This window comes from Streptomyces sp. NBC_01481, assembly GCF_026339995.1.
Lineage (GTDB): Bacteria > Actinomycetota > Actinomycetes > Streptomycetales > Streptomycetaceae > Streptomyces.
In genome coordinates, this window is sequence record NZ_JAPEPT010000006.1 from 1 (window position 1) to 57,671 (window position 57,671).

The window sequence follows — 57,671 nt, forward strand, 5'->3', positions numbered from 1 at the left end:
TGCCGGGCTGTACTTCCCGCATCTGCAGCTCAACGACCCGCTGACCGGGCGGCTGCGGTCCTTCCCGCCCTCGGGTGCCATTGCGGGTGTCATCGCGAGGACCGACGGCGAGCGCGGCGTGTGGAAGGCGCCGGCCGGTACCGAGGCACGGCTCGCCGGTGTGCGGTCCCTGTCGGTCAAGCTCACCGACCGGGAAAACGGTCTGCTCAATCCGCTGGGCATCAACTGCCTGCGCACCTTCCCCGTGGTGGGCCCGCTGGTGTGGGGCGCGCGCACGCTGGAAGGCGCAGACGCGCTCGACAGCGAGTGGAAGTACGTGCCCGTGCGCCGTCTCGCACTGCATGTCGAGGAGAGCCTCCACCGCGGTCTGCAGTGGGTCGTGTTCGAGCCGAACAGCGAGCAGCTGTGGCAACAGATCCGGCTCAAGGCATCGGCCTATCTCAACGACCTGTTCCGGCAGGGCGCGTTCAAGGGCGGCACACCGCGCGAGGCGTACTTCGTCAAGTGCGACAAGGACACCACCACCGACGCCGACATCGACGCCGGAGTGGTCAATGTCGTGATCGGCATCGCGCCGGTCAAGCCCGCGGAGTTCGTGATCGTCAAGATCCAGCAGATGGCCGGGCAGTTCGACCTCTCGTAACCCAAGGAAAAGGAACACGAAGGAAACCGATGGCTGAGTTCCAGATCAACGCCCATCGCTTCGACCCCTACAAGAATTTCAAGTTCCTGGTCCTCTGGGACGGTCGAACGGTCGCGGGCATCAGCAAGATCAGTCCCCTCAAGCGCACCACCGAAGTGGTCAAGCACCGCCACGGCGGTGACCCGAGCTCTCCGCGCAAGTCGCCGGGCCGCTCCGAGTTCGAGGGCGTCACGCTCGAGCGCGGGGTCACCCACGACGCGGAGTTCGACCGCTGGGCCAACAAGGTCTGGCAGGTCGGGGCCGGGCTGGGCTCGGAGGTCTCGCTGCGTGACTTCCGCAAGGACATCATCATCCAGGTCCTCAACGAGGCCGGGCAGGTGGCCGTCTCGCACAAGCTCTACCGAGCCTGGGTGAGCGAGTACCAGGTGCTCGGCGAACTGGACGCCAACGCCAACGCCGTCGCGATCCAGAGCGTCAAGCTCGAGTGCGAGGGCTGGGAGCGGGACTACGAGGTGGAGGAGCCGGTCGAGCCCTCCTTCACCCATCCCGCCTGAACGACGTCTGCGCACCGGAGGAATGAGGGATGACGCCGACGGGGCCGGCCGAGCTGCTCGCCACCTGGGAGGCCGGGCTCGCGCAGCACGACTCGGGAAGGTCTCTGCTGCTGCACCGGGCGGCCCGCCCGGGGGCCGGCACCGACGCGTTGCTGTCGATGCCGGTCGGCGAGCGGGAGGCTGATCTGTTCGCGCTGCGCCGGGCGTTGTTCGGCGAGCGCATGCAGGTGCGGGTCGAGTGCGCGGCATGCGGCGAGGCCATGGAGTTCGACCTCGACGCGACGCTGTTCGGCGCCCGGACCAAGACACCGGACGGGCCGCTGCGGGTGGAGGAGGGCGAGTGGGCGATCGAGTTCCGGCTGCCCACCGTCGCCGACCTCGCGGCGGCCGGTGCGGTGCCGGATCCTGACGAGGCCCGTCGGCTGCTCATGGCGCGCTGCACTGTTTCGGCGCTGCGGAACGGGGAGGCGCTGCCGGCCGAACGGCTGGCCGCACTGCTGCCCGAGGTCGTACAGCGACGGCTGGCCGAACTGGCGGAGCAAGCCGATCCGGCGGCCGACGTGACACTGAACGTCGCCTGCCCCGAGTGCGGCGAGGCCACCCCCGCCGAGCTGGACATCACCTCCTATCTGTGGACCGAACTCGACACCTGGGCACGGGACTTGATGCTCGACGTCCATCTGCTCGCCACCGCCTACGGGTGGAGCGAACCGGCGATTCTGGCGCTCAGCCCGCTGCGGCGTCGTTACTACCTGGAGCTGTGCGCAGATGCCTGACTACTTCGACCGGCTGCTCGCCCGGTACACACCGGTGCCCGCGGCCGGCAGTGGCCCGGCACGGGTCCGGCCGCGGCTGCCCGGCCCGTTCGAACGGGCCGAGGCGCTGCGGAGCGGACCACCGGAACCCGACCAGCCGGCGGCGCTGATCCCGTCGGCGCCCCAGCCTGCCTTCGGACCGGCCGAGTTGGTACGGCACGAGCGCGAGGTGCGGACGGATCGCGAGACCGTCGTACGGACCGAGGCCACGGCCACGGCGGGTGAGACCGAGCGACGGGCGGTGCAGGCCGTGCAGAGTCCGGGGCCGTTGCTGCGGCCTGCCGTGCCCGCGCCCGTGGCTCCGCGACAGGCCGCCTCGGATGTTCCGCGTGCCGGGAGGCGGGGGGCTTCGGCCGAGGTGCCCGAGGCACCGCGAACGCAGACTGCCTCCGCGTCCCGGGCCACGGAAGCGGTCCCCCGGGCCGCCTCGGCACCGGCCCGGCCGCGCGGCGCCGATACGGCCGCCGCCCGTGGTGCGGCGCTGAGCGGAGTGGGACGGCGCGCGCCGCGGGCTGCCGAACGCGTCGTGCACGTACAGATCGGACGGCTGGAGGTGAGCGCGGCCCCGCCGCCCGGCGCGAGCCGCCCCGCCGGCGGCCGCCCCGAGCACACCGGACGGCGCACACCCGCGCTGACGCTGGACGACTATCTGTCACGCGGCGAGAAGAGGGACTGAGGTCATGAGCAACGCACTCGCCATCGCGACGGTCACCCAGGCACTGGCCCTGCTGATCGATCACAATCTGAGCCCCGAGATGGACATCGCGGTCAAGGTCGAGACCCGTAAACCACCGGCCGAACCGCCCACCGAGCCGACCATCAACGTCTTCCTGTACCAAGTCACACCGAACCCCTCGATGCGCCATACCGATCTGCCGACCCGTGCCTCGGACGGCACGCTCCTCAAACGGCCGGCGGCCGCGCTGGATCTGCACTTTCTGATCAGTGCGTACGGGGAGGAGGCGGAGCTGGTCGGGCAGCGGCTGATCGGCTGCGTGGTGCGGACACTGCACGAAATCCCGGTGCTGCCGAAGGAGTTGATCGAGCTCGCGGCGGAGCGGCCGTATCTGGCGGGCAGCGATCTGGCCGAGTCGCCGCAGAAGGTGCGGTTCACGCCGACGGTGATGGACATCGACGAGACGTCGAAGCTGTGGGGGATGCTCCATCAGACGCCGTACACCCTGTCGGTGGCGTACCAGGCGTCGCTGGTCCTGATCGAGGGCCGCGAGAGGCCGGTGCCGGCGAAGCCCGTGGAGCGGCGGACGGTGAGGGTGCTGCCGTTCGGGGCACCGGGCGCGCCGGTGCCGCCTGGGGGTGAGTCGCCGGTGTCTGTAACCCAGCCGCCGACCGAGCCGGAGCTCGCGTCTGACGCGGAGCCCAACGCGACTGTGCCTGTGAGGAAACGGGCCGCGGCGAAGGCCACCAAGGCTGCCGCGAAGCCCGTCGCGAAACGGGCCGCCCCCGCTCGTGCCCGTAAAGGCACTGAAGCGGGCGCCGACGACAAGGAGAGCTGAGACACGGTGCGCAACACGGGGGCGGGTGAGGGTATGGGCACGTTCGACGGGACGGCTGGGTCCACCACGGCGGACGGCCGTGCGTTGTTCGCGGCGGTACGGTCCGTGCTCACCCGTATCGACGCCCATGCGGCCCGGGCGCAGGGACGCCCGGGCCGCGGACAGAGCGCCGCGGCGGGTGCGGCGGGTGCGGCGGGTACGGCGGGTGCGGCGGATGAGCCGGGACGGCAGGGCAGCGACCCGGGCGCCGGGGCCCTTTCGCGGAGCGAACTCGCAGCCGGAGACACCACCTCCTCCGCTGCTGCGGCCGGAAGCGAACCGGCAGCCCAGGGCCTTCTCGCAGCCGCCCCCGGCGTGCGCGGGCCCGCCACGCTCGACTCGCTCGTCGCCTGCTTCGGGCTCAGCCCCTTCGAGCGCGATGTCGTCCTGCTGGCCGCCGCCGCAGAGCTCGACTCCACGACCGGTGGACGGTGTGCGGCCGCGAGCGGGGACCCCGAACGCGCCCACCCCACCTTTTCGCTCGCCCTGGCCGCGCTCGACGGCGCCCACTGGAGCGCTCTGACCCCCGTCGCCCCGCTGCGCCGCTGGCGGCTCGTCGAGCTGGACGACGAGACCCGGCTGACCACCTCCCGGCTGCGGCTGGACGAGCGCATCCTGCACTTCCTCGTCGGCTCGCCCTATCTGGACTCCCGGTTGCACGGACTGCTGCGCCGTGCGCCCGTACCGGAGTCCCTGCCCGCCTCGTACGATCTGGCGGCGAGTCAGGTCGCCACGGGCTGGGCGGGAGCCGGAGCGCATGCGCCGCTGAGGGTCGAGCTGGTCGGCGGCGATCTGCGGACCCGTGCCGACATCGCCGCGGCGGCGGCCCGCCGTTCGGGGCTGGGGCTGTATGCCATGGCCGCCGACGACATGCCCACCGATCCGGCCGAGCGCGACCGCCTGGCGCGGCTGTGGCAGCGCGAGGCGATCATGCTGCCTGCCGCCCTGCTCGTCGAGGTCGGCGAGCTCGACCGCGACCAGGCCGCGGCGACGGACGCGTTCATCGAGAGCGCGGCCGTTCCGCTCGTCGTCTCCAGCCTCGATCCCCGGCAGACTGCCCGGCCGCGCGGCGAGCGCGTGACGGTGCCACCACTGGACAGCGATGAGCAACTGGGTGTGTGGGCCGACGCGTTCGCGGACGTACCGGAGGTGAGCGAGGAGGACCTGCGCGATCTCGTCGAGCAGTTCTCGCTTCCGCCGCATCTGATCCGGTCCGCCGGCGCGGCCGTCGTACGGGATCTGCCGGGCGAGGACGAACTGGAGGCCACCGCACTTGCCTGGCGGGCCGGGCTCACCGAGGCCCGGATGGGCATGGACGAGCTGGGCCGGCGGATCGAGCCGCGGGCGGCGTGGGGCGATCTGGTGCTGGCCGAGCGGCAGTTGCGGATTCTGCGCGAGATCGTCGCGCATGTGCGTCAGCGCTCGACCGTGTACCAGGAGTGGGGCTTCGCCGAGACGCTGCGCCGGGGGCTCGGTGTCACCGCGCTCTTCGCGGGCGGTTCCGGCACCGGAAAGACCTTGGCCGCCGAGGTCATGGCCAAGGAGCTGGGCCTGGACCTCTTCATCATCGATCTCTCGCAGGTCGTCAGCAAGTACATCGGCGAGACCGAGAAGAACCTCCGCAAGGTCTTCGACGCGGCCGAACGCGGCGGCGCGCTGCTGCTGTTCGACGAGGCCGACGCGCTGTTCGGCAAGCGCAGCGAGGTCAAGGACAGCCATGACCGGTACGCCAACCTCGAGGTCAGCTATCTGTTGATGCGGATGGAGGCATACCGGGGGCTGGCGATCCTGACGACGAACATGAAGCAGGCACTGGACACGGCGTTCATGCGCCGTATCCGCTTCGTCGTCGACTTCCCCTTCCCCGGCGAGAGCGAACGCGCGGAGATCTGGCGGCGGGTGCTGCCCGCGCGGGCCCCGATGAAGGGCATCGATCCCGAGCAGCTCGCCCGGCTGACCGTGGCGGGGGGCTCGATCCGCAACATCGCGCTGTCGGGCGCCTTCCTGGCGGCGGAGGAGGGCGACCGGCTCCAGATGCGTCACATGCTGGAGGCGGCGCGTACCGAATACCTCAAGCTGGACCGCTCCTTGACGCCCTCGGAGGTCCACGGATGGGTCTGAACGAGGCACCGCGCGGTGCGGAGGGCGCGATCCGCGTGGACATCGGCGAGCTGGTGCTCGACGGGTTCGAGCGGCTGGACCCCGACAGGGTGTCGGCCGCCTTCCAGGCGGAGCTGGCCCGGCTCGTACGGGAGCGTGGCGTGCCGCTGGCCGCCGACGGCGGCCGGGCGCTCGACGGACTGTCCGGGCTGCCGCCGCTGCCCGCGACCACCTCGCCGGCGCGACTGGGCGAGGCACTGGCGCGTGCCGTGCACGCAGGACTTTCGGGGCGGGGTGAGCCGCGATGAGTACGTCACATGCCCAGGACGCGCAGACGGCCCAGGCCGAACGGCGGCGCAAGCGCAAGGAGCGCGCCAAGTCCCGTACGCCGGAGCCGAAGAACATCGTCAGCGGGGCCGGACAACCGCTCGACCTGAGCGTACGACGGGAGCTGGAGGAGCAGCTCGGCCACGACTTCAGCCGGGTGCGCCTGCACACAGACCGGGACGCGGGCACGCTCACCGAGCTGCTGGGCGCGGACGCGGTCGCGGTCGGCCAGGACATTTTCTTCCGGGAGGGCGCCTACCGCCCCGGCACGGCGGACGGGCAGCGGCTGCTGGCTCACGAGCTGCTGCACACGGTGCAGAACCCGGACGGTCTGGGCGCGTTGCGCGTGGGCCGAGACCTGGGTGCGGTGAGCCTGCCGCAACAGGCGATGGAGCGCGAGGCCGAGTCGGCGGCGCAGGCTGTTGTACGGGACGAGGAGCAGGCCCCCCAGGTGGAGCCGGAGCCGTCGACGCCCGGCTGGCTGCGGTACGCCACGGTCGACGCCGACCGGTCCCGGATGGAACAGCTGGACCCCGCAACGCTGGTGGACCGTCTCGCGAACGGCGTGCTGCGCTCCCTGCGCGGCGACCCGGCGGATCTGTCAGGTCGTGTACGCCTCCAACTCGCCCGGATGTCGCCGCAGTTGCAGGACTCGGTGCTGGACCGGCTGGAAGTGCGGCTGCTCTCCAACGAGTACGACCGGCTCCTCGACCTCGCCGAGGAGTCCGAGACCGGGCCCGTCGACCTCCGGCCTGCCGAGGTGCCCGAACCGGAGACCGACCTCTTCGAGCTCCTCGGTGTCGAGCGCACCCAGTGGAAGCGCAAGGAAGAAGGCGGCCGGGGCGCGAAGGACAAGCGGGCCGCGGACTCCCGCGAGGAGCAGAAGGACGCCAGGGCGCGCGACGAGAAACGCGGAGGCGACCGGAGCAGGGCGCAGTCGGACGCCGCGGCCGAGAAGGACGAGGCCGCCCGGCGCACGGAGCAGGAGGACGAACGCGCCCAGTCCCGGCAGCAGGCGGCACAGGAACAGCAGCAGGAAGAAGAGAAGCAGGACCAGGACCGGCAGCGGGTCGACGAGGCCGCGGACGAACGCGCCCAGGGCCAGGCGGGCGGCGCCGAGCAGGCCAAGGAGGAGCGCAAGGAACAGCGCGACCGGGAGGAGCAGGACCCCGAGCAGGCGAACGCTCCCGGCGCCGACAAGCGCAAGCGCAAGGACGACGCGAAGAAGCCGGCGGACGGCTCGAAGCAGGAGAACCTCGACCCGAAGGCGAAGGGGCAGCCCGGTCCCGTACGCCCGGAGAAGGTGGACGAGCGGGCGGAGCAACGGGACAGCGCGCTGTCCGAGCACGGGCTGCACGAGAAGGACGAGGACGAGGGCGAGCCGCGCGAGGAGGAGAAGCCGCTCGGGCTCGAGGCGGGCGCGGACCGGGAGATCGGGAGCGACGAGGGCGACCGGGCCAAGGGAGGCGGCTCGGCCGAGCCCGAGCTCAAGCCCGAGGACTATCTGCCGGACACCGATCTCGACGTCTCGTCGGTTCCCACGGCCGACAACCCCACTGCCACGGTGCCGACCTTCCCCACTCCCCCGCCGACGAAGGCCGAACAGGTCCAGGAGCAGCGGGAGAACGACGCCGAGGAGGAAGAGGACGAGGACGCCCCGGAGGCGGAGGCCAAGCCGCCGGGTGCCGAGATGGGTCCCGTTGAGGGCGAGGCGCCGCAGCCCGAGGGCGGACCGGCGGCCGAGGCCGGGGACCGTAGCGAGAAGGACCTCCAGCCGGAGAAGCCGGTGGACCAGGAGGTCGGACCCGATCCGGAGACCGAGGGCAGGCAGGAGCCGGAACCCGAGGCGGAGAAGCAGGACCCGGAGCAGCAACAGGGCGAGCAGAACGCCGACGGCGGGGAACGCGACGGCGATGAGCAGCCTGACGCCAAGAGCGCCGAGGACCAGCGGGAGGAGCGCAAGGAGCAGGAGCTGCAGGACGCCAAGGCCCGTCCTGGGGCGGCTGCTTCCGCAGCGCCGAATGTGAGCAGCGCCGTTACCGCGGCTGCCGCCACCCCGCCCGCGGGCGCGCACACGGAGCGGACTTCCGCCGAGGACCGCAGGCCCTCCCCTGCCGCGCGCCGGGTCGCCGACTCGGCGAAGGGCGACCACGAGGCGTCGTCCCCCAAGAGCGCGGTGCCGAAGGAGAGCGGTCCGGGAGCGGCGCCGAGCGGTGTGGTCGGCGGAAGCAGTACTGCGGGCCCGAGCGCGGCCACCGGCCCCGGCGGGGCGACCTCGGCGGCGCAGGCCGCGGTCAGTCCTGCGGCCGAACAGGCGGAAAGCCCGGGGAAGTTCGGTGCTCCCGCGCCGGAGGGCACCAAGGCCCAGCCTGAGGCGTCGCTGGAGAAGGACGGCGGCGGCTGCGCCCCTCCGGAGCCCGCGGCGGAGAAGGAGGAGGGCGGCGGCAGTTGCGGTGGCGGCGGTGGGGCCGCTCCCGAGGAGAAGCAGGAGGAGCCGCCCGACGTCTCGGGCCAGGATCCGAAGGCCGCCATCGGTACGGTCAGCAAGCTGGCGCCGGACCAGGCCGCGGCCGCCATGCCCGGTGTGGACGCCGCCGCGGACAAGAAGATCGGCGAGGAGCAGCAGCGGCTCGACGCCAACCCGCCGAAGCGGGAGCGCCCTTCGGGTGCCCCGCGCACCCAGTCGGGCCCGCCCGAGGCGGCCGCTCCGGCCGCCGAGGTGACCGGCAAGGTCGAGAAGCTCGGGCCCGAGGACCGGGTCGAGAAGCAGAAGGCCAAGGGCAGTGAGAAGGCGGAGGGCGCTAAGCCCACCGACAACACGCCCCCGCCGCCGGCCCCGGTGGCGGACAAGCTGACAGCTGAAGAGGCGAAGAACGTCGATGCCGCGGCCGACGCCGTCCCGACCGTCGACCCGGAACTGCAGAACAAGACGGTCGGCCCCGCCCCCAAGATCAGGCTTGAGGGCGAGAGCGACCCGAAGCGCACGGACGACCAGGCCAAGGCGCTCAAGGAGAAGCAGTCCGACATCCAGAGCACGGGCCGCGATGACGCGGCCAAGCCGATGGGCGAGGACCAGATCTTCCCCGACGCGCCCCAGGAGCAACTGGTCGGCGAGGCCTCGGGCGGTCGACGGCGGGGCGGCGGAGGCGACCTGAAGGCCGGGTCCGCGCCCAAGCCCGGCGTCGGTGCGGTCGCCAAGCAGGAGCGCGGCAGCGAGATCCAGGGAGCCGCGGGCCAGGCCCAGGGCGACCTCGTCGCCAAGGAGAAGGAACAGCAGCAGGGCGAGCAGCAGGCCAAGCAGGAGAAGCAGACCGAGATCGACCGCGAGGTCGCCCAGAACGCCGAGAAGCAGACGGCCGAGCGCGGCCGAGCGGCTGAGGATGCCCAGCGCGAGCGCGAGAACTGGCGCACCGAGCAGGACCAGAAGATCGAGGACGCGGACAAGAAGTCCGAGAAGGAACACACCGAGAAGAACAAGGAAATCGTCAAGGCCCGCGACGACAAGGACAAGGAGGTCAGCGACCGGAAGGACAAGGACAACGCGCAGATCGACACTGAGCGCGAGAAGGCGGAGAAGGAGGCCGAGAAGAAGAAGGAGGAGGAGAAGCCTTCTGGAGGCTTCTTCGGCTGGGTCGCCGACAAGGTGAAGAGCGCCTTCAACGCGATCCTCGACGCGGTCACCAAGGTCTTCGACGCGGCGCGCAAGCTCGTCAACGGCATCATCGACACGTTCAAGGAGTGGGCCAACAAGGCCATCGACTTCGTACGTGACCTCGCGATCAGCGCGATCAATGTGCTGGCGGACGCGCTGATCGCCATCGGGGACGTGCTGCTCGCGGCCTTCCCGGAGCTGCGGGACAAGTTCCGCAAGGCGATCGAGGGCCTGCGCGACAAGGCGATCGCGGGGGTCAACGCGCTGGCGGACGGCCTGAAGAAGGCGGTCAACGCGCTGCTCGACGCGCTGGCGGCGGGCCTGAACGCGCTGCTCGACGTCCTTGAGGCGGGCATCAAGGCCGTCATCAAGGCCTACCAGGCGGTCATCCTCGGCGCGATCAAGTTCGCCCAGGCAGCGATCGAAGCGCTGGGCAAGTTTGCGGCTCTGGTGGCGGACATCGCGCCGGACCCGGGCGGCTGGATCGGCAAGGCGGGCAGCTCGGCGAAGTCCGGTATCCAGGACCACCTCTGGGGCGCCATCAAGACCGGCGTGAAGCGATGGTTCGACACGAAGGTCGAGGGCATCCTCGGCCTGGGCAAGGCCGTCATCAATGTCCTGGTGAAGGGCTGCGTCTCGATCAAGCAGATCGGCAAGATGGCGTGGGACGCGATCATTGCGTCGCTGCCGATGATGATCGCGTCGCTCGTGATCGAGAAGGTCGTCTCGATGCTGGTGCCGGCCGCGGGGGCGATCCTCACGATCGTCCAGGGCCTGATGGCGGCGTGGCAGAGCCTGAGCTCGATCCTGAACGCCTTCAGCAAGTTCTGGGCGTACTTGAAGGCGGTGAAGGCAGGCCCGGCGGCGTGCCTGTTCGCGGAGGCGGTCGCTGCGGGGATCGTGGCGCTGCTCGACTTCATCGCCAACTTCTTGATGATCCGCCTGTCTTCGGCGACGAAGGGCGTCGGCAAGCGCCTCAAGGCGATGGCCGAGAAGATCATGAAGGGCCTCAAGAAGACCGGCAAGGGCGCGAAGGAGGCGGCGGGCAACGCGGTGAACAAGGCGCGGGGCGCGGTGCGCAACGCGGTGGAGTCCTTGAGGAAGCCGACGGGGCCGTCGAAGCCGAAGGGACCGCGGGTCCCGAAGAACCGGTCGACGTCGACGGACCGGGGTCCGGGCCGCAGTGCCCCGAAGGACACGGCGCACGACCGCCCGACGAGCAAGACGCCGGACAGCGAGCGGGAGCACCGGCGGGAGGAGGCGGAGGCGAAGCGGGAGCAGCAGAGGCCGGATGCGCGGCCTGACAGGACTCCCGATCAGAAGCGGGACAAGTCCGGGGCCCAGAGGCCGGACACGACGAAGGACAAGTCTCCACAGACGCCGCCCAAGAAGAAGAAAGAGACCGAGGCTCCGAAGCGCCCGAAGCCGCGCAAGCCGAAGTCGCCGCTGGGCAAGGCCCTCCAGAAGATCAAGGGCAAGGTCAAGTCGGCGCTGAAGAAGGTGCGGAACGCCGGCAAGGCGCTGGGCAAGAAGCTACGCAAGAGCAAGCTGGGCAAGGCGCTGAAGAACAGCGGCAATAAGATGCGCGACATCTTCAAAAAGAAGCGCGACCGCATGCGCGACGACAAGAAGCAGCGCGCGGACCAGAAGAAGCAGCGGCAGGACGGCCAAAAGAAGAAGGAGAAGTCCAAGGAGTCCAAGGAGGCTCGCCTTCAGAAGATCATCGCCCGCATCCGTCCAAAGGTCACGAAGCTGCTCTCGAAGGGCATCAGGCAACCCATTCTGAGGTCCGCCCTCCTCGGCATGCGCGCTTGGTACCGGCTGTCGAATCTCACGACCTCGACCACACGCCCTTTCAAGACGGAGGCCATGCTCAACCCGGTGGGTACGGTTTCCAAGGCAAACAGGGCACGGCTCGAAAAGATCCTCGACGAGGGTGGCAACAGGGCACAATTGGAAGAGTCCTTGGGGATCACAGGGTTCGAGGACTGGCTCCTGTTCATGGACGACGCGAACGAGGACGCTTTCATCCAGTCAATGGAGCGACGTATCAAGGAGCTCTACCGGGCCGACGAGGAGAATCACCGCAACAAGGCCTTGATGACCATTCGCGCGGCAGAGAAAGAGGTACGAAGCGGCCTGCACACGGTCGACGAGCAAGGGAAGGGTTGGCCCGAGAGCGACGACGAGCGGGCACAGGCGGGCGTCTCGATTTCCGAGAACCAGCAGGTCTCGGAAGGTATGGCCAACGCCTTCAAGTTATCCAAGTTCCAGGAGCGGAAAGGCCGACTCAAAGCCAAGACCGAGGAGCCGACGACCGAGGCGCAGTTCGCCTGGGACGACAGGTTCGACAGAATCGGCTTCGCCCGAAAGGCCTTGGCCTACAAGCGAGCCGAAGCGCAGGGAACACTCGTCAAACACCCTGCGAAACCTGCCTTCTGGAGCAAGACGTTCAAGGGTACCGACGAGGAGAGGGAGCAGGCACTCTCGGATGCAGCCCGCATCACGGACATCACAGCCAACTTCCGGCAAGCGGTTCGAGTGCGTGCCCTTGAGATCGCAGCGCCCAACAGGAAGCTGCAGGGCGACATCAACGCCAAGCTAAAATCCATGCACGTCGATCATGAAGTTGATCTGCAACTCGGCGGGCTGGACTCGTTCAAGAACATGTACTTACTGGATGCCACGACCAACACCACGACTGGCACGAAAATCGACACCTTCGTCAACAAGACAGGGAACGGGAATCTGATCACCGTACGAGTGATCTGGTAGATCAGCGGACCGATCGACGGTCCGACGAAAAGGAGCAACACATTGCCTGCGCACCGCGACCTCGTGGACGCTTTCGAAGGCGAAGACAACGTCATCACCGTCAAGGCCGATGAGCTGAGCCGGGTCGGAGTGTCCCCTTCGGACGTTCGGAGCCTGTCCCAGATCGGGCTCCCAAAGGAACTGGACGGAGTCTTCACCGTCCACACAAGGAGAGTTCCCCAGGCGTTCGCGCTCCACGAGTTCGAGGCCGCGGGTGAGAAGCAAAAGGTTTTCATTCTGGGTGGTGTTCCGGGCGACGAGAGGTTGCGCTACTTCCTTGACGTGAACGATGGGTACGTCGGCCTCTTCACATTTTTCGATGATGGTCCCGAAGCTGACATCGTGAACAGCACCGTCGACGACTTCATCGAGTTCCTCCGACTTTTCGGACTGCGCGCAAAGATGCGGCGGGAAGCCTCGGTGGATGAGCTGCGTCAGTACACGAGCGACGTTGCTGCCTACCTCAGGGAGCGGGACTCCTTCGCCTTTGAGGAGTCCGACAACTGGTGGTCGTCCGTCCTTGACCGCTTGCAGGAGCAGGAGGGATAGCGAATGACCCGTTACGCCGACATACCCAAGCCCATCCGCTCCGGCATCGTCGTCGTCGACCCCGAGCGCGGAACCCCCCAGCGCATCATCGTCCTCCAGTTCAACCCCGACACCCTCGAACGCTCCCTCGCCCCCCAATCCGCCGGAGGCAGTGGTGACGCCGGCGGTGGAGGAAGCGGAGGGGACCGCAACGAAGCCCTCCGACTCAAGGGGCCAGCTGAGGAGACATGGAAGTTCACCGCGGAGATCGATGCCACCGATCAGTTCGAGGTCGCCGCGCCCGACGGGATCCATCCGCAGCTCGCGACGCTGGAGATGCTGGTGCATCCCACCAGTGCACAGCTGCGCGAAGCCTCCCGCCGGACCCAGAAGGGCACCATCGAGATCAGCCCGATCGAGATGCCACTGACCCTCTTCACCTGGGGGAGCAAGCGCGTGATGCCCGTGCGGCTCACCGAACTGTCCATCAACGAGTCGGCGTTCGACGTCAATCTCAACCCGATCAGGGCGAGCCTCGGCATCGGCATGAAGGTGCTCAGTGTGAGCGATCTGCCCGCCGGGCACCGCGGGGCCGACCTGTATCTCGCACATCTGGCGCAGAAGGAACGGCTCGCCGCCGCCGCGCGCGGCGGGCGGCTGGCCGAGCTCGGGCTTGGACGGGGGCTGTAGGACGTGATTGATCCTTATGAGAGTGCGCTGGACGCGATCCCGGGGGCACATCCGTACCCCCGCACCAGCCGGTACCACGACGCGGAGATCGGCGTGCACCGCCTCGCGGACGGCACCGAAGTGCGGTACACCAAGCGGCGTTTGCTGCCTCCGCTCAGCGAGGCCGCCGGCGAGACCGCCCCGCACACGGTCAGCAGCGGCGAGCGGCCCGATCATCTCGGGCAGCGCTACTTCGGCGACCCCGGGCAGTGGTGGCAGATCGCGGACGCCAATCCCGTGCTCGACCCCCAGGAGCTGACCGCCGAGCCGGGGCGGACGATCGACATTCCTCTGCCGGGTGGGTTCCATGGCTGACGAGCCCATCGGGAGCGGGCCCGTCCATCTCACCCTGCACATGGGGCCCAAGCTCACCCGGCCGGTGCCGGCCGAGGTGGCCGAGGCTCTGTTGTCCGCGCAGATCACCATGACCGCCGGTGAACGGAGCGGGTTCCAGCTCGCCTTCGATCTGACCAAGCGGGGGCTGATCACTCAGCGGCTGCTGCCCGAGGGCTACTTCGATCCGAAGACCAGGGTGATCGTCACGACGTCCGTCAAGGGCACGTCGACGGTGATCCTGGACGGGCTGATCGTGCGGCAGGAAGTCGGCGCCAGCAATCAGCCGGGACAGACCACGCTCACCGTCACTGGTGAGGATCTGACCCTGCTGATGGATCTGGAGGAGCGGACGGACCGGTATCCGAATCTCGGCCCCGCACAGCGCGTTGAGCGGATTCTGCGGAGGTACGCGGACTACGGAATCGATCCCTGGATCATCCGTGAGCAGATCCATCAGCCGCCCCGCGAGCAGCTGCGCGTCGACTACCAGACCGGCACGGATCTGCAGTATCTGAACGAGCTGGCCCGCGCCAACGGATACACCTTCTATCTGGAGCCGGGACCGGGTATCGGCCGGTCCATCGCGTTCTGGGGTCCCGAGCAGCGGCTCGGCCAGCGCCAGCATGCGCTGAACGTCAACATGGACAACAACTCCACTGTCGACCAGCTGACGTTCGCCTACGACGGGACGGCCAGGGAAGAGCCCCAGGCCCGCGTCCAGGACCCGCGCACCCGCGACGTGCGGCTGCTGGCGCAGCCCGACATCAGCCCGCTGCGGCCACCGCTCGGCCTCCGCGCCTCGCCCGCCCTCAAGCGCAAGACCCTTTCCGGTACGGCGAAGAAGGAGCTGGGGCAGGCCGAGGCCGAGACCCTCGCCAGGGCCGCGACGTCCGCGGACGCGATTTCCGGGTCCGGGTCGCTGGATGTCAACCGGCACGGATATGTCCTGCGGCCACGGGAGTTGGTGGGGGTGCGCGGCTCGGGCGTGACGTACGACGGCGATTACTACGTCAAGAGCGTGACGCACAACCTCAGGCCCGGCTCGTATCAGCAGAACTTCACGCTCTCGCGTGAAGGACTGATCGCCCGCAGCAGCACCGTACGACCGTAAAGACCAGGAGAACTTCGCATGGCTGCAGGACCGAACAACCGGTTTCTCGGCAAGTTCCGGGGGCGGGTGATCGACAACAGGGATCCGCTCAAGCTCGGCCGGATCACGGCCCAGGTGCCGGATGTGCTCGGCGACGAGGCCTCCACCTGGGCGCTGCCGTGTCTGCCGTTCACCGGACGGCAGGCAGGTCAGTACGTCGTGCCCGAGATCGGCGCCGGTGTGTGGATGGAGTTCGAGCAGGGTGATCCCAGCTTCCCCATCTGGACGGGGAGTTGGTACGGCGACGCCTCCGAGCTGCCGCCGAGGGCGAGCGCCGAGCTGCCCGGCTCTCAGCCGGTGGTCATCCAGACGCCGGGCGCTCACAAGCTGGTGATGTCGGACGTGCCCGGCGGTACGGGGATTCTCCTTGAGGCCAAGGGCGGCGCGTACATCCAGATCGACGAGAAGGGCGTGACGATCGGCAACGGCAAGGGGGCGTCGATCGTGCTGATCGGCGACGAGGTCAACATCAACGAGGGCCGGCTGATCGTGCCGAAGAAGCGATGAGCACAAGGACCAAGGGAACGGGGAGCTACGTGTTGTCGGGGAATCTCGTGAACGGCGGCAGCGTGATCAGCTGCCCGCACGGCGGCCGGGTCGTGCCCGCCTCCGCCCCGTCGTCCGGCGTCCGGATCGACGGCCATCAAGTGCCCACCGCCGCCGACGTCTTCATCGTCAGCGGCTGCCGCCACACGGTCGACGGCGTGTCGCATCCGTGCGCCACCGTCCGCTGGACGCCGCACCGCGACAGCGTGCTCATCGACGGCTCACCCGTGCTGCTGGAGAGCACGTCCGCGCTCTGCTTCAGCGCCGCGCTGGTGCCGCAGGGCCCGCCGGTGGTCGCCGCGTCGGCGCGGGGGGTGTCGTCGCGATGAGGAGCGATATCGCCTTCCCCTTCCGCACGGACCGGCGGGGACGCACCGCGCACGCGGCGTACGACGAGCATGTGCGCGATCTGATCGAGCAGTTGCTGTTCACCAGCCCCGGTGAGCGCGTGATGCGCCCCGACTTCGGCTGTGGGCTGCTCGATCTGGTCTTCACGCCCAACAGCCCCGAACTGGCCTCCGCGCTGGAGCTGTCGGTGCAGGCGTCCCTGCAGCGCTGGCTGGGTGAACTGATCGAGGTGGAGGCCCTGGACGTGGTGAGCGAGGAGAACGTGGTCAGGGTGTATCTGCGCTACGTGGTGCGCTCCACCGCGAGCCGGCGCGACGACGTGTTCGAGGGGAGCGGCCCGGCATGAGCGGTACGAGCAAGGAGTTGGTCTGCCGTACGGACGGCAGGCGCGCCAAGGTACGGGCCGCGCAGCTCGGCGGTGTGGACGCCGTCGAGGTCGGTGACGACGGGCTGACGCTCACCGTCACGTTCCTCGGCAAGGCGCCCCACGGGCTGTGCCCGGAGAACATCCGCATCAACGGCGGGCGCCGGATCACCGGCATCGAGGCCGTCGAGGTGTCCGTCGAGCGCGAGGAGGACCCGGAGCTCGACGACCGGCTGTGCGTCACGCTGGACCGCACCGGCGACACGTCCCGGTACACGCTCTCCGTCGTGGACACCGATCCGTACGGACGGCCCGGCACCGAGCCCTTTCCCGGCTTCGACCAGCGCTATTTCTCCGCCGGGTTCGACTTCCGGCCCGACTGCCCGACCCCCTTCGACTGCAAGGACGAGCAGCCCGACTGCCCGCCTTCCTTCCCTGCCGCGCCGGTCATCGACTACACCGCACGCGACTACGACACGATCCGCCGCCTGATCCTGGACCGGCTGGCGCTGACCACCCCGGACTGGGTGGAGCGCAATGCCGCCGACCTCGGCACGACGCTGGTCGAGCTGCTCGCCCACACCGCCGACCGGATCAGCTATCAGCAGGACGCGGTGGCGACGGAGGCGTATCTCGACACGGCCCGCCGCCGTGTATCCATACGCCGTCATGTGCGGCTCATCGACTACCCGATGCACGACGGCGTCAACGCCCGCGCTTTCGTGGCGGTCGAGACCGTACGGCCGCTGACGCTGGAGCCCGGCACATACCGCTTCGCGGCCGTCGACGTCCGCAGCCTGGGGCCGCGCGACAGGCCCGCGATCGGCACCGTCATCGAGGACCGGGACCTGGCCGTTCTGGACGAGCGAGGGTCGGTCGAGGTGTTCGAGCCGGTCGTCGCCGACGAGCCGCTGGCGCTGCGCCCCGAGCACAACACCATCCGGTTCTGGACCTGGGGCGACGAGGTGTGCTCGCTGCCCAAGGGCGCCACATCCGCGACGCTGCGGGACGCGTGGGCGGACGAGGAGTGCTCGGTCAGGTCGCTGGAGCTGGCTCCGGGCGATCTGCTGCTGATCGAGGAGGTGCTGGGAGCAGTCTCCGGCACACCGGGCGACGCCGACCCCGCCCACCGTCAGGCCGTACGCCTCACCTCGGTCACGCCGGTCGTGGACCGGCTGGCCGACCAGCCGGTCCTGGAAGTCACCTGGGCGCAGGAGGACGCGCCGGCCTTCCCCGTCTGTCTGTCGACGCGGGGCGGCAGGGACTGCGAGCCGGTCGAGGATGTGAGTGTGGCGCGCGGGAATGTCGTGCTCGTCGACCATGGGCGCTCGCTGACGTTCTGCGGCGGAACGCCGGAGAACGTCACAGTGCCTCCCGCGCCCGCCGTCCTCGGTTCCTGCGATCCGTCCGGCTTCGGCTGCTGGGACCGCAAGGAGGGCAACGCCACGGCCGATCTGATCAACGCTCGTCTGGAGCAGACCCGTTGTGGCCGGTTTCTGACTGCTGATCAGGTACGGGAGCTGTTCACCGTCGTCGGCGAGGACGAGACCGCACGTGCGGGCCTCGGCCTGGAACTCGCGGGCCGCCGACGGGAGAAGGTCGTCCCCGGCACCGCCTACGAGCAGGCCGAGGCGCTGGAGACCCTGCTGGCTCAGGTCGTCTACCCCGGTATCCCGGCGCGCTTCCGGCCGGTGCTGCAGCGCTCCCCCGTGGTCCAGTCGGTGCCGTTCCCCGACCCGCGTCATGTCTCGGCGGGACAGTCCACCCGGCTGGCCGCCATCCCCGGACGCGTCCGGCAGCGGCTGGTGGAACTGTGGCGCAGCGCCCGCGACTGCGACGGACTCACGGAGCCCGAAATCGCCGAGCTGACGGTGCTGTTCGGGCTCCGGGTGCTGGAGCGTCTTGAGCTGCGCCGTCATCCGGTGCGCGTGCTGCGGGAGTTGCTGCATCGCAGCGAACGGCTGCTGGCCGCCAAGCTGCGTCGTCTGGAGGTGCTGACGGCCCGGGCACGGGCCGGTGCGGTGCTGGACGATTCCATCGCCTGGGAGATCACCCACACCTGGGGCGCGGAGTACGCGGCGGGGATCGATCCGGACGAGCCGGTGCTGCGGGGCCCCGCGGCCGCGCTCGTACAAGATCCGCGGGCCGCGCTTCCCGCCGTGACGGTCGCGGACGGCGAGGAGTGGTGGACCGCGAAGCGGGATCTGCTCGACTCGGGTGCGCGCGATCGGCACTTCGTCGGTGAGCTGGAGGACGACGGCCGGATCGCGCTGCGGTTCGGGGACGGGCGCCACGGCTCCCGCCCGCAGCCGGGCGCGCGCCTGGAACTGCACTACCGGCTCGGCGGCGGCACCGCCGGCAATGTCGGCGCGGAGTCCATCAACCATCTGGTGCTGTGCCGTGATCCCGAGGACGCGGACGCCGGGGACCCGATGCCCGTCGCGGGCGTACGCAATCCCCTGCCCGCCGTCGGCGGCACGGAGCCCGAGCCGGTCGAGCAGGTGCGCCAGCTCGCCCCGCTCGACCTGAAGCGCACGCGGCTGCGGGCCGTCACGGCTGAGGACTATGCGGCGCTGGCGTCGAAACTGCCGGGGGTGCAGCGGGCGGCTGCCGAGATCCGCTGGACCGGCAGTGTGCAGGAGGCGCATGTCGCCGTCGACGCGCTGGGCAACGGGGACGCGTCCCCGGCGCTGCTCGACTCGGTGGCGTACGCGCTGGAGAGCTACCGCCGGATCGGGCACGACCTGGTGGTGGGGCCCGCGCGGTCCGTGCCGCTGGACATCGAGCTGGCGGTGTGCGCGGCGCCCGGTCATCAGCACGGCCAGATTCTCGCCGAGCTGTACCGGCTTCTCGGCAACCGCGCGCTGACCGGCGGGCGGCTCGGCTTCTTCCATCCCGACGCACTGACCTTGGGTGAACCGGTGCGGCTCAGCCGTCTGGTGGCGGCGGCCGCGGCGGTCCAGGGCGTGGAGAGCGTACGGGTGACCCGGTTGCGCCGGCTGTTCCACGAAGATCCACTCGACGACACCGCACTGGAGGCAGGCGTGCTGCGGCTCGGCCCGCTGGAGATCGCGCGTTGCGACAACGACCCCGACCGGCCCGAGCTGGGCCGGCTCTCGATCGAGCTCGGCGGAGGTGCGCGATGAGCGGCTCCTGCGGTTGCGGCTGCGGCGGTCACGACGAACGCCATGCGCCGAAGGCTCTGTACAACCCGCCGGGCCGCACGGCCCTGAACTACCGCGTCGGCGAGTACGGCTCGTTCCTGGCGGCCATGCGCGACCGGCTCGCCTCACCCGCCTATCCGGCGCTGCGCGGGCTGACCGTCCGCACCCCCGACGATCCGTCGATCGGGCTGCTCGACGCGTGGGCGGTGGTGGGCGATCTGCTCACCTTCCACTCCGAGCGCATCGCCGACGAGGGGTATCTGCGCACGGCCGACGAGCACCGTTCGCTGGCTCTGCTGGGGCGGCTCGTGGGGCACCGGCCACGGCCGGGCATCGCCGCCGACACCCATCTCGCGTACACGCTGGACCGGGATCCGCGGGCCGAGGATGTGCCGGTGCTGATCCCGCGCGGCGCGCGCGCCAACAGCGTGCCCAGCACCTCCGACGAGGAGTCGCAGGCCTTCGAGACCAGCAAGGACCTCATCGCGCGCTGGGCGTGGAACGAGCTGGCGGTGCGTCGGCGCCGGCCGGCGCTGCTCACCCCGGACGATCTGCGCAAGCGCCCGGAGATCTTCGTCTCCGGGACCGACACCTCCCTGCAGACCGGGGACAGACTGCTGTTCGTCTTCGGCGGGGACAAGGACACCCCCGGGCAGCGTCTGCTGCTTCCGGTGGCGCGTATCCGCATCGACCGGGACGACGAGGTCACGGCGGTCGGGCTGCCGCAGTCCGCCCCGCCCTCGCTGTCCGAGCTGGTGGCCGGGCTGCGCGAGTGGATCACCGAGGACGAGCGGGAGGTCGAGGAGGGTGAGCCCACCCCCGACAACCCCAACCCACGTCCTGTCAGCCGGATCATCGAGGCCTTCGACACTCAGGTGCTCGCGCCGCTGCGTGCGGATCTGGCCGGGATCAAGACGCCCGCGCAGTTCGCGGCGCGGCTGGTCGAGCCGCACGACCGGCTCGCGGAGGCGCAGGCGATAGCCGCGCCGTACGAGGAAGTGGCCGCCTGGTTCGAGCAGTTGGAGGCCGTGGTCGGCGAGCTGATGGAGCGGGCGGCCGATCTGGAGCCTTCCCGCGCGGAGACTCCGGCGGCGGCTTCGGACTCAGCGGCCATGCGGGCGCTCGGCGCCGTACTTCCCGCGCTGCGCACCCGCGTGGTGCGGCCGCCGTCGGGGGCGCGCACGCTCTCCCACGATCCTGGCCGGTACTTCGCGCCGGGCTCCGATCTCGGTGCGCAGTTGCTGTCGGCGCTCGATCCGCGGGTCGCCGACGGCATGTACGCGGCGTGGCGACAGGCGGCGCCTGCCGCGCCCACACTGCTGCGGGAGCTTCAGGCGATGCGGGTGACCGCCGCGCCGTTCGGGGCGACGGCGCCGCTCAAGCCCGTGCAGGACGAGCGCGGGCGGGTGATCCGGCAGACGGACTGGCCCGTGAGCGGCGGGGAACTCACCACGATGCGGATCGTGTACGACACGGCCGGACGGGTTCCGGTGCGCGCCGAGTTCCAGCACATCGAGACAGGGTCCTCCTGGCAGCGATCGGAGAATCTGCCCACGGACACGAGCTTCGGTCTGGGGCCGGGCAGGGTCTCGCTGCAGACCCGGGTGGGCCAGGACCACGATCTCAGCTGGCTGACCAGGCGCCCCGCGGACTCCCAGGAGCCCGGTGTGACGGCCGAGTTCTCCCAGGGACTGCCGGAGCGGACGCTGTTCGTGTCGAGGCCGGCCGAGGACGGGCGGGTGCATGTGGCCGTGCAGAACGGCCAGCCGCTCAACTGGCTGCTGGCTCCCGGTGAGCACAAGCAGGTCACCCACGGCGGTGTGGAGGTGACGGCGCGGTACACGGTCGGCAGCGAGCCCGCGAATGTCGAGATCGGCATCGCGACCGTGCCGGAGCAGGCGAACCGTCATGTGCTTCCGCTCGACTCCGTACAGGACGGGATCACCGTCGGCAGCTGGGTCGCGGTCGAGCGTCCCCGCAAGGGCTCCGGGGAACCCGACGGCATCCCCGGCGACAAGAAGCTCGCGTTCGTGACCACCCGTGTCACCGCCGTACGCACGGCCGTGTACACCAACTACGGGATCACCGGCCGCGGCACCGAGCTGACGCTCGCCGATCCGTGGCTGGACGAGCACGACGTCCTGCTCTCGGCGATCCGGGACGCGACCGTGCACGCGGGCGGCGAGGCGCTGCGGCCCGCCGACGAGCCGCTGGGCGAGGACGTTCGCGGCAATGAGCTCGAACTGGCCGAGCTGTACGACGGGTTGCGGCCGGGCCGTCATCTGGTCGTCTCGGGCGAGCGCACCGACATCCCCGGCACGGCAGGGGTCCGCGGTACCGAACTGGTGGTGATCGCGGCGGTTGAGCAGCAGCTCGATCCGCGCCTGCCCGGCGATCACGTACATACGAAGCTGACGCTCACCACGGACCTGGCCTACCGCTACCGCCGTGACACGGTGCGCGTCCAGGGCAATGTGGTGCCCGCGACGCACGGCGAGAGCCGTGACGAGCCGATCGGCAGCGGCGACGCCGACCGGGCCAACCAGACGTTCACGCTCTGGCAGTCGCCCCTGACCTGGCTGCCTGCCGACAATCCTCTGGGCGCGACGCCCACCCTTGAGGTGCGCGTCGACGGACTGCTGTGGCACGAGGTGGACAGTCTGGCGGGGCGCGGTCCGCGCGAGCGCGTGTATGTCTCGGGGACGGCCGGGGACGGGCGTACGACGGTGACCTTCGGCGACGGGGTGCACGGCGCACGGCTGTCCACCGGGCACGAGAACGTCCGGGCCCGGTACCGCTTCGGCACCGGCAAGGCCGCCAACGTGCGGGCGGACCGCATCACTCAGGCGGTCTCCCGGCCGCTGGGCGTCAGTGCCGTCACCAACCCGCAGCCCGCCACGGGCGGCGCGGACGCCGACGGTCCGGGACTGACCCGGCGCACGATCCCGCTGGCGGTCTCGGCGCTCGACCGGCTCGTGTCCGTCGAGGACTACGAGGACTTCGCACGCTCGCGTGCGGGCATCGGGCGGGCCGCGGCCCGCCAGATCTTCGACGGCCGGCGCCGGGTGCTGCATGTGACGGTGGCCGGGGTCGACGGCATCGCGATCGCCGACGACTCGGAGGTGCTGCGTGCCCTGCGTTCCTCGCTGGCCGAGTACGGCGACTCGCGCCTGCCGATCAAGGTGGACGTGCGCGAGCTGGTACTGCTGCTGCTCGCGGCGAAGGTGAAGGTCGCCCCCGACCACACCTGGAGCGTCGTCGAGCCGCGGCTGCGGCGGGCGCTGCTGACCCAATTCGGCAGCGGGCGGCGCGAGTTGGGCCGTCCGGCGCGCCTGTCCGAGGTGCTGGCGACCGCCCATTCGGTGCCCGGTGTCGACTATGTCGACGTTGATGTGTTCACCGGCGTACCCGCGTCCGTGACGCCCGACGAGCTGACCGGGCTGGCGAGTTCGCTCAACCGGCCGCGCACCGCGGTCGGCGCCCGGCTCGCCGCGTACGACGAAGCAGTGCACCGCGTCACCGCCGACGACGGCGAAACGCTCACCCAGGTCGCCGCCCGGCACGGCATCTCCCTCGCCGAACTGCTGCGGCTGAACCCGGACATCACTGATACCCGGCGGCTGGAGAAGGGCCGGGCCGTGTTCGTCTTCCGCGGCATCCGGCCCGCACAGCTCGCCCTGCTCTCCCCGCATGTCGCGGACACGCTGATTCTGACGGAGGTCACCTCATGACCAGGGAACCGGACGGCCTCGCTGATCTGCTTCCGCAGTGGCACCGCCTGCGGGACGCCGAGGGCGGGGAGCCGCTGCGCGCCCTGCTCGCGGTGATCGCCGAGCAGGTCGACCGGGTGCGGGACGGGGTCGAGCAGGGGTACGAGGACTGGTTCGTGGAGACCGCGGCGCCCTGGGTGCTGCCGTATCTCGGCGATCTGGTGGGCTACGCCCCGCTGCCGGGCTACGAACGCGTACAGGCGCAGGGTCTGGAGGGCGAGAACGGGGACGATTCCCGCCTGCGGCTCGCCGAGGCCCTGGCGCCGCGCCGCGATGTGGCGGCCACGGTCGCCAACCGGCGCCGCAAGGGCACCCTCGCCCTCCTTGAGGAGCTGGCCGAGGACGTCGCCGGATGGCCTTCGCGGGCCGTGGAATTCTCCCGGCTCGTCTCCCACCAGCAGCCGGTGAAGCTGTACGGATCCGGCACGGACGCCGCCAACGCGCGGCGCCGGGAACGCGGCAGGCTCGTGGACGTACGCGACGGTGCGGCCCTCGATCTGGCAGGCGGGCCGTTCGGCACGGTGGCGCAGTCGGTGAATGTGCGGCGGGCCGACTCGGCACGCAGACAAGGCGGTTACTCCCCCGCCGGGGTGGGCCTCTTCGTCTGGCGGCTGAAGCCGTACCACGTGACCGGCGCGCCCGCGTACTGCATCGACCGGGCCCGCAACCTCTACACCTTCTCGATTCTGGGCAATGACACTCCGCTGGTGACCAAGCCGGTTCCCGAGCCGTCGGCGACCCATGTCGCGACGATCGACAACGTGCCCGCATACATCCGGCGCCGGCAGCTCGCCGACCGCCTCGCGGACTACTACGGGCCGGGCAAGAGCTTCACGATCTGGCGCGACGGCCAGGACGAGCCCGTGCCGCTCTCGGACATCGTGGTGGCGGACCTGACCCACTGGCGCTACCGGCCCAAGCGCGGCCAGGTGGCGGTCGATCCGGCGCTCGGCAGGATCGCGTTCGGTTCGCGGTCCGCGCCGCGGCAGGGCGTCTGGGTCACCTACCACTACGCGTTCGCGGACGACACGGGCGGCGGTGAGTACCCGCGCGAGCGTGAGACGCCGACGGCGAAGGTCTACCGGGTCGGCCCGGACCAGAGCTACCAGCGGATCATGGACGCGTACAACGACTGGCAGCGCGAGCGGCGTTCCGGGCAGTGCGGCCCCGGAGGCATCATCGAGATCACGCACAGCGGCGCCTACCAGGAGCAGCTGGACTTCGATCTGGATCCGGGCGACCGTCTTGAGGTGCGCGCCGCCGAGGGAACCCGGCCGGTCATCCGGCTGCTCGACTGGTACAGCAACCGGCCCGACGCGCTCAACATCCGCGCCCGGGAGGACTGCGAGGGTGAGCCTCCGCGGATCGTGCTGGACGGTCTGCTGATCACCGGTCGCGGGCTCAATGTCACCGGTCCGGTGGGCACGGTGGGACTGCGGCACTGCACGCTCGTGCCGGGCTGGTCGCTGGAGCCCGAGTGCCATCCGCACTCCCCCGAGGAACCCAGTCTGGTCCTGGACCGCACCACCGCGTGTGTGTCGATCGAGCGCAGCATCCTCGGCACCATCGAGGTCATCGGCGACGAGGTGAACCACGAGCCGCTGCCCATCCACATCCGGGACAGCATCCTGGACGCCACCGGCCACGACCGGGCGGCGCTGTCCGCCCCGGACTGCCGCCACGCGCACGCCGTGCTCCACGCGCACCGCACCACCGTCATCGGTGAAGTCCACACCCATGCCGTGGAGATCGCCGAGAACAGCATCTTCACCGGGCGGATGCAGGTGGCGCGGCGGGGCATCGGCTGTATGCGTTTCTCGTACGTGCCTCCCGGCTCTCGCACTCCGCGCCGCCACCGCTGCCAGCCGGACCTGTTGGGCAGTCAGAACGCCCAGCTGGTCCGCCCGCTGTTCACCAGTGAGCGCTATGGCACGCCCGCGTACGGGCAACTCGCGGCAGCCTGCGCGGAGGAGATCAAGCGCGGCGCCGAGGACGGTTCCGAGATGGGCGCCTTCCACGACCTGTACCAGCCCCAGCACGAGGACAGCCTGCGGGCCCGGCTCGCCGAGTACACCCCGGCCGGTACCGACGCCGGGATCATCCCCGTCACCTGACACGACATCAACTGCCCAATCTTTGAGGGGGACCCCTTCCCATGCATGCAGACATCTCCCGCAGCACCTTCCGGCCGGACCGGCACTACTCGGCTGTGATCGCCCAGCAGGGCCGCGTCCAGCTGGACGCCGACGCCAATGAGCAGACCGCGATCCAGCTGACGCAGGCCCGTACCACCGCGGCCGATCTGATCGGACAGCACGGCGGGCCGCGCGGCGCGACCGGCTTCGAGCTCCACTTCCTGGGCGGGAGCCGGGAGTTGGACGATCTTTCCATCGGCGGCGGACGCTATTACGTGGACGGCATCCTGCTGGACGCGACCCGCCCGCAGCCGGGCGTCCCGGTCGTGGACGACGCGCACAGCGCCGAGGAGGGCGAGAAGGACGAGCCCGCCGACGCGCCCGCGCCGACCGCGCCGCCGGCCACCTGGACGTACTGGGACCAGCCCGACGGATACCGGGACGCCGAGCGTCCCGGCGACCGGCTGCCCTCCCAGTTCCCGTATCTCGCCTACCTGAAGGTGTGGGAGCGCTCGGTCACGGCTGCCGAGGACCCGCTGCTGCGTGAGGTGGCGCTCGGGTCGGCGATGCCCGACACCGCGGCCCGGCTGAAGGTCGTGTGGCAGGTCCTTCCGCTGCCCGGCTCGCAGCTGGAGCCGGCGGACGGGGCGACGAAGGACCAGGTTCGGGCGGCCTTCACGAAGTGGGCTGCCGCGCAGGCGCCGAGCGCGCGGATGGCGGCGCGCAGCGAGCGTCCCGAGCACGCGGACGAGGACCCGTGCCTGGTGAAGCCGGACGCCCGCTACCGGGGCCAGGAGAACCAGATGTACCGCGTGGAGATCCACGAGGGCGGCGCGGCCAAGGACGCGACCTTCAAGTGGTCGCGGGAGAACGGCTCGGTGACCTTCGCGGTCGACGAACTCGCTGGCGCCTGGGTGGAATTGGCCTCGCTCGGCAGCGACGACAAGCTCGATCTGAACGTCGGTGACTGGGTCGAGTTCGCGGACACCGCCTACCTCAGCCGCAACGAACCGCTGCCGCTGCTGCGGGTCGAGGAGCTCGACCTGCCGGGACGCCGGGTGCGGCTCTCGGCCGAGCCGGACCCCTCGGTGGGCCGCCGCCCCGAACTCCACCCCTTCCTGCGGCGCTGGGACCACCGCTCGGGCTCCGGGCGCGCGAGCGGCTCCGGCCGTACGAAGCAGGGCGCGGCCAAGCTGCGCCATGGAGCCCTGCGGATCGAGGAGGGCGGCTGGCTGCCGCTGGAGGACGGCGTGTTCGTCTACTTCGAGCCCGGCAAGACCTATCGGACGGGCGACTACTGGAGCGTCGCGGCGCGCACCGCGACGGGCAATGTCGAGTGGCCGACGGATGCGGCTCGCCGGCCGCTGCTCCAGGCCCCGGCGGGCAACCACGTGCACTACGCGCCGCTCGCCTGGGTGCTCGGCGAGGGCTCGGTCGCCGACCTCCGCCAGACCTTCGCCCCGCTGGCGGCGCCCATCCCGGCGGCCGACGCCGAGGCGCTGGTGGCGGAGGCCACGTACGAGGCGGAGGCAGCGGCCGCGGAGAACGCCGCGGCGGGCGGTTCGGACCCGGGCACGGCGGGGCAGGACGTCGAAGGACAGCCCGACCACTGACGTAGCACCTGGAAAGGAGCACCACGATGGCAACGCCTCTGACCGCCTCCCAACTGGTCAAGGTTCTGCGTGACGAAGGGCTTCAGGTCGTCGAGGAGCGGAGCTGGCGCACGCACAACCGCAACCACAAGGGGCCCTGGGGCCCCATGCACGGCGTGATGATCCATCACACCGTCACCGAGGGCACCCAGAACTCCGTGGACATCTGCTACGACGGCTACTCCAGCCTGCCGGGGCCGCTGTGCCACGGGGTGATCGCCAAGGACGGCACGGTCCACCTGGTCGGCAACGGCCGGGCCAACCACGCCGGACTCGGCGACGACGACGTCCTGCGCGCGGTGATCAACGAGACTGCCCTGCCCTCCGACAACGAGGCCAACACGGACGGCAACCGCTACTTCTACGGCTTCGAGTGCGTCAACCTCGGCAACGGCTCGGACCCGTGGCCCGCGGTGCAGCTGGAGGCGATCGAGAAGGCCGCGGCAGCGATCTGCCGGGCACACGGCTGGACGTACCGCTCGGTGATCGGCCACAAGGAGTGGCAGCCGGGGAAGGTCGACCCGCGCGGGTTCACGATGGACTCGATGAGAGCGCGGATCAAGGCGCGTCTGGGCGGCGGGCCGGACGGCCCGTCGAAGCCGCCCGCGCCGAAGCCGCCGGCGACCTTCGAGCCCTTCCCCGGCGCCGCGTTCTTCGCGCCGGGGCGCCGCAGCCCGATCATCACCGCGATGGGCAAGCGGCTGGTGGCCGAGGGCTGCGGGCGGTACGAGGAGGGCCCGAGCCCGGACTGGTCGGAGGCCGACCGGAAGTCGTACGCGGCGTGGCAGCGGAAGCTGGGGTTCGCGGGGAGCGATGCGGATGGGATCCCCGGGAAGGCGAGCTGGGACAAGCTGAAGGTACCGAACGTCTGAGGGGGGTGTGGTTGGGGGCTGTTCCCCGACCCGCCCCTTCCCGTAACCGGGGCTCCGCCCCGGACCCCTTGCGGGGGCTCCGCCCCCGGACCCCCGCGCCTCAATCGCCGGCGAGGCTGAAATTACCGGCGGAAATCCAGCCCGTCCGGCGTTTGAGGACATGCGGCCGAAGGTCGCATACGGGGGCCCGGGGCCGAAGCCCCCACTCCGCGCCCGAAGCCGGCGCGCGGGGTCTGGGGGCTTGCCCCCAGTTACGAGAAGGGGCGGGGTGGGGGAAAGCCCAGACGGTGCCGCCGGCCGCCCGCGCGGGCCGGTAGGGTTCCGCCCCGCAAAGGGCGACCCCATCCGCCCGCACCGGAGGAACCCCATGAGCCAGCCCACCTTCATCGACGCCGACAGCCTCCGCGCCGCCCTCCCCCTCGCAACCGCCGTCACCGCCATCCAGCACGCCCTTCGCGACGGGCTCGACCCCGAAGCCGACCCGGCCCGTTCCGTGGTGCCGGTCGAGCACGGGCAGCTGCTGCTGATGCCCTCGCACTCCCGCCGCTACGCGGGCGTCAAGATCGCCACCGTCGCGCCCGGCAACCCCGCGCTCGGACTCCCCCGGATCCAGGGCAACTACCTGCTGCTGGACGCTGAGACGCTGAGCCCGCTCGCCGTGCTGGACGGTGTCGCGCTGACCGCGATCCGTACCGCCGCGGTGTCGGCGGCCGCCACCGATCTGCTGGCCGGGGCGGAGCCCGAGCGGCTCGTCGTCTTCGGCACGGGCCCGCAGGCGCACAGCCATGTCGAGGCGCTGCGCGCGATTCGCCCGACGCTGCGGCACATCACGGTGGTGGGCCGCGACGAGGACCGGCTCGCCGCCTTCCTCGCGCACTACGGCGGTGCGGGACCAACCGTGGAGGCGGGCGCCCCCGACGCCGTGGCGCGCGCCGACCTGGTGGCCTGCTGCACCACGGCTCGTACTCCCCTCTTCGACGGGTCAGCTCTGCCCGCGCATGCGACGGTCGTCGCCGTCGGCTCGCACGAGCCCGACGCGCGCGAGGTCGACGACACGACGGCGAGGCGGTCGACCGTCGTGGTCGAGGCGCACGGAGCCGCGCTGCGCGAGGCCGGTGACGTGATTCTGGCCGTCCGATCGGGTGCGCTGGACCCCGATGCCCTGGTGGACCTGGCAGACCTCGTACGCGGCACGGTGAAGGCCGACGCCTCCCGGCCCCGGCTCTTCAAGAGCGTCGGTATGGCCTGGGAAGACCTGGTCCTCGCCGGGGTCGCATACGAGTCCCGCCAGGGGTAGGGTAGTTCACCCGGAGGTACGTAAACCTCAGCGGCTCGCCGAGGGCTCCGCTCCGTGCCACACCGTGGTGATGTTGCAGAACTCGCGGATCCCGTGACCCGACAACTCCCTGCCGTAGCCGGAGCGCTTGACGCCGCCGAACGGCAGCGCGGGATGCGAGGCAGTCATTCCGTTGAAGAAGACTCCGCCCGCCTCGAGGTCGCGGGTGAAGCGGCTCACCTCCGCGTCGTCGCGCGTCCACACGTTGGAACTCAGCCCGAAGGGCGTGTCGTTGGCCAGACTCACCGCCTCGTCGACATCGGCCACGCGGTACACCGTGGCCACCGGACCGAATGCCTCCTCGTGGTGGATACGCATCTCGGGCTTCACGTCGACGAGGACCGTGGGCTCGTAGTACCAGCCCTGGTCAAACTTTTCGGGGCGCTGTGCCCCGCAGCGTGCCGTGGCCCCCAGGCGCAGGGCGTCGTCGACAAGCTCTTCCAGGTCGGCGCGGCCCTGTGCGGTGGAGAGCGGGCCGATGTCGGTGGAGTCCTGCATCGGATCGCCGACGGTCAGCTTCCGCATGCCCGCGGTGAAGTGCTCGCAGAAGTCCCCGTACACATCGGCGTGGACGATGAAGCGCTTGGCCGCGATGCAGGACTGGCCGTTGTTCTGCACGCGGGCGGTCACCGCGGTCTGCGCCGCGCGTTCGACGTCGGCCGACGGCATCACGACGAAGGGGTCGCTGCCGCCGAGTTCCAGCACCGTCTTCTTCACCTCGTCACCGGCGATCGCCGCCACGGACCGGCCGGCCGGCTCACTGCCCGTCAGTGTCGCGGCGGCGACCCTGCGATCGCGCAGAACACCCTCGACCGCGCCGGATCCGATCAGCAGCGTCTGGAAGCACCCCTCCGGGTATCCGGCGCGCCGGAACAGCTCCTCCAGGTAGAGGGCGGTCTGGGGCACGTTCGACGCGTGCTTGAGCAGTCCGACATTGCCCGCCATGAGGGCGGGGGCGGCGAAGCGCACGACCTGCCAGAGGGGGAAATTCCACGGCATGACCGCCAGCACGACGCCCAGCGGGCGGTAGTGGACGCTCGCCCGCGAGGCCCCGAAGTCCTTCACATCGACGGTCGAGGGGTTCTCGTCGGCAAGGAGCTGCTCGGCGTGCGCGGCGTACCAGTGCATCGCCTTCGCGCATTTGGCCGCCTCTGCGCGGGCGGCCGTGATCGGCTTGCCCATCTCGGTGGTCATGGTGCGCGCGATGGAGTGCTGATCCTCTTCCAGCAGGCTCGCCGCACGGTCGAGCAGTTCGGCCCGGTCGCCGAATTCCGTGGTGCGGTGCTTCTGGAAGGCGGTCACTGCGAGCGCGAGACGCCGCTCGATCTCGTCCGGTCCGAGCGCGTCGAACGTCCTGAGCGTCTCACCGGTCGCGGGATTCACGGTGGCGATGGGCATGGCAGGTCCTCCTCGAACTATCCGCTGCCGCTCTCGAGAAGAAGCTGGACGTCCTTCTCCTGGTCACCCGCTGCCATGCCCTGCGCCTTGACGGCGAAGGCGTCGGCCAGCGTCTCGGTCATCCGGTCCACACCCCAGTAGGTGCCCTGGAGATCCACTCTGACGGGCGCCGTCAATCGCACCGGTCCGGGCTTGGCATGCGAGGGCGCGACCTCGAACGTTGACGTCCACACGCTCGTATGGACGTCCGAAGTGTCGTGCAATGTGTAGTCGGGTACGTCGTCGTCCGCGCGGTCCGAGGCGAACGACTGCCTCAGCAGCCGGAAGACGCTGTGTGCGTCCTCCTTGGCGCAGCTGCTGAGCGTCACGACGACAGGTGTCGTGTACTCCTGGGTGCTGTTCACGGTGATTCCTGCCTCTCGGGATCCAGTGCTGTGCCCTCCGTCGCCGGGCGGGCCCGCTCCACCGAAGGGGTGCGCCTCCTACAGCCTCACCCGGTGAGGCACCGTCTGCGACCGGACTCGTCCGGAGGGCTCGTCCGGCACGGCCTGCTCGGGGTGCACTGCGCCACCGCGTGCTGATCGGGCAGGTCGCTGGGCACCTGCGTGCCGGGGTCCTGCGCCGGGCGGGTACCCGTATTGCGTGCGGCGAACCGGAGGTACCGACGCCGGTTCGCGGCTCTGCCCGCGCTGCGCCGAACGGCTATGCCAGGGCCGTTCCCGGCCCGGCCGGGCGCTGCCGGACCCAGCGGTACAGGACGACGGAGGCCACCGCGGCCAGCGCGCACCAGGTGGAGACGAATTCCAGCCGCCACAGCAGCGCGCACGCCACGGCCCCGAGCCCCGCGACCACTCCCAGCAGCCGGAGCACCGGTTCCCCGCCGAGCAGGAGTGCGCCGACCGTGGCCAGCAGATAGCCGATGATGATCAGCGGGGAGCGCGGCAGATCCAGCACATAGCCGAGGGTGTGCCCCCGCATTTCCGCGGTCACGGACCGGGTCGCGAGGCTGTACGCGAGGACAGCGGCGGTGGCGATCCCGACGGCGGCGAGCACCGCGAGCCTGCGCCGGGCGGGCGGCGGCGCGGCGAGGAGTACACCGAGCGGCACCCACACAGGCAGCAGGGGCAGGGCGATGACGGCCCAGGCGACGGTGGCAGGACCCGTGCCCCCACCGGAGCGCCAGACCACAGACTCGATGATCTGGTGGGCTCCGAGCAGCAACGGCAGCGCGGCGAGCGGCAGATCGCGGAGGTGGCGCACCCGCGCGACGCAGGCCACTCCGATCGCGGCGACGCATGTCCCCGCCGCGAGGTCGGCTGTCGCACTCCAGCACATGGCGTCAAGCTATATCCCACAAGGCCGTACGGATCCGTTCATCGCGTACGAGTAAGAGCTCGAGAACGGCGAGCGCTACCGCAATGTCGAGCTGAGCACTGTCCGGGACGGGCGGCTCACCGAGACCCAGGTCTTCTTCGGCGGCCGCGTTCACGCCGTGACCGGAGCGGCCGTAGCGGCCTGCGGGACCTCCGGGACCTGCGGGGCCGCGGCAGCCAGGAGGGTCTTCACCCTGGTGGCCGGTTGTTGACCGGGCGGTCATGCGGTCGTCGCCCCGGGCGGTCACGCTGGTCCCGTGGACGTCACACCTCTGGCCCGCGCCCTTCTGGATCCCGTACCGGCGCACCGCACTGCCGGTATCGAGGTGCTCCGCGCCGCCGACGGTGTCGCGGAAGTCGCCCTGTCGACGCCCCAGGCGCTGACGAATGTGATCGGGTCCCTGCACTCCAGCGGGCTGATCACGCTGATCGACGCCGCCGGGCTCGCCGCGATCATCGGGGCGGCCGAGGACGAGAAGGAGTTCCACGGAGTCGTGCCGCTGGGAGCCGCCGCGGCCATGGAGTTCCTGGCGCCCGCCCGGGGCAGGCTGGTCGCGTCCTGCCGGCTCGACGAGCAGGCTCTGCGGGAGCTGCGTCCGGTCCTGGTGGGGGCCGCGCTCCGCGCCCGGTTCACCACCCACGCCGAGGTCGTCGACTCGACGGGTGTGCTGGTGTGCCGTGGCAGCTTCGAATGGAGCGTACGGCGCGCGGCGGGCGCGGTCTGACGTGAGGCGCCGGGCCGCCAGGGCGTGTTTGAGCTAGCGCCGTCCGCCCGAAGGGCGGGCCTCGCGGCCGTCTGGTGCGTGCAGTCGCAAGGCGGTGGGGGCACCCCCGGACGAAGTCTGGGGGAGATCGCCCTCGTACTGGACGTACTTGGGCGACTCCGACAACACCGCGAGTGCGCATGCCAGGCGTCGCGGGGTGGGGGTACCTCCCAGGCGAAGCTCTGGGGGAGCGACTTCTCAAACACGCCCCAGGCGCCGCCGGGTCAGGTGTTCTTCGGAGGCTCGTGCAGGCCGAAGGGTGAGCCCTGATCGTCGTGGCAGAGCGTGAACCGGCCGAAGCGGGCGACGCTCTCGTCGTCGCTGCCCGCGTCGAAGTCGTCGACCGTGCCGCCCAGTTCATGGACCCGTTCGAGCGCGGCCTTCATGTCGTCGACCCTGAAGAAGAGATACGGGCTCGCGCCCGCGTCGCCGCCGTGCACTCCGCCGGGGACGTTGGGCGTGCCGATCGCATAGCCCCCGCCTTCGGTCGGCCCCGGATCGAAGCTCCAGCCGAACAGGCTGCCGTAGAACGCGCGGGCCGCCTCGAAGTCGCCCACGCCCAGTTCGAAGAAGGAGATCTCACCGGCCATCGCGGGTCCCGCCTTCCGTACGGAGACTGTCCGTCCCACCGTGTGAATCCACGGTACGGCCGCCCCCGCGCCGGTGCACCCGGCCCGCTCACCCCGTCAGGGGCCGGGAGGTGTCCGGCCGGACCGCCGCGAGATAGGCGAGGATCGCGTCGCGATTGCGCGCCAGACAGTCGATGCGCTGCTGGATCCGGTCCGCCTCGCCCCGGAGCAGCGCCGCGGTTTCCTCCGTCAGGCACTCGGGATGGACATGGATCTCATCCGGCTCGGTGAGGAAGGGCAGGATCCTGCGGATGATCTCCGTGGTCAGGCCGGAGTCGAGCAGCCCGCGGATCTGCTGGACGCGGTAGACGGCAGACGTGTCGTAGGCGCGGTAGCCGTTCTCGGCCCGCTCCGGGTGCAGCAGGTCCTGTTCCTCGTAGTAGCGCAGCATCCTGGTGGGGACGCCGGTGTGCCGGGACAGTTCGCCGATCTTCATGGCTGCTTCTCCTTGCCTTCACACTGATGTGAAGGTCTCACCATGGTCGCATGTCGACCGCACCCACGCCGCCTCCCCTCATGCCGCCCGCGCCCGGGCTGCCGCTGTGGGGACTGCTCGCCCTGTTCACGGCGGCCTCCACGGCCGTGATGACCGAACTGCTCCCTGCCGGGCTGCTGCCCCGGATGAGCGAGGACCTGCGGGTGACGCAGGGGCGCGTCGGGTTTCTGGTCACCGGGTACGCGGCCGCCTCGTTCCTCGCCGCGATACCCCTGACCACCGCGCTGCGCGGGCTGCCCCGGCGGCCGGTGCTCGTCGGCGTGCTGCTCGGGTTCGCGCTCTGCAACACGGTCACCGCCCTCTCGTCCTCGTACGCCCTGACCTTCGGGGCGCGGCTGCTGGCCGGGGCGATGGGTGGCCTGCTGTGGGCGATGCTGGCCGGTTACGCGGCCCGGATGGTCCCCGCCGAGCGCCGCGGCCGCGCCATGGCGATCGTCCTGGCCGGGATCACCGTCGCGCTCTGTGCCGGAATTCCGGCCGGAACGGCGCTGGCTTCCGTCCTCGGCTGGCGGGCCGCTTTCGCCTCGCTGGCCGTCCTCGCCGTGGCCATTGTGGCCTGGGTGCTGCGGAAGGTCCCCCGCTTCCCGGGGGAGCCGGCCGCCGACCGTGCGCGGCTGCGCCGCATCGCCACGCTGCCCGGGATCCGGTCCGTACTTCTCGTCACCCTGTTCCTGCTGCTGGGCCACCAGACGATGTATACGTACATGTCGCCGCTCGCCGAGCGTGCGGGACTCGGCAACGCGGGCCCGGTCCTCCTCGTCTTCGGCGTCGCCACGGTCGCCGGGATCTGGACCGTCGGCGTCCTCGTCGACCGGCATCTCCGGCCGGCCCTGCTGACCGCGCTGGCGCTGATCGCGGCCGCGGCACTCGCCCTCGGTCTGTTCGGGCAGGCTCCCGCCGCCCTGCTCATCGCGGCAGCTGTGTGGGGCGCGGCCTTCGGCGGGGCGCCCACGCTGCTGCAGACCGCGCTGGTCGACTTCTCGGGACCCGCACACGCGGACGTGGCCACCGCCCTCCAGGCCACCGTCTACAACATCGGGATCGCCGCCGGTTCCCTCACCGGTGGAATCGTCCTGGAAGGCGCAGGCGCGGGCGACTTGCCCTGGACGGCGCTCCCGCTGATCGCCGCCGCACTGGCCACCACCTGCGCGGCCCGCCGGATAGGCCATCGCGACCGAAGGATCAAGGGCGGTCCTGAGAGTGCAAGGTCACAGCCTTCTCCCCTGCTGCACCTTTGCGCCAGTGACCTAGCATCTGAGCATGACGGTCCTCCCCGATGACGGGTTCTCACTGGCCGCCGAATTCCCGGATGCGACCCACGAGCAGTGGCAGCTGCTGGTGGCCGGCGTGCTGCGCAAGGCAGGCAAGGACGCCCCGGACACGGCGGCCGATGACGTGCTGTCCACGGTCTTGGAGGACGGGCTCGCCACCCGCCCTCTGTACACCGCGGACTCGGCACGCGACGGCGCGGACGGCGCCGGCTATCCGGGCTTCGCCCCCTTCACCAGGGGCGGCAGGCCCGAAGGCGGCGCGCTCTCCGGCTGGGACGTACGCCAGCGCCACGACCGGCCCGATCCGCTGCGGGCGAACGAGGCGGTGCTCGCGGACCTGGAGAACGGGGTCACCTCGCTCTGGCTGTCCGTCGGCGCGGCCGGAGTTCCCCTCTCCGCACTGGCCACCGTCCTGGAGGGCGTCTATCTCGACCTCGCCCCGGTCGTACTCGACGCGGGGGCCGAATTCGACGCCGCCGCACGGGAATTGCTGCGTCTGTACGAGGAGCGGGGCCTCGCCCCCGAGGCCGCGCTCGGCAATCTCGGCGCCGACCCGCTGGGGCACGCCGCTCGCACCGGCCGGTACGAGGACCTCGCCACACTCACGGCCGCGGCGGCCGAACTCGCCCGGCTGTGCCACGCGACGTACCCCGGGCTGCGAGCACTGACCGTCGACGCGCTGCCGTACCACGAGGCCGGCGCCTCGGCCGCCCAGGAGCTGGGCTGTTCGCTGGCCACCGGTGTCTCACTGCTGCGGGAGCTGACCGCGGCCGGAATGAGCGTCGAAGCGGCTTGCGGCCAGCTGGAGTTCCGGTACGCGGCGACGGCCGACCAGTTCCTCACCATCGCCAAGCTGCGTGCGGCGCGGCGTGTGTGGGCCCGGGTCGCCGAGGCCTGCGGCGCGGACCCTGCCGCGGGCGCGCAGCGCCAGCACGCGGTGACGTCTCCGGTGATGATGAGCCGGCGCGACCCGTGGGTGAACATGCTGCGCACCACGGTCGCCTCCCTCGCCGCCGGCGTCGGCGGGGCCGACGCGGTGACGGTGCTCCCCTTCGACCACGCGCTCGGACTGCCCGACGCCTTCGCCCGCCGTATCGCCCGCAACACCTCGACGATCCTGGTCGAGGAGTCGCATGTGGGCCGCGTCATCGATCCGGCAGGCGGTTCCTGGTACGTGGAGCAGCTGACCGACGAGCTGGCGCAGGCCGCCTGGGCCTGGTTCCAGGAGATCGAGCGTGCCGGGGGCCAGGAGGCAGCGCTGCGCGCCGGTCTGGTGTCCGAGCGGATCGGCGCCACCTGGCAGAACCGTACGAAGAACCTCGCCAAGCGGCGCGAACCGGTCACCGGGGTCAGCGAGTTCCCGATCCTCACCCAGCCTCCGGTCCAGCGCGACCCCGCGCCGGCGGCACCCTCCGGCGGACTGCCGAAGGTGCGCCGCGACGAGGCCTTCGAAACCCTGCGGGCCCGCTCCGACGCACATCTGGCGGCGACCGGCACCCGGCCGCGCGTCTTCCTGGCGGCGCTCGGCCCGGCGGCCGCGCACACCGCACGCGCGTCCTTCGCCGCCAACCTCTTCCAGGCGGGCGGCATCGAACCGGTCCATGACCCGGTGTCCGTCGACGCGGCCTCGGTCGCCGAGGCGTTCACCGCCAGTGGAGCGAGCGTGGCGTGCGTCTGCTCCAGTGACACGCTCTACGCCGAGCAGGCCGCGCCGGTGGCCGAGGCGCTGAAGGCGGCCGGGGCCCTGCGGGTGTTCCTCGCGGGCCGTCCCGGTGAGCAGCGCGAGACTTATGTACGGGCCGGAGTCGACGAGTTCGTCGTCGCGGGCGGCGACGCGGTCGCCGTCCTGACCTCCGCGCTGGACCGGATGGGAGTGGCGTGATGAGGATCCCCGACTTCTCAGGTGTCGAGCTGGGGCCCGGCAGCGCCTCCGGCGTGTCCGGGGACCAGTGGCGCAGCGCCGTCAAGGACTCCACCGGCAAGGGCGCGGCCGATCTGGTGTGGGAGACGCCCGAGGGCATTCCCGTCAAGCCGCTGTACACGGACGAGGATCTGGCCGGGCTGGACTTTCTCGGCACGTATCCGGGCATCGCGCCCTTTCTGCGCGGCCCCTACCCGACGATGTACGTCAATCAGCCGTGGACGATCCGTCAGTACGCCGGGTTCTCCACCGCCGAGGAGTCCAACGCCTTCTACCGGCGCAATCTCGCCGCCGGGCAGAAGGGTCTGTCGGTCGCCTTCGACCTGCCGACCCACCGCGGCTACGACAGTGACCATCCCCGGGTGACGGGCGATGTCGGTATGGCCGGTGTGGCCATCGACTCGATCTACGACATGCGGCAGCTCTTCGACGGCATTCCGCTGGACCGCATGAGCGTGTCGATGACGATGAACGGCGCCGTCCTTCCGGTGCTGGCGCTGTACATCGTGGCCGCCGAGGAGCAGGGCGTACCGCCCGAGAAGCTGGCCGGGACCATTCAGAACGACATCCTCAAGGAGTTCATGGTCCGCAACACCTACATCTATCCGCCCCGGCCCTCGATGCGGATCATCTCGGACATCTTCTCGTACACCTCGCAGAAGATGCCCCGCTACAACTCGATCTCCATCTCCGGCTATCACATCCAGGAGGCCGGTGCGACGGCCGATCTGGAGCTGGCGTACACGCTCGCCGACGGCATGGAGTATCTGCGGGCCGGTATCGGCGCGGGACTCGACGTGGACGCCTTCGCGCCGCGGCTCTCGTTCTTCTGGGCGATCGGCATGAACTTCTTCATGGAGATCGCCAAGCTGCGCGCCGCGCGGCTGCTGTGGGCGAAGCTGGTGAAGACGTTCGACCCGAAGAACCCCAAGTCGCTCTCGCTGCGCACCCATTGCCAGACCTCGGGCTGGTCGCTGACGGCGCAGGACGTGTTCAACAACGTCACCCGCACCTGCGTGGAGGCGATGGCCGCGACCCAGGGGCACACCCAGTCGCTGCACACCAACGCCCTCGACGAGGCGCTGGCCCTGCCGACCGACTTCTCCGCGCGCATCGCCCGCAACACCCAGCTGCTGCTCCAGCAGGAGTCGGGGACCTGCCGGGTCATCGACCCCTGGGGCGGCAGCGCGTACATCGAGAAGCTCACCCACGATCTGGCGCGCCGCGCCTGGCAGCACATCGAGGAGGTCGAGGCCGCCGGCGGCATGGCGCAGGCCATCGACGCGGGCATCCCCAAGCTGCGCGTCGAGGAGGCCGCAGCCCGTACGCAGGCCCGAATCGACTCCGGACGCCAGCCCGTGATCGGTGTCAACAAGTACCGCGTCGAGACCGACGAGCAGATCGATGTGCTCAAGGTCGACAACTCCTCGGTGCGCACCCAGCAGATCGAGAAACTGCGGCGGCTGCGCGCGGAGCGGGACGAGAACGCCTGCCAGGACGCGCTGCGCGCGCTGACCGCGGCCGCCGAGTCGGGTCCGGGCCCCGGCCTGGAGGGCAATCTGCTGGCGCTCGCGGTGAACGCGGCCCGTGCGATGGCGACCGTCGGTGAGATCTCCGACGCCCTGGAGAAGGTGTACGGGCGGCACTCGGGGCAGATCCGTACGATCTCCGGTGTGTACCGGAACGAGGCAGGGACGTCACCCGCGGTGGAGCAGACCCGCACGCTGGTGGAGGAGTTCGAGCAGGCCGAGGGCCGCCGTCCGCGCATCCTGGTCGCCAAGATGGGCCAGGACGGCCATGACCGCGGCCAGAAGGTGATCGCCACGGCCTTCGCCGACCTGGGCTTCGACGTGGATGTCGGCCCGCTGTTCCAGACGCCTGAGGAGGTGGCCCGCCAGGCGGTCGAGGCGGACGTCCACATCGTCGGCGTGTCGTCGCTGGCAGCCGGGCATCTCACCCTCGTACCGGCGCTGAAGGAGCAACTGGCCGCCGAGGGACGGGAAGACATCATGATCGTGGTGGGCGGGGTGATTCCGCCCCAGGACGTCCAGACGCTGCACGAGGCCGGAGCCGCCGCGGTCTTCCCGCCGGGCACGGTGATCCCGGATGCGGCGCAGGACCTGGTGAAGACGCTGGGCGCCTCGCTCGGCCACGAGTTGTAGGACTGTGCCCTGGATGCATCCCACCATCGACATCGACACCTATGTCAAAGGCGTGCGTGACGGGTCGCGGGCGTACATCGCCCGCGCCATCACACTCGTCGAGTCCACGCGCGCCGATCACCGTGCGCTGGCCCAGCGGCTGCTGACCGAGCTGCTGCCGTACTCCGGTACGGCGCGGCGGGTGGGCGTCAGCGGTGTGCCCGGCGTCGGCAAGTCCACGTTCATCGACGCGCTCGGCACGATGCTCACCGGCCTCGGCCACCGGGTCGCGGTCCTCGCCGTCGATCCGTCGTCGACCCGTACGGGCGGCTCCATCCTGGGCGACAAGACCCGGATGGAACGGCTCGCGGTGGATCCGGCCGCCTTCGTGCGCCCGTCCCCCACCTCGGGCACGCTGGGCGGAGTGGCCAAGGCGACCCGCGAGACCATCATCGTGATGGAGGCCGCCGGCTACGACGTGGTGCTCGTGGAAACGGTCGGGGTCGGCCAGTCGGAGACCGCCGTGGCCAACATGGTGGACTCCTTCCTGCTGCTGAGCCTGGCCAGGACCGGTGACCAGCTGCAGGGCATCAAGAAGGGCGTCCTGGAGCTGGCCGACGTGATCGCCGTCAACAAGGCGGACGGCCCGCACGAGCGCGACGCCCGCTCCGCCGCCCGTGAACTGGCCGGTGCGCTGCGGCTGATGCACCCCGCCGACGCCGCCTGGACTCCCCCGGTGCTGTCCTGCAGCGCGCGGGAGGGCACCGGGCTCGACACTCTCTGGGAGCGTCTCGAGCAGCACCGGGCGCTGCTGGACTCGACGGGCAGGCTGGCCGCGAAACGCCGCGACCAGCAGATCGACTGGGCCTGGACGATGGTCCACGACGAGCTGCGGGACCGGCTGCGCAGCCATCCCGGCGTGCGCGCGCTCGCGCCCGGCCTCGAACAGCAGGTGCGGGACGGGGAGTTGACGGCGACGCTGGCGGCGGAACGGATCCTTCAGGCGTTTCAGCGACCGAGCTAGCAGTTCCGGGGCGGGCTCGATGCGGCTCCGCCCCGGAACCGTACGACTCAGGACGACATCGTGAGTCCGGACCGGATCTCGCGGGCCGCGGCGACCAGGTGCTCCAGTGAGGTACGGACCTCGGGCCAGCCGCGCGTCTTCAGACCGCAGTCGGGGTTGACCCACAGCCGCTCGGCGGGAATCGCCTCAAGTCCCTTCCGCAGCAGCGCGGTTGCCTCCTGGGCACTCGGCACCCGCGGTGAGTGGATGTCGTAGACACCGGGTCCCACCTCGCGCGGATATCCGGCCGTGGCGAGTTCGCCCGCCACCTGCATGTGGGAGCGGGCGGCTTCCAGGCTGATCACATCGGCGTCGAGGTCGTCGATGGCCCGGAGGATGTCGCCGAACTCGGCGTAGCACATGTGCGTATGGATCTGGGTGTCCGGACGGACACCGCCGGTGGTCAGCCGGAAGGCCTCCGTCGCCCAGGCCAGATAGGCCTCGTGGCCGTCGCCGCGCAGCGGCAGCGTCTCGCGCAGCGCCGGCTCGTCCACCTGGATCACCGAACTGCCCGCCGCCTCAAGGTCGTTCACCTCGTCACGCAGGGCGAGGGCGACCTGGCGTGCGGTCTGGGTCAGCGGCTGGTCGTCGCGTACGAAGGACCAGGCGAGCATGGTGACAGGTCCGGTGAGCATGCCCTTGACGGGGCGGTCGGTGAGCGACTGGGCGTAGCGGGTCCAGCGGACCGTCATCGGATCGGGGCGCGAGACGTCGCCTGCCAGGATCGGCGGCCGGACATAGCGGGTGCCGTACGACTGGACCCAGCCGTGCTGCGTCGCGAGATAGCCGCTGAGCTGTTCGGCGAAGTACTGGACCATGTCGTTGCGTTCGGGCTCGCCGTGTACGAGCACGTCGATGCCGGTCCTCTCCTGGAGGGAGACGACCTCGCGGATCTCGGCCTCGATGCGCTCCTCGTACCCCTGGGTGTCGATGCGCCCGGCCCGCAGGTCGGCCCGTGCGGTGCGCAGTTCGACGGTCTGCGGGAACGAGCCGATCGTGGTCGTGGGCAGCAGGGGAAGGCGCAGACGTGCGCGCTGGGCCGCGGCGCGCTGCGCGTACGGGAGACTGCGCCGGGTGTCCGCCGCGGTGACGGCCGCGCTGCGCGCGCGAACGGCGGGGTCGCGGGTGAGCGCGGAGGTGGCGCGGGAGAGCAGGTCGGCCCGGTTGGCGGCGAGTTGGGCGGCGATGGCGTCGGCGCCCTCGGTCAGCCCGCGGGCCAGCGTGACGACCTCGGCCGTCTTCTGGCGGGCGAAGGCCAGCCAGCGGGCGACCTGTGTGTCGACATCGCGTTCCGCGGCGGCGTCGAGCGGCACATGCAGCAGAGAGCAGGACGGCGCGACATCCACCCGGCCGGCCAGCCCGAGCAGGGTGGCGAGGGTGGCGGCCGACTTCCCGAGGTCGTTGATCCATACGTTGCGGCCGTCGACGACTCCGGCGACGAGCCGCTTGCCGGGCAGTCCGCCGACGGCCGCGAGGTCGCGGAGGTTGGCGTGGGCCGGGCCGGTGAAGTCGAGGGCCAGTCCGTCGACGGGGGCCTTGGCCAGGACGGGAAGCGCCTCGCCGAGCCGGTCGAAGTAGGAGGCGATCAGCAGCTTCGGCCGGTCCGTGAGCCCTCCGAGCTCGCGGTAGGCACGGCCCGCGGCGCTGAGCACGGCGGGCGGCTGGTCCTGGACCAGGGCCGGTTCGTCGAGTTGCACCCACGGGGCGCCCGCGGCCCGCAGCTCGCGGAGCACCTCGGCGTACACCGGCAGCAGCCGGTCCAGCAGGGTGAGCGGCTGGAAATCGGAAGCAACTCCGGGCGCGGGCTTGGCGAGCAGCAGATAGGTGATCGGCCCGAGGAGCACCGGGCGGGCGGTGAGTCCGAGCGCGAGCGCTTCCTTCAGCTCGGCGGCCTGCTTGGCGCAGTTGGCGGCGAAGGCGGTGTCGGGGCCGAGTTCGGGGACGAGGTAGTGATAGTTGGTGTCGAACCACTTGGTCATTTCCAGGGGCGCGACGTCCTGGGTTCCGCGCGCCATGGCGAAGTAGCCGTCGAGCGCGTCGGCGTCGACTGCCGCCCGGTGACGCGGGGGAATGGCACCGACCATGACGCTGGTGTCCAGGACATGGTCGTAGTACGAGAAGTCTCCGGTGGGGACTTCGTGGATGCCGGCGCCCGTGAGCTGCTGCCAGGTGGCCCGGCGCAGCAGGGCGGCCGTCTCCTTCAGGGCGTCGGCGTCGACGCGGCCCTTCCAGTAGCCCTCGACGGCCTTCTTCAGTTCCCGGTTCGGGCCCTGGCGGGGGTAGCCGTGGACGGTGGCCCTGGATCCTGCGGCCGTGGATGTGCTGGTCACGGAACTCTCCTTCGCGAGTACTCGTCCATGACCTCGGACAGCTCGTGGAACGCGAAGGAGGGCAGACACAGCCGTCTGCCCATGCCGCCGACCCGCCCACGAGGTCACCGAGATCTCCGCGCGCGTTCGCGCACGGGCAGTGGCAGGTCTTCGGACTCATGGGCACGCCCGCGCGTACGAAGTTTTGCGTACGCGGGCACCTACTGGCCGTCGCTTCCCGGATCCGCTGCCGGATCCAGTGCGTATGACGGCGGTCGTTCCCACTCACCGCTGCGGGGCAGTTCCGGATTCCCACCGGATTCCCTCTTGCGACGCGCCTGCCTGGAGGACAGGGCGAACCAGCTGCACGATCACCCTAGGCGCGTCATTGACATGTGACCAAACGGTCACCTATTTTGGATGGCATGGACGAAGTGTTCAAGGCACTGGCCGACCCGACGCGGCGCAGCCTCCTCGACGAGCTCTTCCGTCAGGACGGGCAGACGCTCAGTGCGCTCGAGGCACGCTTCGACATCAGCCGCTTCGGCGTCATGAAGCACCTCAAGCAGCTCGAGGAAGCGGGCCTGATCGTGACCAGGCGCCGCGGCCGGGAAAAGCTCCACTTCCTGAACCCCGTCCCTATCCGGCTCGTCCACGACCGGTGGGTGAGCAAGTACGCGGAACCCTGGGCGGCCGCACTCAGCGGCCTCAAGAGCCGACTGGAGAGCCCCATGGAAAAGGTCTTCGAGATTTACATCCGCACGACCCCCGAGCGCCTCTGGGAGGCGATCACCGACCCCGAGATCCGGAGCAAGTACAACTTCGGCATGCGGGTCACCTCGGACTGGCAGCCCGGCGGGCGCATCGAGATGAGCTCCCCCAAGGCCGACGGCCTGCTCGGCGAGGGCGAGATCCTCGAAATCGATCCACCGCGCAAGCTCGTCCAGAGCATGGTCGCGCTCTGGAGCGACGAGGCGAAAGCCGAAGGCACGTCGAGGGTCACCTGGGACATCGAGCCCGTCGGCGACTCCTGCCGGCTCACCGTCACGCACGACCAGCTGCGCGAGGGCGCGAACGAGGAGCTGTACGGCGGTTGGCCGATGATCCTCTCCGGCCTCAAGACCTGGCTGGAGACGGGCGAGCTGCTGACCACGCCGGGCTCACTGATGTACACCTGATCAGGCCCGGCGACCCGCTTTTCCGGTACGGCTGTGCGCGGTGGGACCCGTACCGGAAAAGCGCCGGGTCACCTCAGGAGCCGCCGGACTGCCCGACGCGCAGGCCGGATCCCACCACGCGCGCCTTGATGCCGTCTCGCTCCACGGTGATGTGCTGGAGTCGCAACTCCTTCAGGGAGCGGGGCAGTTCGAAGGAGAGCGACAGCCGCTCGGACAGCTCCGGGGGCTTGAGGGCGAGCAGTGCCTCGACGAGACCGGGATCGATGCCCAGCTTCCGCAGCAGTTGCGGATGCTCCAGTACGACATCGACGAGATTCACCTTCATCAGCCGCTCGATGAACTTCGGAGCGCTGGTGAGCCGGTGGAGCTCCTCCTCGCTCCGCAGGGCCCGGCGCACATACTCCCTGGGCACTCCGAGCCGGTCCACGATCGCGGGCACGGCGAGCAGCGCCTTCAGCCGGGCGCCTTCGCCGCTGATCCGCTCGGCGGCCTCGCGATGCAGCCGCAGGCCGGAGTGATCCGGATCCTTGCCGGGCCGGTAGGTGGCCACCCGGGGAATGTCGAGCCGCATGCCGTCCAGGGTGGTGGTGAGGGAGCGCTCGTTGTCACGCTGGATGTGCGCCTGTGCCTGTACGCGCAGATCCTGGCCGGCGACGGCGAGTTCGCCGTTCACCCGGACCGCGTCCGTGCCGCTGCCGGTGAACTTCAGCTGTGAGGCGCCCAGTTCACGGTTCAGGTCGTCGAAGGAGAGCAGCACCTCGCCGTCCAGATCGCCGATGACGGCGCCCTTGATCGAGGTCGGGGCGTCCCCGACGATGCGTACGTCCTTGGCGGTGGCCCGCACCTCGGCAAGCGAGACACGATCGGCCGAGACATCGGGCACGGTGACGTCGACCCGGTCGATCCGCTCGTCGAGCAGCTGGGTGAGGAACGGAAAACCGTGAATGTCCACGTCGGGCCTGGTGGCGAGCCCGAGCGACTTCTGGAGCTGGTCCGCCGCTCTGCTCTGCGCGTAGTACTCCGCGAGCCGGTCGGCGAGCAGCAGACACAGGGTGCACAGGACGGCCGCGGCGGTCAGCTTCACCAGCGCGGGCAGCGCCGCGAACCGGCTCTTGCCACGGTGGTTGGGCGGTGTCCAGTCGTCGTCGTCCGGGTCGGAGCTGAGCCCGAGCTCGAGTGGGTCCTTCGGGTCGTAGACGCTGAAGTCGGGCTCAGGATCTGCCAGTTGAGCGAGTTCTTCGTACGGATTTCGTGGATGCGCCGATATGCGTGTGGGGGGTCGCATCGCCTCATCCCACCATGTCGGCCACCCTCGAACGCAAATCCTGCTACCGATGGGTAGGGTTTGAGCCAAATATCGGCGCCTCTGCTGCGCAGATGCCGTGGCGCGCGTCACCGTGCCCGCGGCTTCGCGGGCTCATTAGGCTGAGGACATGGTCACCTCGCACGTCCTCACATGGGAAGTCACCGGGAGCCAGGGGTACGAGACCTCGTGGATCGAGCTCCGGGGCACGACGCTCCAGGCCCGCGGGCGCGCGGTCGGAACCCGGCCGGAGGTCTACTGGATCTCGTACGAGCTCGATACCGACGAGGACTTCGTGACCCGTGAGCTGCATGTGCGCGCCGCGACCGCCCACGGTTCGCACGAGCTGCGCCTGCTGCACGACGGCTCCGGCCGGTGGACCGCCGACGGAAAGCAGCTGCCCGAGATGGACGGCGCGCTCGACTGTGATCTTGGGCTGTGTCCGCTCACCAACACCATGCCGGTGCTGCGGCACGGGCTCCATCTGGCGCCGGGCGAGCGGACGTTCCTGATGGCCTGGGTCTCGGTGCCCGATCTGACCGTGCACGCCTCTCGACAGACGTACACCCATCTCGGGCGAACCGACACCGGTGCGCTCGTGCGCTTCGCGTCGGGCGACTTCCGCAGCGATGTGGAGTTCGACGCGGAAGGGCTCGTGATCGACTATCCGGGTCTGGCCCACCGCATGTCGGCAAGGTCCTGTCCGGTCGATCAGGCCGGGTCAGGGAGCGGGGTCTGGCGTGGTGCCTCGCAGGCCGGAGGATGGGGGTCCCCCCGCCGAAGGCAGGGGGAGAGCCCACGCGGAGCGTAGGCGACTGACGACAACGCAGCGAGGTGCCGTGCCAGGGCACGCGAGCCCGGCAAGATCGGCCGGACAGGACCTAGGGGCGCCCCGCGACCCGAATGACCGTCGACGGGCCGGAGTGAAGGTGGTGGAGGTATGAGGCTCACGATCCTCGGCGGCGGGGGCTTCCGCCTGCCGCTCGTGTACGGCGCCCTGCTCGGCGACCACGCGGAGGGCCGTATCACCCAGGTCGTCCTGCACGACGTGGCCCCGGCTCGGCTGACCGCGATCGCACGGGTCCTCGCCGACCAGGCCGAAGGAGTGCAGGACGCGCCGCGGATCACCGTCACCACCGACCTCGACGAGGCGCTGCGCGGCGCGGACTTCGTCTTCTCCGCCATCCGCGTCGGCGGCCTGGAGGGCCGCGCGGCCGACGAGCGGATCGCCCTGGCCGAGGACGTCCTGGGCCAGGAGACGGTCGGCGCGGGCGGCATCGCGTACGGACTGCGCACCGTCCCGGTCGCCGTCGACATCGCACGCCGGGTCACCCGGCTCGCCCCCGACGCCTGGGTCATCAACTTCACCAACCCGGCCGGTCTTGTCACCGAGGCCATGGCCCGCCACCTCGGCGACCGGGTCATCGGCATCTGCGACTCGCCCGTGGGACTCGGCCGCCGGGTCGCCCATGCCCTGGGCGCGGATCCCGCAACGGTTTCGCTCGACTACGCCGGCCTCAACCATCTTGGCTGGCTGCGCGGCCTGCGCGTCGACGGCCGCGACGAGCTCCCCCGGCTGCTCGCCGACGCCGAACTGCTCGGCTCCTTCGAGGAGGGCAGGCTCTTCGGCGCGGACTGGCTCCAGTCGCTGGGCGCGATCCCCAACGAGTATCTGCACTACTACTACTTCAACCGCGAGGCGGTACGCGCCTATCAGGAGGCCGAACAGACCCGCGGCGCCTTCCTCCGGCAGCAACAAGCCACGTTCTACGCGGAGATGGAGCGGCCCGGCACCCCGGCGCTCGCGACCTGGGACCGCACCCGCGCCGAGCGCGAGGCCACCTACATGGCACACAACCGCGAGGCCGCGGGCGCGGGTGAGCGCGACGCGAGCGACCTGGAGTCCGGCGGCTACGAGAAGGTCGCCCTCGCCCTGATGCGGGCCATCGCCCAGGACCGGCGGACCACGCTCATCCTCAATGTCCGTAACCGCGCCACCCTTTCGGTGCTGGACGAGGCGGCGGTGGTCGAGGTGCCGTGCTCCGTCGACGCGAACGGCGCGCATCCACTCCCCGTGTCCCCGCTGCCGCTCCACGCCACCGGTCTGGTCTGCGCCGTCAAGGCCGTCGAACGCGAAGTGCTCGCCGCGGCCGACAGCGGCTCGCGCGCCACCGCGGTGAAGGCCTTCGCCCTGCACCCGCTCGTCGATTCCGTGACCGTCGCCCGCCGACTCGTCGACGGCTACACCCGCGTCCACCCCGCGCTCGCGTATCTGAGGTAGGAGCCCGCACATGCATGACGAACGCCGACGCATCGAGGAGCGCGTCGCACGCATCCTGGAGCAGCGCATCCAGCCCGCCGTCTACGCCACGACCCTCCCCCTCGCCGTCGCGTCATGGGAAGCGCCGGACGAGCCGGTGCCCTTCGCCGAGGCGGCGTCCCAGACGTACGAGCCCTTCGCCATGGGCACCCGGTGGGGGCCGCCGTGGGGCACGACCTGGTTCCGGGTCCGCGGCGAGGTCCCCGCCGCGTGGGCGGGGCGCCGCGTCGAGACCGTCTTCGACCTCGGCTTCGTCGGCGGCTCGCCCGGTACTCAGGCCGAGGCCCTGGTCCACACCCTGGACGGCAGCCCGCTCAAGGCAGTCAACCCACAGAACCAGTACGTACCGGTCGCCCGTCCGGCGGCGGGCGGGGAGCGGGTCGACTACCTCATCGAGGCCGCGTCCAACCCCGACATCCTCGCCGACGGCTTCGTCCCGACCTCCCTCGGCGACAAGGCGACGGCGGGCCGTGAGCCGTTGTACGCCTTCGCCCGCGCCGATCTCGCCGTACTGGACGAGGAGGTGTGGCACCTCGGGCTCGATATTCAGGTACTGCGTGAACTGATGCTGGAGCTCGGCGAGCACGAGCCGCGACGGCACGAGATCACGCAAGCCCTCGACCACGCGCTCGACGCCCTGGACCTGGACGACATCTCCGGCACGGCAGCGGATGTTCGGGAGCTGCTGCGGCCGGTGCTCACCCGGCCCGCGCACGCGAGCGCGCACATCATGTCGGCGGTCGGCCACGCCCATATCGACACTGCCTGGCTCTGGCCGATCCGCGAGACCAAGCGCAAGACCTCCCGCACCTTCTCGAACGTCACGGCGCTGGCGGAGGAGTACGAGGAGTTCGTCTTCGCCTGCTCGCAGGCCCAGCAGTACGCATGGGTCCGCGACCACTACCCCAAGGTGTGGGAGCGCATCAAGAAGGCCGTCGCGGACGGTCAGTGGGCACCCGTCGGCGGCATGTGGGTGGAGTCCGACGGCAACCTGCCCGGCGGCGAGGCCGTCGCCCGCCAGTTCGTCCACGGCAAGCGCTTCTTCATCGAGCACTTCGGCATCGAGACGAAGGGCGTCTGGCTGCCGGACTCCTTCGGCTACAACGCGGCATATCCGCAACTGGCGAAGCTGGCGGGCAACGAGTGGTTCCTCACCCAGAAACTGTCCTGGAACCAGACCAACAAGCTGCCCCACCACTCGTTCTGGTGGGAGGGCATCGACGGCTCGCGGATCTTCACGCACTTCCCGCCGGTGGACACGTACAACGCGGAGTTTTCCGGCAGTCAGATGGCGCACGCGGTCCGCAACTACCAGGACAAGGGCCGCGGTACGCGCTCGCTCGCGCCGTTCGGGCACGGCGACGGCGGTGGCGGGCCCACCCGCGAGATGATGGAGCGCGCCCGTCGGCTGTCCGACCTCGAAGGCTCCGCCAGGGTCCGGGTCGAGCACCCGGACGCCTTCTTCGCCGCGGCCCGGGAGGAGATCCCGGCCGACCAGGTCTGGTCCGGCGAGCTCTATCTGGAACTGCACCGCGCCACGTACACCTCGCAGGCCCGCACCAAGCAGGGCAACAGGCGCAGCGAACACCGGCTGCGGGAGGCCGAGTTGTGGGCGACGGCGGCCGCTCTGCACGCCCCGGGCTACGCCTATCCGTACGAGCATCTTGACCGGCTGTGGAAGACGGTGCTGCTGCACCAGTTCCACGACATCCTGCCGGGTTCGTCGATCGCCTGGGTGCACCGGGAGGCGGAGGCGGAGTACGCGCGGGTGGCGCGGGAGTTGGAGGCGCTGACGTCCGAGGCGCTGGCCGCGCTCGGCGAGGGCACCCCCTATGTGTTCAACACCAGTCCGCGCGCCCGCGCCGAAGTGATCACGGGCCCGGACGGCGACGTCGTCTACACCGAGGTCCCCGCCGGCGGCAGCGCCCCGCTGGGCACCGGGACGGCCCCGCGGCCCGTCTCGGCGGCGGACCGCGTCCTCGACAACGGCCTGGTCCGCGTGGAGTTCGCCGAGGACGGCACCCTGGCGTCCGTACGCGATCTCGTCGCCGGCCGCGAAGTCCTCGCCGGGCCCGGCAATCTGCTGCGGCTGCACAGTGACCTGCCCAACTACTGGGACGCCTGGGACATCGACAAGCACTACAGGAACCGCTACACCGACCTGCTCGACGCCGAGTCGGTCGCCGTGGTCGAAAACGGTCCGCTCCGCGGCGCGGTACGGATCGAGCGCGCCTTCGGCAGGGGCTCGCGCATCGTCCAGACCGTCACGGTCCGGGCCGGCAGCCGCCGTATCGACGTCGAGACCGAGATCGACTGGCACGAGGCCGAGAAGATCCTCAAAGCCGCCTTCCCGGTCGACGTCCGCGCCGAACGGTCCACGGCGGAGATCCAGTTCGGCCATGTCCACCGCCCGACCCATACCAACACCAGCTGGGAAGCGGCCCGTTTCGAGGTCTCCGGACACCGTTGGGTGCATGTCGGCGAGCCGGGCTACGGCGTCGCGGTCATCAATGACTCGACGTACGGACACGACGTCACCCGCACCACCCGCGACGACGGCGGGACGACCACCACGGTCCGCCTCAGCCTGGTCCGGGCACCCCGCGTCCCGGACCCCGGGGCCGACCAGGGCATGCACCGCTTCACCTACGCGCTGCTGCCGGGCGCCACGGTCGAGGACGCGATCGCGGAGGGGTACGCCCTCAATCTGCCGCTGCGCGTGGCGGAGGCGGGCCGGAGCATCGAGCCGCTGGTGAGCAGCGACAACCCGGCCGTGACGGTCGAGGCGGTGAAGCTCGCGGACGACCGCTCGGGCGATGTGGTCGTGCGGCTCTACGAGTCCCACGGCGGCCGGGCGCACGCGACGCTGCGCACAGGCTTCCCGCTGGCCGGGGTGCGGATCACGGATCTGCTGGAGCGTCCACTGCCGGACGAGCCGTTGTCCGAGGGGGACGACGGCTCGGTGGCGCTGACGCTGCGGCCGTTCCAGATCCTCACGCTTCGGCTGAATCGCTAGCGCGTGGCCCGGCGCCTGAGGACCACCGACAGGACCACCGCGAGCAGCGCCAGTACGGACGCCGCCCCGCCGATCAGCACGGCTGAGTCGTTCGCCCGCTGCGCCGTGGCCGCGGCGGAACGGCCGATGGGCTCGGCGGGCGGCTGGGCGGCCTGCTGCCCGCCCACAGGGACGTCGGTGGGTGACGCCTCCCTGGTGGGGGCCTGGCTCGGCGGCACCTCGGCCGGCGCGGTTTCGGCGGGCGGGGCCACGCTCGGCCCGGTGTCGCCCTGCTGGCTGTCGTTCGACTCCTCGTGGTCGGCCATCACCACGTCGGAGCACGAGTAGTACGTGTCCGGAGTGCTGGAGTTCCGCCAGATCGTGTACAGAACGTGACGGCCGGTGAGCCCCTCGGGCAGCCTGCCGGAAATCCGGTAGGCACCGCCCCTCAGCTCCGGGTTTCTGGCCTTCGCGAACGGCACGGACTGGAGGTCGTCCCACGTCAACGGTTCGGCGGGATCGTAGCTCTGCCTGGTGAGATACAGGCTGAAGGTTCCCTCGTGCGGGATCGTCGACCGATAGGTGAGCGTGAACGCGGATCCGGCCCTCAGGGGCGTCGCCGGCCAGTCCGTACGGGGGAGGTCCAGGCCCTTGTACGCGTCGAGACCCGCGCTGCACAGCTGTCCGTCCGGGATGAACTGCCGGTCTCTGCCGCGGACGTCGGCGACGCGCAGGTTGTCCCAGTCCTCGAACGCCGATCCGCCGTTGACGGCGATGGCGGCCCGGCAGGCCGCCGACGCCCGCTGCACGCCCTCGGAGCTGCATGCGGCGACCCGGCTGACGGGATCGGTCGGCGCGCCGTGCGCCTGGGCGGCGCCGGCGGCGGCGAGGGTGACGGTGAGTGCAAGGGGCACGGCACCGACGAGCGCGACGGCAGCGACAGTGCGACGATGGTCTATCATCCGCGGCAGACCTCCTGGGTGGGCGGGGTGGCCTGCCGTGTAGTACGACATCGCCCGGCGTAGCGTTCATTACGGGCCACAACCCGAGCGGAACGGCCGAAGATCCGTAGAACCGCGCAGGTGGCCGGTTCCGCCCCCGCGCCCTACCGGCCAGCACCGGACGTCGGATAGACGTTCCCGCGCAGGGCTGTTCCCCCAAACCGCGGAGGTATGCCGCATGAACCGAGGACGGACGAGCACCACGACACCCGGCAAGAGCCGCTTCGACGACATCTACAACCGGCCCGATCCGCGCGCCTACTTCCGCCGGCTCGCCCCGCTGCAGTACGAGATTCCGCATCAGGCCCAGGACCCGTTCCGCAGGGCCCGGGCCGACCGGGCCGCGACCGGGGACACCGGCGGCCCCGTCACGGTCCTCGATCTGTGCTGCTCGTACGGCATCAACGCCGCGCTCCTCAACCACGACCTCACGCTCGCCGAGCTGTACGCCCACTACACGGGCCCAGAGACGCAATCCCTCACCACCGCCGAACTCATCGACCTGGACAAGGAGTTCTACGCCTCGCGGCGCCGCGAGGACGCGACTCCCGCGATCGGTCTCGACGCCGCGGACCAGGCCGTGCGCTATGCCCTGGCCGTCGGCCTGCTCGACGAGGGGTACGCCGAGAACCTGGAGCAGCACGCGCCCGGTGAGCAGCTGAGGCGCGCCGTCGCGGGCACCGGGCTGATAACGGTCACCGGAGGCATCGGCTACATCACCCGCCGTACCTTCGAAGCACTGCTGGAGTGTGCCGAGATACCCCTCTGGGTCACCGCGTTCGTCCTGCGGACCGTCGACTACGAGCCGGTGATCTCCGCTCTGGCCGACTTCGGTCTTGCCACCGAGACGGACCCGGCGCACACATATCCGCAGCGGCTGTTCACCGGTTCGGCGGAACAGCGCAATGCCGTCGAGCAGGCCCGTCTGCTGGGTCACGACCCGGCGGGCCTTGAGGCCGAAGGCCGCTACTACACGCGGCTGTACCAGTCCCGCCCCCGCGCTGCCTGACCGGGCGCAGATCGCCGGCCACGGATCGCGGGCGGGCGCAGACGGGGAGCAATCGCTAGAATTCGAACATGGGAGAGCGGCCTGTCGCGCCGACTGCGCCCGAACTCGTCCTCGAAACCGACGCGGGCTCCACGGTGATGAGTCCGAGCCGGGACTATCACGTCGGGCGCGACCCCTTGAGCGACATCGTCATCGACGATGCCCGGGTGTCCTGGCACCACGCGGTGCTGCGGCCCGAAGCCGGGCACTGGACGATCGAGGACGAAGACAGCACCAACGGCACGTACGCCGACGGCCGTCGGATCCACGAATGGGGTGTCGGTCCGGGCAGCGTCATCAGGTTCGGCAATCCCGCGAACGGACCGCGAGCTGTTCTGATCGGCCGGGATCCCCCGGCCGCCGTACTGCGGGGGCCGGACCGCCCGTCGCAGGTCTCCATGCCGTCCGCGACGGGCACGTTCCGGCAGCCGACCACGGTACGGCCGCTGCCGGTGCGCACCGTACGCATCGGGCGCGGCACCGACAACGAGCTGGTCATCGACGATCTGGTCGTCTCGCGCAGGCACGCGGAGCTGCAGGCACATCCGGACGGCACGTACGAGATCGTCGACCTCGGCTCGCACAACGGCACCTACCTCAACGGCCAGCCGGTCGACCGTGCGCCCGTTCTGCCCGGTGACATCGTCGGCATCGGCCACTCCGCCTTCTGTCTCGTCGGCGACGAACTGCAGGAGTACGTCGACACCGGCGAGATCTCGCTCGACGTCCAGGACCTGGCGGTGTCGGTGGACCGGGGCCGCAAAACACTGCTCGACCATGTGTCGTTTCCGGTGGGCGAGAAGTGCCTGCTCGCCGTGGTGGGCCCCAGCGGCGCCGGCAAGTCCACGCTGCTCAACGCGCTCACCGGCCTGCGGCCCGCCGACCAGGGCACCGTCCTGTACGACGGACGCGACCTGTACCGCGACTACGCGGAGTTGCGCCAGCGCATCGGACTCGTACCGCAGGACGACATCCTGCACTCGCAGCTCGGTGTGCGCCGGGCTCTGGGCTACGCGGCCGAACTGCGCTTTCCGCAGGACACCGCGAAGGCCGAACGGCAGGCCAGGGTGGCCGAGGTGGTGCGTGAGCTGGGCCTGGAGCAGCGGGTCGGTCAGCCGATCCACAGCCTGTCCGGCGGCCAGCGCAAGCGGGTCAGTGTGGCCCTTGAGCTGCTGACGAAGCCCTCGCTCCTCTTCCTCGACGAGCCGACCTCCGGACTCGACCCCGGCATGGACCGCTCGGTCATGCGGATGCTCCGCGGCCTCGCCGACGACGGTCGCACCGTCATCGTCGTCACGCACAGCGTCCTCAGCCTGGATGTCTGCGACCGGCTGCTGGTGCTGGCGCCCGGTGGCCGGATCGCCTACTACGGGCCGCCGGACGACGCGCTGGCCTTCTTCGGCTTCGAGGAGTGGCCGGAGGCGTTCGAGGCCTTCGAGAACGACCAGGACCGGGACTGGGCGGGTACCTACCGCGAGTCGCCCTTCCACCGGCAGTACATCGCGAACTCCACGACGCAGCCGGTGCTGCCGCAGGACCAGGTGGCCGCCCAGGTCGCGCCGCCGCCGAAGGCACAGAGCTGGGGGACACAGTTGTGGACCCTGGTGCGCCGGTACGCGGCCGCGCTCGGCGCCGACCGGACCTTCCTCGTCATCATGGTCGCGCTGCCCTTCGTGATGGGCGCGATGACCCGCGCCCTGGCCGGCAGCACGCTGACCCAGGAGACGGCGATGAACGCGCTGCTCATCCTGTGCGTGGGCGGCGTGCTGACGGGAGCGGCCAACGCCGTGCGGGAGCTGGTCAAGGAACGCGTCATCTACCAGCGCGAACGCGCCGTCGGGCTGTCCAGATCCGCGTATCTGATGTCCAAGGTCGTGGTGCTCGGCACGATCACCGTGCTGCAGGCCATCGTCCTGACCCTGGTCGGGCTCGTCGGGGTCGACCTCTCCGCGCCGGGCGGTGAAGGGGTGCTGATGCCGCCCCTCGTGGAGATCACCCTGGCCGTGGCACTGCTGTCCTTCACCGCGATGATGCTCGGCCTGCTGGTCTCCGCGCTGGTGCGCAAGGAAGAGGTCACGATGCCTCTGCTGGTGCTCCTTGCCATCGTCCAGGTCGTGTTCTGCGGCGCGCTGTTGAAGCTGGACGGGGTCCCCGGGGTCGAGCAGCTTGCGTGGCTGGTGCCCTCCCGGTGGGCGCTGGGGGCGATGGCGGGAACGATCGGGCTGCACCGGATCGTCCCGGGCAAGCTGACGACCGATCCGCTCTTCGAGCACGACAGCGCGGTGTGGCTGCTCAACATGGGCATGATGGTGGTCCTCTCCGTCGTCTTCGGCTACGCGGTCGCGAAGCTGCTGCGCCGCCATGAACCCGCCATCATGCGGAAGTAGGGGCGGGGTCACTGATGACGATCGAGGACTTCCGCCCGACACATGTCGTCCCCCAGGACGGACTGCCCGCCTGGGAGGCGCCGGACGGGTCCCGGCCGACCGAGCCGCTGGACCCGCTGCTGCCGGTACAACTTCTGGAGCGGCGCGGGGACTGGGGGCAGATCCTGTGCGCGAACGGCTGGTCGGCGTGGGTGGATGGCCGGCTGCTGGTCTCCGTACCGCAGGAACCCCCCGCGGCCGGACGGCCGATGGCCCGTACGGCGGATCCGCGGCCGCTCATGGCACGCGTCGAGGAGACTCTGGGCCAGTACCGCAGCGCGGCCGAGGACCTGGCGGCCGGACGGACGGACGGCGAGACCTTCCACCGCCGGACGCGGGGGCTGCGGGTGGGGATGGTCGTAGAAGGTGAGTCGGTATGGCTGTACGACGCCGAGCACGAGCGGTGGGTCTACTGCGACGGGACACGGCTCAGGACGTACGCGACGCCGTCGGGGCCCGCAGCCGGGACATCGCCGTCGGGGACCGGTACCGCGGCGCCGGCGGAAACGACGCGAGTGGTCGGCCCGGGCGAGGTCGCGCCGGAGCCGGGCAGGGCGGAGGAGACCCGTCCCGTGCCGCCCGTCGGGGACTCCCCCGGCCATCCGCCCACGCGGCCCGGTGAGCCCTGATGGCCGGTGCCCCCCGTGACGACGGCCTGCCCACCGGAAGGCCCTCCGAGCTGCTCGGCAAACAGATCGCGGGCTATCTCGTCGAGAGCGAGATCGGCCGCGGCGGCATGGCGGTCGTCTACCGCGCCAAGGACCTGCGGCTCGACCGCACCGTCGCGCTGAAACTGCTCGCCCCCGAACTCGCCCGCAACGACACCTTCCGCAAACGTTTCACGCACGAGTCACGGGTCGCCGCCGCCATCGACCATCCCCACATCGTGCCGGTCTTCGAGGCCGGTGAGACCGACGGCATTCTCTACATCGCCATGCGCTTTGTCGCCGGACAGGATCTGCGCGCCCTCCTGGACCGCAAGGGGCCGCTCTCGGTACGTGCGGCCGGCCGGATCGCCGCGCAGGTGGCGTCCGCGCTCGACGCCGCGCACGACCACGATCTGGTGCACCGGGACGTCAAACCGGGCAACATCCTGGTCGCGGCGGGCACGGACAGCGACCACCCCGAGCACGTCTACCTCACCGACTTCGGGCTGACGAAGAAGTCGCTGTCGCTGACCGGGTTCACCACGGTCGGCCAGTTCGTCGGGACCCTCGACTATGTGGCCCCGGAGCAGATCTCGGGCCGCCCGGTGGACGGCCGGTGCGACGTGTACAGCCTGGCCTGTGTCGTCTACGAGATGATGGCGGGGGCCCCGCCCTTCCAGCGGGACGACGACATGGCGCTGTTGTGGGCCCATCAGTACGATCCCCCGCCGCCGCTGACCGAACGGCGCCCCGATCTCCCGGTCGCGGTCGACGGCGTACTGGCGCGGGCTCTCGCCAAGTCGCCCGACGAGCGCTACGACAGCTGCCTCGCGTTCGTGTCCGCACTGCGCCTCGCGGGCACCGTACGGGATGCGGGTGGCGGCCATCCGCCGACGCAGGTGGATGTCCGCGTGGCCAAGCCGGTTCAGGAACCCGGGCCGCCGCCGCTGCCGCCGCGCTGGGCGAGGCCGGTGTTCCCCGGGCTCGGGCCCGGTCTGTGACGGCTCTCCGGCCGGCGGATCAGACCTCGCCCCTGCGGTGCACGTGGGAGGCGAGCAGGCTGCCGAGGAAGCCGGTGACCAGTCCCCACAGGACGGCCAGGCCGAGCGCGGCCCACAGCTGCGGCTTCAGCGTCACCACTCCGCTCAGGCCGCCGGCGAGGTCGCCGATGCCCAGCAGGGACAGGCCGTAGCGAGCGTCGACCGGAACGAGGAGGCAGATGGTCAGCACCGTGAGGGTCAGCCCCACGGCCATGTGAACGGCGTGCTGCCAGGCCCGCATCCGGGCAGGTGAACGCACGGCCATCACGAACGCGGCACCCAGCACCAGGACCGCGGCCACGACGACGAGCCACCACGCCCGCTCGTCGTAGTCGGCGAGCGAGCCGACATTGAGTGTGGAGTCCTCGGGCGTACGCAGAACCGAGTCGAGCACCTGCGGCATGGGCAGCCCGAAGGGGCCCTCGACCCGTCCCTCCCACGAGGCGCCGAGACCGAGAGTGAGGGCGAGCCAGACGAGGTTGGGCAGTCCGAGCAGGATCACGGCGAAGGTCTCGGCGGCGTGCCCCCTGGTCGCCGCGACGACGAGTCCGATGACCACTCCTACGACGACGTAGGCGAGCAGCAGCACGACCATGGCGAAGGCGGCCGGGCGGACCGACTCCTGGAAACGCACCAGTCGGGCGGGGAGCGGAGCTTTGCGCGATACGAGCAGGGCGAGGACGAGGAGGCCCGCGAGCCAGACCAGGCCGAGGACGAGCGTGAGCGGGATGTCGGCGCGGAATCCGACCTGGGGCGAGGCGTCCAGCAGGTCGCCGATGTCGCCGATGGTGCCTTCGCCGAGCGGGATGTCGAAGGTGTGGCGGGCCAGGGCCGCGAGGCCGATGAGCGCCAGCGCCCACAGCGCCGCCACGCGGGCCGTCCAGCCGACGAGTTCACGGGTCCCGGCGACGGCCCGGTTGCGCAGCGGCCGCAGAAAACCGGCGGCGATGACGAGGGCTC

43 protein-coding genes and 1 riboswitch (1 of these 44 running past the window's edge) are annotated in these 57,671 nt (G+C 70.6%); of the genes, 34 read left to right on the plus strand and 9 right to left on the minus strand.

Annotation, left to right across the window (positions count from 1 at the left end):
• From OOK40_RS30000 to OOK40_RS30100, 21 genes are all read left to right on the plus strand, one after another.
• Positions 1-643, plus strand: a 643-nt coding sequence (locus OOK40_RS30000) for a phage tail sheath C-terminal domain-containing protein (protein WP_266487761.1), incomplete at its 5' end; no start/stop codon positions are given.
• A gap of 29 nt (positions 644-672) precedes the next feature.
• A complete protein-coding gene (locus OOK40_RS30005) occupies positions 673-1,197 on the plus strand; it encodes a phage tail protein (RefSeq protein ID WP_266487762.1) in 525 nt (174 codons plus the stop codon).
• Between the two features lie 29 nt (positions 1,198-1,226).
• Complete coding sequence (locus tag OOK40_RS30010; RefSeq protein ID WP_266487763.1) at positions 1,227-1,973, plus strand: hypothetical protein; 747 nt, start codon at positions 1,227-1,229, stop codon at positions 1,971-1,973.
• Positions 1,966-2,688, plus strand: a complete 723-nt coding sequence (locus tag OOK40_RS30015; RefSeq protein WP_266487765.1) for a hypothetical protein — start codon at positions 1,966-1,968, stop codon at positions 2,686-2,688. The genes OOK40_RS30010 and OOK40_RS30015 overlap by 8 nt, the downstream gene beginning before the upstream one ends.
• A gap of 4 nt (positions 2,689-2,692) precedes the next feature.
• On the plus strand, positions 2,693-3,526 hold the full coding sequence (locus OOK40_RS30020) for a DUF4255 domain-containing protein (protein WP_266487767.1): 834 nt from the start codon (positions 2,693-2,695) through the stop codon (positions 3,524-3,526).
• Positions 3,527-3,559: 33 nt separating this feature from the next.
• A complete protein-coding gene (locus tag OOK40_RS30025; protein WP_266488518.1) occupies positions 3,560-5,686 on the plus strand; it encodes an ATP-binding protein in 2,127 nt (708 codons plus the stop codon).
• Positions 5,677-5,973, plus strand: coding sequence for a hypothetical protein (locus OOK40_RS30030; RefSeq protein ID WP_266487768.1), 297 nt, complete (start codon positions 5,677-5,679; stop codon positions 5,971-5,973). Before OOK40_RS30025 ends, OOK40_RS30030 begins: the two co-directional genes overlap by 10 nt.
• On the plus strand, positions 5,970-12,419 hold the full coding sequence (locus OOK40_RS30035; RefSeq protein WP_266487769.1) for a DUF4157 domain-containing protein: 6,450 nt from the start codon (positions 5,970-5,972) through the stop codon (positions 12,417-12,419). Before OOK40_RS30030 ends, OOK40_RS30035 begins: the two co-directional genes overlap by 4 nt.
• A gap of 63 nt (positions 12,420-12,482) precedes the next feature.
• The gene (locus tag OOK40_RS30040; protein WP_266487770.1) at positions 12,483-13,007 is read left to right on the plus strand and encodes an SUKH-4 family immunity protein; all 525 of its coding nucleotides are present in this window, start codon (positions 12,483-12,485) and stop codon (positions 13,005-13,007) included.
• A 3-nt stretch (positions 13,008-13,010) separates the two neighbouring features.
• Positions 13,011-13,676: a hypothetical protein gene (locus tag OOK40_RS30045; protein ID WP_266487771.1), complete on the plus strand. Its 666-nt coding sequence runs from the start codon at positions 13,011-13,013 to the stop codon at positions 13,674-13,676.
• Between the two features lie 3 nt (positions 13,677-13,679).
• Positions 13,680-14,030, plus strand: a complete 351-nt coding sequence (locus tag OOK40_RS30050) for a hypothetical protein (protein ID WP_266487773.1) — start codon at positions 13,680-13,682, stop codon at positions 14,028-14,030.
• A complete protein-coding gene (locus OOK40_RS30055) occupies positions 14,023-15,162 on the plus strand; it encodes a hypothetical protein (protein WP_266487775.1) in 1,140 nt (379 codons plus the stop codon). The genes OOK40_RS30050 and OOK40_RS30055 overlap by 8 nt, the downstream gene beginning before the upstream one ends.
• Before the next feature lie 18 nt (positions 15,163-15,180).
• Positions 15,181-15,708, plus strand: coding sequence for a phage baseplate assembly protein V (locus OOK40_RS30060; protein ID WP_266487778.1), 528 nt, complete (start codon positions 15,181-15,183; stop codon positions 15,706-15,708).
• Positions 15,705-16,076: a hypothetical protein gene (locus OOK40_RS30065; RefSeq protein WP_266487780.1), complete on the plus strand. Its 372-nt coding sequence runs from the start codon at positions 15,705-15,707 to the stop codon at positions 16,074-16,076. Before OOK40_RS30060 ends, OOK40_RS30065 begins: the two co-directional genes overlap by 4 nt.
• Positions 16,073-16,441, plus strand: a complete 369-nt coding sequence (locus OOK40_RS30070) for a GPW/gp25 family protein (RefSeq protein WP_266487781.1) — start codon at positions 16,073-16,075, stop codon at positions 16,439-16,441. The genes OOK40_RS30065 and OOK40_RS30070 overlap by 4 nt, the downstream gene beginning before the upstream one ends.
• Complete coding sequence (locus OOK40_RS30075; protein ID WP_266487783.1) at positions 16,438-19,605, plus strand: putative baseplate assembly protein; 3,168 nt, start codon at positions 16,438-16,440, stop codon at positions 19,603-19,605. The genes OOK40_RS30070 and OOK40_RS30075 overlap by 4 nt, the downstream gene beginning before the upstream one ends.
• Entirely contained in the window at positions 19,602-23,354 is a 3,753-nt protein-coding gene (locus tag OOK40_RS30080; RefSeq protein WP_266487785.1) for a putative baseplate assembly protein, read from the plus strand. The genes OOK40_RS30075 and OOK40_RS30080 overlap by 4 nt, the downstream gene beginning before the upstream one ends.
• Positions 23,351-25,507, plus strand: coding sequence for a hypothetical protein (locus OOK40_RS30085; protein ID WP_266487788.1), 2,157 nt, complete (start codon positions 23,351-23,353; stop codon positions 25,505-25,507). Before OOK40_RS30080 ends, OOK40_RS30085 begins: the two co-directional genes overlap by 4 nt.
• Positions 25,508-25,548: 41 nt before the next feature.
• Positions 25,549-27,141, plus strand: a complete 1,593-nt coding sequence (locus OOK40_RS30090) for a DUF6519 domain-containing protein (RefSeq protein ID WP_266487789.1) — start codon at positions 25,549-25,551, stop codon at positions 27,139-27,141.
• A gap of 26 nt (positions 27,142-27,167) precedes the next feature.
• Positions 27,168-28,052, plus strand: a complete 885-nt coding sequence (locus OOK40_RS30095; protein ID WP_266487791.1) for a peptidoglycan-binding protein — start codon at positions 27,168-27,170, stop codon at positions 28,050-28,052.
• A 367-nt stretch (positions 28,053-28,419) separates the two neighbouring features.
• On the plus strand, positions 28,420-29,349 hold the full coding sequence (locus OOK40_RS30100) for an ornithine cyclodeaminase family protein (protein ID WP_266487793.1): 930 nt from the start codon (positions 28,420-28,422) through the stop codon (positions 29,347-29,349).
• A 27-nt stretch (positions 29,350-29,376) separates the two neighbouring features.
• Here OOK40_RS30100 and OOK40_RS30105 read toward each other — a convergent pair whose 3' ends face one another.
• From OOK40_RS30105 to OOK40_RS30115, 3 genes are all read right to left on the minus strand, one after another.
• Positions 29,377-30,786, minus strand: coding sequence for an NADP-dependent succinic semialdehyde dehydrogenase (locus OOK40_RS30105; RefSeq protein WP_266487794.1), 1,410 nt, complete (start codon positions 30,784-30,786; stop codon positions 29,377-29,379).
• Between the two features lie 17 nt (positions 30,787-30,803).
• Positions 30,804-31,190, minus strand: a complete 387-nt coding sequence (locus OOK40_RS30110) for a hypothetical protein (RefSeq protein ID WP_266487796.1) — start codon at positions 31,188-31,190, stop codon at positions 30,804-30,806.
• A 298-nt stretch (positions 31,191-31,488) separates the two neighbouring features.
• Positions 31,489-32,121, minus strand: coding sequence for a DUF6629 family protein (locus OOK40_RS30115; RefSeq protein ID WP_266487797.1), 633 nt, complete (start codon positions 32,119-32,121; stop codon positions 31,489-31,491).
• A 295-nt stretch (positions 32,122-32,416) separates the two neighbouring features.
• Between OOK40_RS30115 and OOK40_RS30120 the strand changes: the two genes are divergently transcribed.
• A complete protein-coding gene (locus OOK40_RS30120) occupies positions 32,417-32,884 on the plus strand; it encodes a PaaI family thioesterase (protein ID WP_266487799.1) in 468 nt (155 codons plus the stop codon).
• 263 nt (positions 32,885-33,147) lie between these two features.
• On the opposite strand, the gene OOK40_RS30125 is transcribed toward OOK40_RS30120, so the two are convergent.
• Both OOK40_RS30125 and OOK40_RS30130 read right to left on the minus strand, forming a co-directional pair.
• Entirely contained in the window at positions 33,148-33,513 is a 366-nt protein-coding gene (locus tag OOK40_RS30125) for a VOC family protein (RefSeq protein ID WP_266488519.1), read from the minus strand.
• Between the two features lie 88 nt (positions 33,514-33,601).
• Positions 33,602-33,988: a MerR family transcriptional regulator gene (locus tag OOK40_RS30130; RefSeq protein ID WP_266487801.1), complete on the minus strand. Its 387-nt coding sequence runs from the start codon at positions 33,986-33,988 to the stop codon at positions 33,602-33,604.
• A 50-nt stretch (positions 33,989-34,038) separates the two neighbouring features.
• On the opposite strand from OOK40_RS30130, the gene OOK40_RS30135 reads away from it, so the two are divergent.
• From OOK40_RS30135 to meaB, 4 genes are read left to right on the plus strand one after another with little or no spacing between them, the layout of a single operon-like run.
• Complete coding sequence (locus OOK40_RS30135; RefSeq protein ID WP_266487804.1) at positions 34,039-35,328, plus strand: MFS transporter; 1,290 nt, start codon at positions 34,039-34,041, stop codon at positions 35,326-35,328.
• The gene (locus OOK40_RS30140) at positions 35,309-37,201 is read left to right on the plus strand and encodes a methylmalonyl-CoA mutase family protein (protein ID WP_266487806.1); all 1,893 of its coding nucleotides are present in this window, start codon (positions 35,309-35,311) and stop codon (positions 37,199-37,201) included. The genes OOK40_RS30135 and OOK40_RS30140 overlap by 20 nt, the downstream gene beginning before the upstream one ends.
• Positions 37,201-39,402, plus strand: coding sequence for a methylmalonyl-CoA mutase (gene scpA, locus OOK40_RS30145; protein WP_266487809.1), 2,202 nt, complete (start codon positions 37,201-37,203; stop codon positions 39,400-39,402). Before OOK40_RS30140 ends, scpA begins: the two co-directional genes overlap by 1 nt.
• Positions 39,403-39,415: 13 nt before the next feature.
• Positions 39,416-40,405, plus strand: a complete 990-nt coding sequence (meaB, locus tag OOK40_RS30150) for a methylmalonyl Co-A mutase-associated GTPase MeaB (protein WP_266487817.1) — start codon at positions 39,416-39,418, stop codon at positions 40,403-40,405.
• 47 nt (positions 40,406-40,452) lie between these two features.
• On the opposite strand, the gene metE is transcribed toward meaB, so the two are convergent.
• On the minus strand, positions 40,453-42,774 hold the full coding sequence (gene metE / locus OOK40_RS30155) for a 5-methyltetrahydropteroyltriglutamate--homocysteine S-methyltransferase (protein WP_266487819.1): 2,322 nt from the start codon (positions 42,772-42,774) through the stop codon (positions 40,453-40,455).
• 123 nt (positions 42,775-42,897) lie between these two features.
• Positions 42,898-43,132, minus strand: a riboswitch (cobalamin riboswitch).
• A gap of 46 nt (positions 43,133-43,178) precedes the next feature.
• On the opposite strand from metE, the gene OOK40_RS30160 reads away from it, so the two are divergent.
• On the plus strand, positions 43,179-43,931 hold the full coding sequence (locus OOK40_RS30160) for a metalloregulator ArsR/SmtB family transcription factor (RefSeq protein ID WP_266487822.1): 753 nt from the start codon (positions 43,179-43,181) through the stop codon (positions 43,929-43,931).
• A 73-nt stretch (positions 43,932-44,004) separates the two neighbouring features.
• On the opposite strand, the gene OOK40_RS30165 is transcribed toward OOK40_RS30160, so the two are convergent.
• The gene (locus tag OOK40_RS30165) at positions 44,005-45,216 is read right to left on the minus strand and encodes a DUF2993 domain-containing protein (RefSeq protein ID WP_266487823.1); all 1,212 of its coding nucleotides are present in this window, start codon (positions 45,214-45,216) and stop codon (positions 44,005-44,007) included.
• Positions 45,217-45,364: 148 nt separating this feature from the next.
• Here OOK40_RS30165 and OOK40_RS30170 point away from each other — a divergent pair, with 148 nt between their 5' ends.
• From OOK40_RS30170 to OOK40_RS30180, 3 genes are all read left to right on the plus strand, one after another.
• The gene (locus OOK40_RS30170; protein WP_266487826.1) at positions 45,365-46,045 is read left to right on the plus strand and encodes a putative glycolipid-binding domain-containing protein; all 681 of its coding nucleotides are present in this window, start codon (positions 45,365-45,367) and stop codon (positions 46,043-46,045) included.
• Positions 46,046-46,174: 129 nt separating this feature from the next.
• Positions 46,175-47,515 (plus strand): 6-phospho-beta-glucosidase, encoded by a 1,341-nt coding sequence (locus OOK40_RS30175; protein WP_266487828.1) that lies wholly within the window; start codon positions 46,175-46,177, stop codon positions 47,513-47,515.
• 10 nt (positions 47,516-47,525) lie between these two features.
• Positions 47,526-50,570 carry a glycoside hydrolase family 38 C-terminal domain-containing protein gene (locus OOK40_RS30180; protein WP_266487829.1) on the plus strand — a complete coding sequence of 1,015 codons (3,045 nt, stop codon included), beginning with the start codon at positions 47,526-47,528 and terminating at the stop codon, positions 50,568-50,570.
• On the opposite strand, the gene OOK40_RS30185 is transcribed toward OOK40_RS30180, so the two are convergent.
• Positions 50,567-51,511 carry a lytic polysaccharide monooxygenase gene (locus OOK40_RS30185; RefSeq protein ID WP_266487831.1) on the minus strand — a complete coding sequence of 315 codons (945 nt, stop codon included), beginning with the start codon at positions 51,509-51,511 and terminating at the stop codon, positions 50,567-50,569. The two genes, OOK40_RS30180 and OOK40_RS30185, sit on opposite strands and share 4 nt — an antisense overlap.
• Positions 51,512-51,728: 217 nt before the next feature.
• On the opposite strand from OOK40_RS30185, the gene OOK40_RS30190 reads away from it, so the two are divergent.
• The 4 genes from OOK40_RS30190 (at position 51,729) to OOK40_RS30205 (ending at position 56,672) form a co-directional block, all read left to right on the plus strand.
• Complete coding sequence (locus tag OOK40_RS30190; RefSeq protein WP_266487833.1) at positions 51,729-52,559, plus strand: hypothetical protein; 831 nt, start codon at positions 51,729-51,731, stop codon at positions 52,557-52,559.
• Between the two features lie 68 nt (positions 52,560-52,627).
• The gene (locus OOK40_RS30195) at positions 52,628-54,985 is read left to right on the plus strand and encodes an FHA domain-containing protein (RefSeq protein ID WP_266487835.1); all 2,358 of its coding nucleotides are present in this window, start codon (positions 52,628-52,630) and stop codon (positions 54,983-54,985) included.
• A 14-nt stretch (positions 54,986-54,999) separates the two neighbouring features.
• Positions 55,000-55,653 carry a hypothetical protein gene (locus OOK40_RS30200; protein WP_266487837.1) on the plus strand — a complete coding sequence of 218 codons (654 nt, stop codon included), beginning with the start codon at positions 55,000-55,002 and terminating at the stop codon, positions 55,651-55,653.
• Entirely contained in the window at positions 55,653-56,672 is a 1,020-nt protein-coding gene (locus OOK40_RS30205) for a serine/threonine-protein kinase (RefSeq protein WP_266487839.1), read from the plus strand. Before OOK40_RS30200 ends, OOK40_RS30205 begins: the two co-directional genes overlap by 1 nt.
• A gap of 19 nt (positions 56,673-56,691) precedes the next feature.
• On the opposite strand, the gene OOK40_RS30210 is transcribed toward OOK40_RS30205, so the two are convergent.
• On the minus strand, positions 56,692-57,671 hold the 3' portion of the coding sequence (locus OOK40_RS30210; protein WP_266487841.1) for a streptophobe family protein. 289 nt of this gene lie beyond the right edge of the window; only the last 980 of its 1,269 coding nucleotides appear in the window; its start codon lies beyond the right edge, outside the window — the gene reads right to left on this strand; it ends in the stop codon at positions 56,692-56,694.

Bases quoted from the DNA above. Each gene is read 5' to 3' on its own strand.
- OOK40_RS30005 (WP_266487762.1), top strand. From the start codon at position 673: ATGGCTGAGTTCCAGATCAACGCCCATCGCTTCGACCCCTACAAGAAT.
- OOK40_RS30010 (WP_266487763.1), top strand. From the start codon at position 1,227: ATGACGCCGACGGGGCCGGCCGAGCTGCTCGCCACCTGGGAGGCCGGG.
- OOK40_RS30015 (WP_266487765.1), top strand. From the start codon at position 1,966: ATGCCTGACTACTTCGACCGGCTGCTCGCCCGGTACACACCGGTGCCC.
- OOK40_RS30020 (WP_266487767.1), top strand. From the start codon at position 2,693: ATGAGCAACGCACTCGCCATCGCGACGGTCACCCAGGCACTGGCCCTG.
- OOK40_RS30025 (WP_266488518.1), top strand. From the start codon at position 3,560: ATGGGCACGTTCGACGGGACGGCTGGGTCCACCACGGCGGACGGCCGT.
- OOK40_RS30030 (WP_266487768.1), top strand. From the start codon at position 5,677: ATGGGTCTGAACGAGGCACCGCGCGGTGCGGAGGGCGCGATCCGCGTG.
- OOK40_RS30035 (WP_266487769.1), top strand. From the start codon at position 5,970: ATGAGTACGTCACATGCCCAGGACGCGCAGACGGCCCAGGCCGAACGG.
- OOK40_RS30045 (WP_266487771.1), top strand. From the start codon at position 13,011: ATGACCCGTTACGCCGACATACCCAAGCCCATCCGCTCCGGCATCGTC.
- OOK40_RS30055 (WP_266487775.1), top strand. From the start codon at position 14,023: ATGGCTGACGAGCCCATCGGGAGCGGGCCCGTCCATCTCACCCTGCAC.
- OOK40_RS30060 (WP_266487778.1), top strand. From the start codon at position 15,181: ATGGCTGCAGGACCGAACAACCGGTTTCTCGGCAAGTTCCGGGGGCGG.
- OOK40_RS30065 (WP_266487780.1), top strand. From the start codon at position 15,705: ATGAGCACAAGGACCAAGGGAACGGGGAGCTACGTGTTGTCGGGGAAT.
- OOK40_RS30070 (WP_266487781.1), top strand. From the start codon at position 16,073: ATGAGGAGCGATATCGCCTTCCCCTTCCGCACGGACCGGCGGGGACGC.
- OOK40_RS30075 (WP_266487783.1), top strand. From the start codon at position 16,438: ATGAGCGGTACGAGCAAGGAGTTGGTCTGCCGTACGGACGGCAGGCGC.
- OOK40_RS30080 (WP_266487785.1), top strand. From the start codon at position 19,602: ATGAGCGGCTCCTGCGGTTGCGGCTGCGGCGGTCACGACGAACGCCAT.
- OOK40_RS30085 (WP_266487788.1), top strand. From the start codon at position 23,351: ATGACCAGGGAACCGGACGGCCTCGCTGATCTGCTTCCGCAGTGGCAC.
- OOK40_RS30090 (WP_266487789.1), top strand. From the start codon at position 25,549: ATGCATGCAGACATCTCCCGCAGCACCTTCCGGCCGGACCGGCACTAC.
- OOK40_RS30095 (WP_266487791.1), top strand. From the start codon at position 27,168: ATGGCAACGCCTCTGACCGCCTCCCAACTGGTCAAGGTTCTGCGTGAC.
- OOK40_RS30100 (WP_266487793.1), top strand. From the start codon at position 28,420: ATGAGCCAGCCCACCTTCATCGACGCCGACAGCCTCCGCGCCGCCCTC.
- OOK40_RS30105 (WP_266487794.1), bottom strand. From the start codon at position 30,786: ATGCCCATCGCCACCGTGAATCCCGCGACCGGTGAGACGCTCAGGACG.
- OOK40_RS30115 (WP_266487797.1), bottom strand. From the start codon at position 32,121: ATGTGCTGGAGTGCGACAGCCGACCTCGCGGCGGGGACATGCGTCGCC.
- OOK40_RS30125 (WP_266488519.1), bottom strand. From the start codon at position 33,513: ATGGCCGGTGAGATCTCCTTCTTCGAACTGGGCGTGGGCGACTTCGAG.
- OOK40_RS30130 (WP_266487801.1), bottom strand. From the start codon at position 33,988: ATGAAGATCGGCGAACTGTCCCGGCACACCGGCGTCCCCACCAGGATG.
- OOK40_RS30135 (WP_266487804.1), top strand. From the start codon at position 34,039: ATGTCGACCGCACCCACGCCGCCTCCCCTCATGCCGCCCGCGCCCGGG.
- OOK40_RS30140 (WP_266487806.1), top strand. From the start codon at position 35,309: ATGACGGTCCTCCCCGATGACGGGTTCTCACTGGCCGCCGAATTCCCG.
- scpA (WP_266487809.1), top strand. From the start codon at position 37,201: ATGAGGATCCCCGACTTCTCAGGTGTCGAGCTGGGGCCCGGCAGCGCC.
- meaB (WP_266487817.1), top strand. From the start codon at position 39,416: ATGCATCCCACCATCGACATCGACACCTATGTCAAAGGCGTGCGTGAC.
- OOK40_RS30160 (WP_266487822.1), top strand. From the start codon at position 43,179: ATGGACGAAGTGTTCAAGGCACTGGCCGACCCGACGCGGCGCAGCCTC.
- OOK40_RS30165 (WP_266487823.1), bottom strand. From the start codon at position 45,216: ATGCGACCCCCCACACGCATATCGGCGCATCCACGAAATCCGTACGAA.
- OOK40_RS30170 (WP_266487826.1), top strand. From the start codon at position 45,365: ATGGTCACCTCGCACGTCCTCACATGGGAAGTCACCGGGAGCCAGGGG.
- OOK40_RS30175 (WP_266487828.1), top strand. From the start codon at position 46,175: ATGAGGCTCACGATCCTCGGCGGCGGGGGCTTCCGCCTGCCGCTCGTG.
- OOK40_RS30180 (WP_266487829.1), top strand. From the start codon at position 47,526: ATGCATGACGAACGCCGACGCATCGAGGAGCGCGTCGCACGCATCCTG.
- OOK40_RS30185 (WP_266487831.1), bottom strand. From the start codon at position 51,511: ATGATAGACCATCGTCGCACTGTCGCTGCCGTCGCGCTCGTCGGTGCC.
- OOK40_RS30190 (WP_266487833.1), top strand. From the start codon at position 51,729: ATGAACCGAGGACGGACGAGCACCACGACACCCGGCAAGAGCCGCTTC.
- OOK40_RS30195 (WP_266487835.1), top strand. From the start codon at position 52,628: ATGGGAGAGCGGCCTGTCGCGCCGACTGCGCCCGAACTCGTCCTCGAA.
- OOK40_RS30200 (WP_266487837.1), top strand. From the start codon at position 55,000: ATGACGATCGAGGACTTCCGCCCGACACATGTCGTCCCCCAGGACGGA.
- OOK40_RS30205 (WP_266487839.1), top strand. From the start codon at position 55,653: ATGGCCGGTGCCCCCCGTGACGACGGCCTGCCCACCGGAAGGCCCTCC.